Origin of the sequence: Streptomyces sp. NPDC020875, from assembly GCF_040641415.1 — a bacterium.
Taxonomy (GTDB): domain Bacteria; phylum Actinomycetota; class Actinomycetes; order Streptomycetales; family Streptomycetaceae; genus Streptomyces.
In genome coordinates, this window is sequence record NZ_JBFADP010000059.1 from 1 (window position 1) to 51,005 (window position 51,005).

38 protein-coding genes are annotated in these 51,005 nt (G+C 72.2%); 12 read left to right on the forward strand and 26 right to left on the reverse strand.

The window, feature by feature from the left end:
• The first annotated feature begins 121 nt into the window (after positions 1–121).
• Both AB0G74_RS28095 and AB0G74_RS28100 read left to right on the forward strand, forming a co-directional pair.
• A complete protein-coding gene (locus AB0G74_RS28095; RefSeq protein ID WP_361151593.1) occupies positions 122–1,279 on the forward strand; it encodes an acyl-CoA dehydrogenase family protein in 1,158 nt (385 codons plus the stop codon).
• A gap of 92 nt (positions 1,280–1,371) precedes the next feature.
• Entirely contained in the window at positions 1,372–2,535 is a 1,164-nt protein-coding gene (locus tag AB0G74_RS28100; protein ID WP_361151595.1) for a CaiB/BaiF CoA-transferase family protein, read from the forward strand.
• 101 nt (positions 2,536–2,636) lie between these two features.
• On the opposite strand, the gene AB0G74_RS28105 is transcribed toward AB0G74_RS28100, so the two are convergent.
• Together AB0G74_RS28105 and AB0G74_RS28110 are read right to left on the reverse strand one after the other, a co-directional pair.
• Positions 2,637–3,557, reverse strand: coding sequence for an acyl-CoA thioesterase II (locus AB0G74_RS28105; protein ID WP_361151598.1), 921 nt, complete (start codon positions 3,555–3,557; stop codon positions 2,637–2,639).
• Positions 3,558–3,562: 5 nt separating this feature from the next.
• Positions 3,563–4,729 carry a thiolase family protein gene (locus AB0G74_RS28110; RefSeq protein WP_361151600.1) on the reverse strand — a complete coding sequence of 389 codons (1,167 nt, stop codon included), beginning with the start codon at positions 4,727–4,729 and terminating at the stop codon, positions 3,563–3,565.
• A 131-nt stretch (positions 4,730–4,860) separates the two neighbouring features.
• Between AB0G74_RS28110 and AB0G74_RS28115 the strand changes: the two genes are divergently transcribed.
• Entirely contained in the window at positions 4,861–5,685 is an 825-nt protein-coding gene (locus AB0G74_RS28115; RefSeq protein WP_361151603.1) for an SDR family oxidoreductase, read from the forward strand.
• Positions 5,686–5,777: 92 nt separating this feature from the next.
• Positions 5,778–6,935: an acyl-CoA dehydrogenase family protein gene (locus AB0G74_RS28120; protein WP_361151606.1), complete on the forward strand. Its 1,158-nt coding sequence runs from the start codon at positions 5,778–5,780 to the stop codon at positions 6,933–6,935.
• A 73-nt stretch (positions 6,936–7,008) separates the two neighbouring features.
• Here the strand turns inward: AB0G74_RS28120 and AB0G74_RS28125 are convergent, their stop codons facing one another.
• The 8 genes from AB0G74_RS28125 to AB0G74_RS28160 all read right to left on the reverse strand — a co-directional run bounded on the left by AB0G74_RS28125 (position 7,009) and on the right by AB0G74_RS28160 (position 16,918).
• Complete coding sequence (locus AB0G74_RS28125) at positions 7,009–8,175, reverse strand: acetyl-CoA C-acyltransferase (protein WP_361151609.1); 1,167 nt, start codon at positions 8,173–8,175, stop codon at positions 7,009–7,011.
• 48 nt (positions 8,176–8,223) lie between these two features.
• Entirely contained in the window at positions 8,224–9,555 is a 1,332-nt protein-coding gene (locus AB0G74_RS28130; protein WP_361151612.1) for an MFS transporter, read from the reverse strand.
• A 548-nt stretch (positions 9,556–10,103) separates the two neighbouring features.
• The gene (locus AB0G74_RS28135; RefSeq protein WP_361151615.1) at positions 10,104–10,847 is read right to left on the reverse strand and encodes an NAD(P)H-binding protein; all 744 of its coding nucleotides are present in this window, start codon (positions 10,845–10,847) and stop codon (positions 10,104–10,106) included.
• Between the two features lie 100 nt (positions 10,848–10,947).
• Positions 10,948–11,952, reverse strand: coding sequence for a DMT family transporter (locus AB0G74_RS28140; protein WP_361151618.1), 1,005 nt, complete (start codon positions 11,950–11,952; stop codon positions 10,948–10,950).
• A 166-nt stretch (positions 11,953–12,118) separates the two neighbouring features.
• Positions 12,119–13,576, reverse strand: a complete 1,458-nt coding sequence (locus tag AB0G74_RS28145; protein WP_361151621.1) for a pyridoxal-dependent decarboxylase — start codon at positions 13,574–13,576, stop codon at positions 12,119–12,121.
• Between the two features lie 39 nt (positions 13,577–13,615).
• The gene (locus tag AB0G74_RS28150) at positions 13,616–15,421 is read right to left on the reverse strand and encodes an FAD-dependent oxidoreductase (RefSeq protein WP_361151624.1); all 1,806 of its coding nucleotides are present in this window, start codon (positions 15,419–15,421) and stop codon (positions 13,616–13,618) included.
• Positions 15,422–15,449: 28 nt separating this feature from the next.
• Positions 15,450–16,199, reverse strand: coding sequence for an N-acetyltransferase (locus AB0G74_RS28155; protein ID WP_361151627.1), 750 nt, complete (start codon positions 16,197–16,199; stop codon positions 15,450–15,452).
• A complete protein-coding gene (locus AB0G74_RS28160; protein ID WP_361151630.1) occupies positions 16,196–16,918 on the reverse strand; it encodes a gamma-glutamyl-gamma-aminobutyrate hydrolase family protein in 723 nt (240 codons plus the stop codon). Before AB0G74_RS28160 ends, AB0G74_RS28155 begins: the two co-directional genes overlap by 4 nt.
• Positions 16,919–17,412: 494 nt before the next feature.
• On the opposite strand from AB0G74_RS28160, the gene AB0G74_RS28165 reads away from it, so the two are divergent.
• A complete protein-coding gene (locus AB0G74_RS28165; protein ID WP_361151633.1) occupies positions 17,413–17,571 on the forward strand; it encodes an EamA family transporter in 159 nt (52 codons plus the stop codon).
• Positions 17,572–17,670: 99 nt separating this feature from the next.
• On the opposite strand, the gene AB0G74_RS28170 is transcribed toward AB0G74_RS28165, so the two are convergent.
• The gene (locus tag AB0G74_RS28170) at positions 17,671–18,336 is read right to left on the reverse strand and encodes a MerR family DNA-binding transcriptional regulator (protein ID WP_361151636.1); all 666 of its coding nucleotides are present in this window, start codon (positions 18,334–18,336) and stop codon (positions 17,671–17,673) included.
• Positions 18,337–18,414: 78 nt separating this feature from the next.
• On the opposite strand from AB0G74_RS28170, the gene AB0G74_RS28175 reads away from it, so the two are divergent.
• Positions 18,415–19,767 (forward strand): MFS transporter, encoded by a 1,353-nt coding sequence (locus AB0G74_RS28175; protein WP_361151639.1) that lies wholly within the window; start codon positions 18,415–18,417, stop codon positions 19,765–19,767.
• Here the strand turns inward: AB0G74_RS28175 and AB0G74_RS28180 are convergent.
• The gene (locus AB0G74_RS28180) at positions 19,730–20,029 is read right to left on the reverse strand and encodes a hypothetical protein (RefSeq protein WP_361151642.1); all 300 of its coding nucleotides are present in this window, start codon (positions 20,027–20,029) and stop codon (positions 19,730–19,732) included. The genes AB0G74_RS28175 and AB0G74_RS28180 overlap by 38 nt on opposite strands.
• A 213-nt stretch (positions 20,030–20,242) precedes the next feature.
• Here AB0G74_RS28180 and AB0G74_RS28185 point away from each other — a divergent pair, with 213 nt between their 5' ends.
• Positions 20,243–21,172 carry a class I SAM-dependent methyltransferase gene (locus tag AB0G74_RS28185; RefSeq protein ID WP_361151645.1) on the forward strand — a complete coding sequence of 310 codons (930 nt, stop codon included), beginning with the start codon at positions 20,243–20,245 and terminating at the stop codon, positions 21,170–21,172.
• Positions 21,173–21,241: 69 nt separating this feature from the next.
• Here AB0G74_RS28185 and AB0G74_RS28190 read toward each other — a convergent pair whose 3' ends face one another.
• Both AB0G74_RS28190 and AB0G74_RS28195 read right to left on the reverse strand, forming a co-directional pair.
• Positions 21,242–22,984, reverse strand: coding sequence for an ABC transporter ATP-binding protein (locus tag AB0G74_RS28190; protein ID WP_361151648.1), 1,743 nt, complete (start codon positions 22,982–22,984; stop codon positions 21,242–21,244).
• The gene (locus AB0G74_RS28195) at positions 22,981–24,783 is read right to left on the reverse strand and encodes an ABC transporter ATP-binding protein (RefSeq protein ID WP_361151651.1); all 1,803 of its coding nucleotides are present in this window, start codon (positions 24,781–24,783) and stop codon (positions 22,981–22,983) included. Before AB0G74_RS28195 ends, AB0G74_RS28190 begins: the two co-directional genes overlap by 4 nt.
• Positions 24,784–25,166: 383 nt before the next feature.
• Between AB0G74_RS28195 and lysA the strand changes: the two genes are divergently transcribed.
• Positions 25,167–26,510: a diaminopimelate decarboxylase gene (gene lysA / locus AB0G74_RS28200; RefSeq protein ID WP_361151654.1), complete on the forward strand. Its 1,344-nt coding sequence runs from the start codon at positions 25,167–25,169 to the stop codon at positions 26,508–26,510.
• Positions 26,511–26,519: 9 nt separating this feature from the next.
• Complete coding sequence (locus tag AB0G74_RS28205; protein WP_361151657.1) at positions 26,520–27,443, forward strand: LysR substrate-binding domain-containing protein; 924 nt, start codon at positions 26,520–26,522, stop codon at positions 27,441–27,443.
• Positions 27,444–27,755: 312 nt separating this feature from the next.
• On the opposite strand, the gene AB0G74_RS28210 is transcribed toward AB0G74_RS28205, so the two are convergent.
• The 7 genes from AB0G74_RS28210 to AB0G74_RS28240 all read right to left on the reverse strand — a co-directional run bounded on the left by AB0G74_RS28210 (position 27,756) and on the right by AB0G74_RS28240 (position 34,851).
• Positions 27,756–28,586: a serine hydrolase gene (locus AB0G74_RS28210; protein WP_361151659.1), complete on the reverse strand. Its 831-nt coding sequence runs from the start codon at positions 28,584–28,586 to the stop codon at positions 27,756–27,758.
• On the reverse strand, positions 28,583–30,238 hold the full coding sequence (locus tag AB0G74_RS28215) for a D-aminoacylase (RefSeq protein ID WP_361151662.1): 1,656 nt from the start codon (positions 30,236–30,238) through the stop codon (positions 28,583–28,585). Before AB0G74_RS28215 ends, AB0G74_RS28210 begins: the two co-directional genes overlap by 4 nt.
• Positions 30,238–31,011 carry an amino acid ABC transporter ATP-binding protein gene (locus AB0G74_RS28220; protein WP_361151665.1) on the reverse strand — a complete coding sequence of 258 codons (774 nt, stop codon included), beginning with the start codon at positions 31,009–31,011 and terminating at the stop codon, positions 30,238–30,240. The genes AB0G74_RS28215 and AB0G74_RS28220 overlap by 1 nt, the downstream gene beginning before the upstream one ends.
• A complete protein-coding gene (locus AB0G74_RS28225) occupies positions 31,008–31,958 on the reverse strand; it encodes an amino acid ABC transporter permease (protein ID WP_361151669.1) in 951 nt (316 codons plus the stop codon). Before AB0G74_RS28225 ends, AB0G74_RS28220 begins: the two co-directional genes overlap by 4 nt.
• Positions 31,959–32,001: 43 nt before the next feature.
• Positions 32,002–32,883, reverse strand: coding sequence for an ABC transporter substrate-binding protein (locus tag AB0G74_RS28230; RefSeq protein WP_361151672.1), 882 nt, complete (start codon positions 32,881–32,883; stop codon positions 32,002–32,004).
• 217 nt (positions 32,884–33,100) lie between these two features.
• The gene (locus tag AB0G74_RS28235) at positions 33,101–33,424 is read right to left on the reverse strand and encodes a hypothetical protein (protein WP_361151674.1); all 324 of its coding nucleotides are present in this window, start codon (positions 33,422–33,424) and stop codon (positions 33,101–33,103) included.
• A 134-nt stretch (positions 33,425–33,558) separates the two neighbouring features.
• Positions 33,559–34,851 carry an MFS transporter gene (locus tag AB0G74_RS28240; RefSeq protein WP_361151676.1) on the reverse strand — a complete coding sequence of 431 codons (1,293 nt, stop codon included), beginning with the start codon at positions 34,849–34,851 and terminating at the stop codon, positions 33,559–33,561.
• Between the two features lie 87 nt (positions 34,852–34,938).
• On the opposite strand from AB0G74_RS28240, the gene AB0G74_RS28245 reads away from it, so the two are divergent.
• A complete protein-coding gene (locus AB0G74_RS28245) occupies positions 34,939–35,406 on the forward strand; it encodes a helix-turn-helix domain-containing protein (protein ID WP_361151696.1) in 468 nt (155 codons plus the stop codon).
• Positions 35,407–35,440: 34 nt separating this feature from the next.
• Here AB0G74_RS28245 and AB0G74_RS28250 read toward each other — a convergent pair whose 3' ends face one another.
• Both AB0G74_RS28250 and AB0G74_RS28255 read right to left on the reverse strand, forming a co-directional pair.
• On the reverse strand, positions 35,441–36,829 hold the full coding sequence (locus AB0G74_RS28250; RefSeq protein WP_361151679.1) for a diacylglycerol kinase family protein: 1,389 nt from the start codon (positions 36,827–36,829) through the stop codon (positions 35,441–35,443).
• Between the two features lie 122 nt (positions 36,830–36,951).
• A complete protein-coding gene (locus AB0G74_RS28255) occupies positions 36,952–37,638 on the reverse strand; it encodes a hypothetical protein (RefSeq protein WP_361151682.1) in 687 nt (228 codons plus the stop codon).
• A 213-nt stretch (positions 37,639–37,851) separates the two neighbouring features.
• On the opposite strand from AB0G74_RS28255, the gene AB0G74_RS28260 reads away from it, so the two are divergent.
• Positions 37,852–39,483 carry a hypothetical protein gene (locus AB0G74_RS28260; RefSeq protein ID WP_361151685.1) on the forward strand — a complete coding sequence of 544 codons (1,632 nt, stop codon included), beginning with the start codon at positions 37,852–37,854 and terminating at the stop codon, positions 39,481–39,483.
• Positions 39,484–39,663: 180 nt separating this feature from the next.
• On the opposite strand, the gene AB0G74_RS28265 is transcribed toward AB0G74_RS28260, so the two are convergent.
• Positions 39,664–40,704 carry a DUF6528 family protein gene (locus AB0G74_RS28265; RefSeq protein WP_361151687.1) on the reverse strand — a complete coding sequence of 347 codons (1,041 nt, stop codon included), beginning with the start codon at positions 40,702–40,704 and terminating at the stop codon, positions 39,664–39,666.
• A gap of 101 nt (positions 40,705–40,805) precedes the next feature.
• Between AB0G74_RS28265 and AB0G74_RS28270 the strand changes: the two genes are divergently transcribed.
• Complete coding sequence (locus AB0G74_RS28270; RefSeq protein WP_361151690.1) at positions 40,806–41,807, forward strand: helix-turn-helix transcriptional regulator; 1,002 nt, start codon at positions 40,806–40,808, stop codon at positions 41,805–41,807.
• Between the two features lie 38 nt (positions 41,808–41,845).
• Here AB0G74_RS28270 and AB0G74_RS28275 read toward each other — a convergent pair whose 3' ends face one another.
• Both AB0G74_RS28275 and AB0G74_RS28280 read right to left on the reverse strand, forming a co-directional pair.
• Entirely contained in the window at positions 41,846–43,273 is a 1,428-nt protein-coding gene (locus tag AB0G74_RS28275) for a hypothetical protein (protein WP_361151692.1), read from the reverse strand.
• Between the two features lie 620 nt (positions 43,274–43,893).
• Positions 43,894–50,781 (reverse strand): polymorphic toxin-type HINT domain-containing protein, encoded by a 6,888-nt coding sequence (locus AB0G74_RS28280; protein ID WP_361151694.1) that lies wholly within the window; start codon positions 50,779–50,781, stop codon positions 43,894–43,896.
• Between the last annotated feature and the right edge of the window lie 224 nt (positions 50,782–51,005).

The window sequence follows — 51,005 nt, forward strand, 5'->3', positions numbered from 1 at the left end:
GCCGTCTGTATCGCCGCCGCCGCGGCCGTCGCCCTGGCCGTCCCCGGACTGCGCCGGGCCACCCTGCCCAAGGCCCCCGGGGGCCACCATCCCCCGCCCACCACGTCGTCAGGGACGAATCATGAAGCGCAGCATCTACACCGAGGAGCACGAGGCGTTCCGGGCCGTGATCCGGGACTTCATCGCCAAGGAGGCCCGGCCCCACTTCGAACGCTGGGAGCGGGAGAACCTCGTCGACCGCGACTTCTACCGCAAGCTGGCCGAACTCGGGCTGATGGGCTTCGACATCCCCGAGGAGTACGGCGGCAGCGGCACCACCAGCTACAAGTACCAGGCCGTCATCACCGAGGAGTGCGCCCGTGCCGCGGTCTCCTTCGGCCACTACAACGTCTCCACCGGGATCGTCCTGCCCTATCTGCTCGACCTGGCCGACGACGACCAGAAGAAGCGCTGGCTGCCCGGGATCGCCTCGGGCGACCTGATGCTCTGTGTGGCGATGACCGAACCCGGGACCGGGTCCGATCTGGCGGGGATCCGGACCACCGCGAAGCTCTCCGACGACGGTACGCACTACGTCCTCAACGGCTCCAAGACCTTCATCACCGGGGCCCGCAACTCCGAACTGTGCGTGGTCGCCGCCCGTACCTCCCCCGCCACCCCAAAGGACCGCCGGCACGGGCTGAGTCTCTTCGTCGTTCCCACGGACTCGGAGGGCTTCGAGTACGGCCGCAAGCTGGAGAAGATCGGTCTGCGCTCCTCCGACACCTCCGAACTCTCCTTCACCGATGTCCGGGTGCCGGTGGAGAACCTCCTCGGCGAGCAGGACAAGGGCTTCTCCTACCTCGGCCGCAACCTGCCCCGCGAGCGGCTGTCGATCAGTGTCGGCGCGACCGCCAACGCCACCGCCGCGATCGCCTTCGCCAAGGAGTACGTCCAGGAGCGGAAGGTCTTCGGGCAGCCGGTGGCCGCCTTCCAGAACACCAAGTTCGTCCTGGCCGAGTGCGCGACCGAGGTCGCGGCCCTCCAGGCCATGGTCGACAAGGGCATCGAGTTCGACGACGCGGGCGAGCTGACGCCCGCCGACGCGGCGAAGATCAAGCTCTTCGCCACCGAGGTCGCGGGCCGGGTCATCGACAAATGCCTCCAGCTGCACGGCGGCTACGGCTACATGCTGGAGTACCCGATCGCCCGGCTCTACGCCGACACCCGGGTCAACCGGATCTACGGCGGCACCTCCGAGGTCATGAAGACCATCATCGCCAAGGACCTCGGGCTCTGACCTCCTCCCCTTCACCCGCCGCGCGTGGCCGCTCCCCCGAGCCGCCACGCGCGGCCGTCTTCCGGCCCTCCCCCGTCGAAGGAACCGCCGCCATGACCAGCACCACAGCTTCCGCGCCCGCGGGCCCGCTCGCGGGCGTCCGGGTGATCGAACTCGGCGGAATCGGCCCCGGGCCGTTCGCCGGGATGATCCTCGCCGACCTCGGCGCCGAGGTGATCCGGGTCGACCGGCCCGCCGAACACGGCCGCCCCTCGGGCCATCCGATCCTGCACCGGGGCCGCCGCTCCGTCACCGCCGACCTCAAGGACCCCCGGGGCGTCGATCTCGTCCTGCGGCTGGCCGACGGCGCCGACGCGCTGATCGAGGGCTTCCGGCCCGGGGTGACCGAACGCCTCGGCCTCGGGCCCGGTGTCTGTCTGCCGCGCAACCCCCGGCTGGTGTACGGGCGGATGACCGGCTGGGGCCAGGACGGTCCGCTCGCCCAGGCGCCGGGCCACGACATCAACTACATCGCCGTCGCGGGCGCCCTGGCCCAGGTCGGCCCGGCCGACGGGGACCCCGTCGTCCCGCTGAACCTCTTCGGCGACATGGGCGGCGGCGGGATGCTGCTCGCCCTCGGGATCGCCGCCGCCCTGTACTCGGCGAAGGTCACCGGCCGGGGCCAGGTGGTGGACGCGGCGATGACCGACGGCACCGCGATCCAGCTCGCCCTGCTCCAGGGGCTGTTGCGGACCGGCCGCTGGACCGAGGGCCGGGAGCGGAACCTCTTCGACGGGGCCGCGCCCTTCTACCGTACGTACCGCTGCGCCGACGGCGCCCATCTGGCGGTCGGCTGTGTGGAGCCGCAGTTCTGGGCCGAGACCCTGCGCGTCCTCGGCCTCACGGACGATCCGCTGTTCGCGAAGCAGCACGACCGCGCGGCCTGGCCGCGGATGGCCGCCCGGCTGGCGGAGCTGTTCGCCACCCGGCCCCGGGACGCGTGGGCCGCCGACTTCGAGGGGACCGAGAGCTGTGTGACACCGGTACTCGACTGGACCGAGGCCGCGCGGCATCCGCACAACGCCGCCCGGGGCACGTACCGGCTGACCGCCGACGGCCATCCCGAGCCGGGTACCGCGCCCCGGTTCCTGGGCACGCCGGCGGCCGAGCCGCGCCCGGCCGGACCGACCGGCGGCCAGACCGACGAGGTCCTGGCGGAGCTGGGGATCGGCGCGGGTGAGCTGGCGGAGCTGCGGGCCGGGGGCGTGGTCGGCTGACGAGTCGTCCGTACGGTCCGTACGGCTCGGGAAAGGGGGGTGGGGCACGCGGTCCGTGCCCCACCCCCCTTTCCCGAGACCCTTTCCGGTGGCTCCGGCCGTCAGGAGCGTCTGCCGGGGCGCAGCACCGTCTCCTGCACCACGGACGCCACCAGACCGCCGTCCCGGTCCCAGAACTCCCCGTGGACCAGCCCCCGGCCGTCGCCCGCCGACGGGCCCCGCTGGACCACCAGCAGCCACTCATCCGCCCGGAAGGGCCGGTGGAACCAGACGGCGTGGTCGAGGGAGGCCAGATACGACCGATAGCTGCCGGGGCCCTCGCGCAGCGGCCCGGGGGTCTCCACGTCGAGCGCCGCGACGGGCGCCAGCATCAGATCCGATGCGTAGGTGAGGGCGCACATATGCGCCAGGGGTTCGTCGGGCAGTCGCTCGACGGAGCGGATCCAGAGCCGCTGTTCGGTCTCCCCTTCGTGTCGGGCCCAGGTCACCGGGGCGACCCGGACGTCGAGGACCCGGCCGATTTCGAACCGCCCGAACCCCTCGGGGTCGCGCTCGGCCCAGTTGCGGAACGCGCTCGGCAACCCGTCGGGCGGGGTCGTCGGCGGCACGGCCGGGTGCCGTTCCGGGGTCTCCTCGGGCAGCTTGAACGAGGCGGAGAGGGTGAAGATCACCTCGCCGCCTTGGACGGCGGTCACCCGGCGGGACGTATAGCTGCGGCCGTCCCTGGGCCGTTCCACCTCGTAGACGATGGGCCGGGCGGGGTCCCCGCCGCGCAGGAAGTAGCCGTGCAGGGAGTGCACCCGTCGTTCGGCCGGTACGGTGCCGCCCGCGGCGGTCAGCGCCTGGGCCGCGACCTGTCCGCCGAAGGCGCGCCGGGGCAGACCCGCGTGGCACCACCCCCGGAACAGATCGCGGTCCAGCCGTTCCAGGGCGAGGAAGCCGGGGAGATGACCGGGGCCGGACGCGGGCGGGCCGGACGGCGGGGCGATCCGTTCGGCGGCGGGGCCGGAGGCGATGTCCATCCGGGTCAGAGGAGTTCGAGGATCGTGGCGTTGGCCATGCCGCCGCCCTCGCACATCGACTGGAGCCCGTAGCGGATGCCGTTGTCCCGCATATGGTGGACGAGGGTCGTCATCAGCCGGGCGCCGGAGCCGCCGATGGGGTGGCCGATCGCCATCGCGCCGCCGAGCGGGTTCATCGTGGCGTAGTCGGCGCCGGTCTCCCGCAGCCAGGCCAGGGTGACCGAGGCGAACGCCTCGTTGATCTCGAAGGCGCCGATGTCGCCGATCGAGAGACCGGCCTTCTTCAGGGCCTTGGCGGTGGCGGGGATCGGCCCCTTGAGCATGGTCACGGGATCGGTTCCGGCCAGGACCGCGGTATGGATCCGGGCCATCGGCGTCCAGCCGTGGGCGCGGGCGGTCTCGGAGGTGGTGACGAGCAGCGCCGCGGTGCCGTCGGAGACCTGGGAGGCGTTGCCCGCGGTGATCGTGCCGTCCGTGCCGAAGGCGGGCTCGAGCCCGGCCAGGGTCCCGAGGGTGGAGCCGCGGCGGATGCCCTCGTCGGTGTCGAAGATCCGCTCGGCGCCGTCGGGCCCCGTGACGGTGACCGGCGCGATCTGGCCGGTGAAGCGGCCCTCGTCGACGGCGCGGGCGGCGCGCTCGTGGGAGTCCAGGCCGTGCTGGTCCATCTCGGTCCTGGTGATGCCGTACTCGTCGGCTATCAGCTGGGCGCCCCTGCCCTGGTTGAACCGGACGCCGCCGTAGCGCCGCAGGACGTCGGGGCCGAAGGGTTCGCCGAAGCTGCCGTCGAGGCGGGTGGTGCCGAGCGGGATCCGGCTCATGATCTCCACACCACCGGCCACCGCGATGTCGTACTGGCCGCTGATCACCCCGGCGGCGGCCTGGTGGACGGCCTGCTGCGAGGAGCCGCACTGCCGGTCGACGGTGACGCCGGGCACCGACTCGGGCCAGTCGGCGGCGAGGACGGCGGCCCGGCCGACGCAGCCGGTCTGCATGCCGACGGCGCCCGCGCACCCCCAGATCACGTCGTCGACCTCGACCGGGTCGAGACCGGTCCGCCGGACCAGGGCGTTCAGTACGTGGGCCGAGAGGGAGGCCGAGTGCTGCCGCGCGAGCGACCCGTTCCGCTTGCCGACCGCGGTTCGCACCGCGTCCACGATGACTGCGTCACGCATGGGGGATCTCCTTGCCGATCGATCAGCCGTAGCGAATGTTTCCTCACACAAACTAACCATCGATCCTTCTTGACACCAGTAATGTTCACCTAAAAAGTGAATCCTACATAACCAACCATTGAGATAGCTCGGTGAGCGAAGGGCAGTGCGGCATGGGAACCATGGACGGCAGGGTCGCGATCGTCTCCGGCTCGGGGCGGGGCATCGGACGGGCCATCGCCCTCAAACTGGCGGGTGAGGGCGCCAAGGTCGTCGTCAACGACCTCGACGCGGCGCCCGCCGCCGAGACCGTCACCGCGATCGAGCGGGCGGGCGGGCAGGCGGTGGCCTGTGTCGGTTCGGTCACCGGCGAGGGCTTCGCCGAACGCTTCACGGGGACGGCCGTCGACACCTTCGGCGGCCTCGACATCGTCGTCAACAACGCCGGTTACACCTGGGACACCGTCATCCAGAAGATGACCGACGAGCAGTGGCACACCGTCCTCGACGTCCATCTGACCGCGTCGTTCACGATTCTGCGGGCGGCCCAGCCCTACTTCAGGGCCCATCCGGTGGACTACCACCGCAAGGTCGTCAACATCTCCTCGACCAGCGGCTACTACGGCAATCTCGGGCAGGTGAACTACGCCGCCGCCAAGGCGGGGCTGATCGGGCTGACCAAGACCCTGGCCAAGGAGTGGGGCCGCTACAAGGTCAATGTCAACGCCGTCGCCTTCGGCTTCGTCCTCACCCGGATGACCGAGGTCACCGCCGCCGACAACGCCACCCTCACCATCGACGGCCGGGAGATCAAGGTCGGTCTCAACCCGGAGAAGGCGGCGATGGCCTCCCGGATCATCCCACTGGGCCGCCCCGGCACCCCGGAGGAGGCCGCGGGCGCCGTCTACGCGCTCTGCCTCCCCGAGACCGACTACGTCTCCGGCCAGTGCCTGGTCGTCGACGGCGGCCGCGTCTGACCCGTACCGGACGGCCCGCGAACGACACCCGCCAGTTCGTCCCGTGAAGTTCACCCGTCAACCCGTCAAGGACAGCCCGTGAAGGACAGCCCGTGAAACGCACCCTCTACGCCCCGGAGCACGAAGCGTTCCGGAGCTCGATCCGGGCCTTCATCGCCCGGGAGGCCGTTCCGTACATCCACGAATGGGAGGCGGCCGGGCAGGTCCCCCGCTCGGTCTTCAAGGGCCTGGCGCGGCTCGGCGCCCTCGGCTTCGACATCCCCGAGGAGTACGGCGGCCTCGGGCCGACGAGCTACCGGTACCAGGCGGTGATCCACGAGGAGGTGGCCCTGGCCGGTGCCTCGATCGGCCACCACCACGTCAACACCGGGGTGGTGCTGCCGTATCTGCTGGGTCTGGCGAACGACGAGCAGCGGGCCCGCTGGCTGCCCGGCTGTGCCGCCGGGGACATTCTGCTGGCCATCGCCATGACCGAACCGGGAACCGGATCCGATCTGGCGGGCATCCGCACCACGGCCCGGCTCTCGGCGGACGGCGGGCACTACGTACTCAACGGCGCCAAGACCTTCATCACCGGCGGCGCGGTGGCCGATCTGGTCCTGGTGGTCTGCCGTACCTCACCGTACGATCCGGCGGACCGCCGGGCGGGGCTGACGATCCTCTGTGTGGAGTCCGCATCGCCCGGGTTCGCGGTCGGCCGGAAACTGGCCAAGATCGGCCGGCACAGCATGGACACCGCCGAACTCTCCTTCACCGACGTCCGGGTGCCGGTGGCGAACCGGCTCGGCGACGAGGGGCGGGCCTTCGGCCATCTCTCCCGGAATCTGCCGCGCGAACGGCTCTCCATCGGGGTGGCCGGGGTCGCCCAGGCGCGGGCCGCCCTCCGGTTCACCCGGGAGTACGTCACCGGGCGCCGGGTCTTCGGAACGCCCCTGGCCTCCCTCCAGAACACCCGGTTCGTGCTGGCCTCCTGCGAGGCCGAGTTCCGGGCGGCGGAGGCGCTGGCCGACCGGGGCGTCGAACTCGACGACGCCGGGGAGCTGACCGCCGCCGAGGCGGCCCGGATCAAGCTCTTCGGTACGGAGGTGGCGGGCCGGGTCGTGGACGCCTGCCTCCAGCTGCACGGCGGCTACGGGTATATGACGGAGTATCCGATCGCCCGCCTCTACGCGGACACCCGGGTGTCCCGGATCTACGGCGGTACCTCCGAGGTGATGAAGACGATCATCGCCAAGGACCTGGGGCTGTGAGCCGGTTCTGACCGCGCGGGGGAAGGCCGAAGGGGGGCAGTCTCGCGGTCGAAGGACCGCTCGTGGACCGGTGTCAGAGCCGTTCGAGTACGGTCGCGTTGGCCAGCCCGCCCGCCTCGCACATCGCCTGGAGCCCGTAGCGGATGCCGTGGTCGCGCATATGGTGGACCAGGGTCGTCATCAGCCGGGCGCCGGAGGCCCCCAGCGGATGGCCGAGCGCCATCGCGCCGCCGTGGGGGTTGAGCCGGGCGGGATCCGCGCCGGTCTCCCGGAGCCAGGCCGCCGGTACGGGCGCGAACGCCTCGTTGATCTCGTACGCCCCGATGTCGCCGATCGACAGGCCGGCCTTCTTCAGTGCCTCGGCGGTGGCCGGGATCGGTGCCAGCGCCATCGTCACCGGGTCGCCACCGGCGAGTACGGCCGTACGCACCCGGGCGAGCGGGCGCCAGCCGTGCCGGGCGGCGATCTCCGAGGTGGTGATCAGCAGGGCCGCCGCGCCGTCCGAGATCTGCGAGGAGTTGGCCGCGGTGATCACCCCGTCCTCCTTGAACGGGGTCTTCAGAGCGGCCAGCAGGGCCGTCGTGGAGCCGGTCCTGATCCCCTCGTCGGCGGTGACCAGCCGCTCCCCGCCGTCCCCGGCCCGGACGGCGACCGGGACGATCTGGTCGCGGAACCGCCCCTCGGCGGTCGCCCTCGCGGCCTTCTCGTGCGACGCCAGGGCTAGTTCGTCGAGCTCCGTCCGGCCGAAGCCGTACCGTTCGGCGATCAGTTCCGCGCCCCGGCCCTGGCTGAACTCCTCGACGCCGTAACGGCGCCGTACGGCGGGGCCGAAGGGGCGGCCGTACTCCACCGCGTTCCGCGCGGCGCCGATCGGGACCCGGCTCATCGACTCCACGCCACCCGCGACCACGATGTCGTACTGCCCCGCGATCACCAGACCGGCGGCAAAGTGCACCGCCTGCTGCGAGGAGCCGCAGGCCCGGTCCACCGTCACCCCGGGGACCTCCTCCGGCCAGCCCGCCGCCAGCACCGCGGACCGGCCGACATTGGACGCCTGCTCACCGATCTGGGTGACACAGCCCCAGACCACGTCGTCCACCAGGCCGGGTTCCAGTCCGGTCCGCCGGGCCAGCTCCGTCAGCACCAGGGCCGACAGATCCACCGGGTGGATCCCGGAGAGCGCTCCCGCGCGCTTGCCCACGGGGGTGCGTACGGCTTCGACGATCACCGCGTCACGCATGGTGTTCCGATCTCCTCGGGTCCGGTTTCCCGACGGCGGCGAATGCCGTCACTTCTCGGCGGCGGCAGCGACGGCGGCGAGTTTCACGGCGTCCCGCTCCGGGTCGATCAGCAGCAGTCCGACCACCCCGCCGATGATCAGCGCCACCCCGACCAGGGTGAAGCCGGTGGTGTATCCGGCGGCCTTGCTGGCCGCGTTCTCCACGATGCCGCCGAGCACCAGCGGGGCCAGGAAGCCGCCCAGACTGAAGACCGCCGTGATGACGGAGAGCACCACGCCGCGCTGCTCGACCGGGGCGACATCGCTGATGGCGGCGAAGGTGGCACCGTAACCGGCCGAGCCCATACAGGCGCTGAGCACCAGCAGGACCATATGCGGCACCCCCGCGTCCAGCGGCGCCCAGGCCAGGTGGAGCAGTCCGGAGGCGATCACCAGGGACGCCCCCAGCACACCCCGGGAGAGCCGGCTGCTGACCCCCCGCCGGGTCATGGCCCCGGAGGCGAAGCCGACGGCGATCACGGCGATCATGCCGCCGAGATAGGGCAGCGCCGTCAGATTCCCGGCGGTCTTGTCACCGTAGCCGAGCCCCTGCTCCAGATAGGGCTTGAGCCAGGTGACCTTGAGGGATGTGGAGGCGTAGGCGGCGAAGAACATCACGGTGATGCCGATCACCGAGCCGGTGGTGAGCGCCTTGCGCAGGGGGACCCGGCGGGGCAGGACGCCGGTGCCGCCGTGGCCGCGTACCGCGTCCTCGTCGCCCTCGCGGCCGACGACCAGCCAGATCAGGGTCACCACGGCACCGGCCACCGCCAGGGCGATGAACGCTGCGTGCCAGGAGTAGTCGCTGACGATCCAGGTGAGGGTCGGGGCGCCGATCACCGCGCCCACATTGGCCCCCGCGATCACCACCGAGCTGGGCAGGGCCCGCTTCTCGGGCGGGAACCAGCTATGGGCGATATGCATGGCGATGGCCGTGGTCGGCCCCTCGGCGAAGCCGAGGAGGACCCGCATCGCCACGATGGTGCCGAAGCCGACCTGCCACCCCATGGGCAGCAGGCTGAGCGACCAGATCACCATGATCACGAGCAGCAGGATCCAGGGGCGCATCCGGGTCATCAGCCAGCCGCCGAGGATGCCCCCGACGGCGAAGAGCGCGAAGAAACTGGCCTGGATGACGCCGAACCGGCTCTCGCCGATACCGAGGTCCTTCATGATCGCGGGCCCGGCGATATTGGTGACGATCTTGTCGGCGTAGTTCATCACCAGGACCAGAACCAGCGCCCAGACGACGAACCAGCCCCGGCGCTCGGCCGACCGGCTTGCCGATGTGCCGCGCCCCTCGGAACCGGGTTCGGCGGTGCGATCCACTTCGATGGTCATGGGTCTCCCTCGGAACAGGCGGGAAGGGGGCGGCACGGCAGGCCCGACGGCGCCACGGGCAGCCGTCCCCACCGACGACGCCCTCGCCTGAATGAAAGAGAAGCATCACATGTAGGTCAGAACAAGCCTTCTGACACGGGTTTATCCTTCGCCACCAACAAAATCGAGAGTTAGTTGATATTCACATCGCCGTTGTGGGCGCCCTCGGGGACGACTCCAGGACGAGCAAACGGGGAGTGCGTGGGAGTACGTCGGCTCCGGCGCGCCCGACCCCGGCCGGGCCGTCACCACGGCGACGGCGTGCCCGGACCCGGGGCCGTACGGCGGACACGCCGACCGCGGGGCGGCGGGACGGCAGCGGCGGAGGACGGACGGGAGACGTCGGCGCAGAGTGCCGCCCGGGAGGGCGGACGCCCGGCGGGCAAGACGGGCCGGGACGGGCGGCCGGGCGCTTCGCGCCCCGGCGCCACCGGGTCCGGTGTTCCGTACCTCGCGGGGAGGGAGTCGGCGGCTCGCCGCGCCGCCGGGAGCGGCGGGCCGCCGTCGGTTCAGCGCTGCTGGTCGAGCCAGGCTTCGAAGGTGGTCGGCGCGATCCGGGCGCCTCCGGCGGGCAGCAGGACGTCTCCGGCCATCGCGGGGCCGAAGATCCCGGACCAGGTGGGGACGAGCTTCACCGAACGGCCCCGGGCCCGGTGGGTGCGGCGGGCCATGTCGACCAGGTCGTGGGTGTCGGGCCCGGCCAGGTCCGGGTAGCGGCCCTTCGGTTCGCCCGCGGCGAGTTCCGCGAGTACGTCGGCGACATCGGCGGGGGCGACCGGCTGGACGAGCAGCGGGGCGATGGTGGCGACCCCGTCCCGTTCGCTCCAACCCGCCACCATCTCGGCGAAGTCGTGGAACTGGGTGGCGGGCACGATCGTCCACGGCACCGGCCCTTCGGCGACCAGCCGCTCCTGCTCCCGCTTGCCCGCGTAGTGCGCGTTGCCGTCCACCCGGGCCGCCGCCGCGATCGACAGCAGCACATGGTGCCGGACCCCGGCCCTCGCACCGGCGGCGAGCAGATTGCGGGTGGCTGTGCCCAGATACCCCACCGCCCCCTCCCGCTCACCGGGCGGGTTGTTGGTGGCGTCGACGACCGCTTCGACCCCGGTCAGCGCGGCGTCGAGCCCCTCGCCCGTCACCAGGTCGACACCGAGCGAGCGGCTGATCCCGACGACCTCGTGCCCGTTCCGGTCCAGCGCGGCAACGGTGAGCCTGCCGATGTTGCCGGTGGCCCCGGCCACGGCGATCCGCATGTGTTCCTCCTCCGGTTCGATCCGCGCACCCTATCGCCGGGGCCGTCGGCGGGCGGATATCACCGCCGTTCCGGGCCGGGTCCGGCCGGGACCGCCGCCGTCAGCCCCGGCCCGTGCCCGACGGCTCCTCACGGGCGTCGCGGAGCCCGGCGGGCCCGGCCGGGCTCCGGGCGCGGCCCGCGCGGTGGAAGAGGACGGAGCCGAGCAGGACCCCGGCGACCACCAGGGCCCCGCCCCACAGTTCGTGGAAGGTGGGGGTCCGGCCCGCCCACAGCAGGTTGAAGGCCGCGCCGAAGACCGCCTCCATGGCGATCACCGGACCCATGACGGCCGCGGGCAGCCGGCGGGAGGCGATGTTCCAGAACCAGGTGGCGCACCAGGAGCCCAGGACGGCGATCGCCGCGCACCAGAGCAGGAACGGGACGAACACGGCGGCGTCCGAGAACGGTGCCGGGCCGCCCGCGGTGGCCGCGACCGGTACCAGGACCAGCGATCCGGCGAAGGCGCCGAGGCCGATCAGCGCCGTCCACGTCGTACTGTCGACCGTCGTCCGGCGCCCGAGCAGCCGGTGGTTGACGATCACGAAGTACGACCACGCGGCGCTCGCCAGCACCCCGAGGGCCACCCCGGCGGCGGGTCCCGGGCCTCCCGTGCCGCCGCTCGGCGCGCCGCCGTTGACCAGCAGCAGCCCGGCGGAGGTCAGCAGGACGGGCACGGCGAGGGCGCGCCACGGCAGTACCCGTTCCAGCGCGTTGGAGACCACCGCCACCATCAGCGGGATCAGTCCGGTGAGGGTGGCGGCCAGGACGCTGCCACCCGCCTCGGCGGAGAGCGCCAGCAGCAGATAGAAGCCGATGTAGCCGACGACACCGAGGTGCAGGGCGGCCAGGACGGAGCGGCCGTCGAGCGCCCGGATCCGGTGGCGGCGGGTCAGCAGTACGGCCAGGGAGAGCACTCCGAAGACGGCGTAGCGGCCGACGACGAGGGCGTAGACGTTGACGGGGGCGACGGCGGCGGGGCCGAGGAAGGTGAAGCCCCAGAGCGCGGTGGCCGTGAGCGCGGCGGCGAGTCCCACGGCCGGGGTGCCCGGTGCCGTACGCGTCATCGGTACGTCCCTCCCCTCCGCTCCGCCCGCCGGTCCGGCGCGCCTCGGGGGGCCGCGTCCGGCGGGTACGCGCGCCGCTACGGCGCCCGGTACCCCTTTCCGGGGACATGATGCTCGTCCGGCCGGGGTACGGCCGGGATCCCACGCCGTCCGCGTTCCGGCCCGGTCATGGCGCGCCGTCCCGGACCGCCCGGTCGCCGAGCCGTCGTACCTGGTCGACGAGGAAGTCGAAGTCGGCGGGTTCGGAGCGGTGGTTGTGGTGGGCGACCCGGATGACGAACGCGCCCCGGATCCGGGTGTGGGAGGGCATCGCCAGGCCCCGGGTCTGGAGGCGGCCGAGGACGGTCCGGTTGATCCGGTCCAGTTCCCGGACGTCGGCGCCGGGCCGTACGTAGCGGAAGCAGACCACGTTGAGGTCGCCCCGGGACACCAGTTCCAGCCGGTCGTCGGCGTCGATCAGACGGGCCAGGTGCGCGGTCTGGGCGAGGTTCTCCGCGAGGGCCGCGGCGAAGGCGTCGGCGCCGTGCGTCTTGAGGGCGAACCAGACCTTGAGGGCGCGGAACCGGCGGGACTGTTCGACGCCCCGGTCGGAGAAGGCCACCGGATAGGCCGACGGGCCCTGTTCGGTGGGGGCGATGTAGTCGGCGCCGGAGCGGAACGCGGCCTCCAGGACGCCGGACTCCCGGGTCAGCAGACAGCTGACGTCGAACGGCATATAGAGCCATTTGTGCAGGTCGAGGACGAGGGAGTCGGCTTCGGCGAGTCCGGCCAGCAAGGGCCGGTGGGAGGGGACGAGCTGGGCGAAGGCGCCGAACGCGCCGTCGACGTGGAACCACATGCCCTCGCGCCGGGCCAGGGCGCCGAGTTGGTCGAGCGGGTCGACGGCGCCGGTGTTGACGGTGCCCGCGTTGCCCACGACGCAGAGCGGGCGCAGTCCCGCCGCCCGGTCGGCGCGGATGGTACGGCGCAGGGCGCCGATGTCGATCCGGTGGGCGTCGTCCACCGGGACGAGCCGGAGGAAGCGCCGTCCGATGCCGAGGAGTTCCACCGCCTTCTCCACGGAGTGGTGGGTCTCGACGGAGCCGTAGACGGTGTACTGGACGCCGCCGAGGACGGCGCCCTCACCGCGGACGTCGGCGGCGCCGCACGCCTGGCGGGCGGCGGCCAGTGCCGTGAGCTGCCCCATCGAGGCGCCGCTGGTGAGCACTCCGGAGCCGGTGGCGGGCCAGCCCATGGCCTGCTTCAGCCACTCCAGCACCTGTTCCTCGACCATCATGGCCGCGTTGCCGCCGGACCCCAGGGTGCAGTTGATCAGGGAGGCCAGCAGATCACCGAGGGCGGCGACGGGGACGCCCGAGCCGTTGGCCCAGCCCCAGAAGCGGGGGTGGATATTGCCCCGGGGGAACGGCAGGATCGTGTCCCGGAACTCGTCGTAGACCTCGTCCATGGGGCGGCCCGCGGTGGGCAGGGGGGTGGTGAAACCGGCCCGGACGGTGTCGGGAACCGGCTGCCAGACAGGCTGGTCGCGGATGGCCGCGAGGTGGTCGGCCAGCTCGTCGACGATACGTTTGCCCAGGGCGCGGAACTCGTCCCAGTCGGGGTCGAGCGGGGGGTCGGTGTGCATGGCGTCCTCGTCTCGCGGATGGGCCGCGCCGGGCGGCGGTCAGCGGCCGGCCAGGGGGGCCGCCGGGGTCGTCTCGGGGGCCCGGGGCGCGGGGGCGAAGGCGGTGAATCGCTCCGGGTGGTAGAGCCGGTGCATCGGGTGGCTCTCCCGGCGCAGCGACGCCAGGACGGCGCGGGCGACGGCGGGCGACTGGGCGAATCCGCCGGTGTTGTGGCCGCCGGTGACGACGAACAGGCCGCCGTCGGCGGTCGGTTCGGTGTGGTGGACGCCCAGGGACGTGGCGGTCCAGGGCCGTACGCAGTATTTGAAGGCGTAGCCGTCGTGGGGGTCGGCGGAGGTGTAGGGCGCCGCCCGGCCCGGGAAGAGCCGGTCGGCGGTGTCGAGGACGCCCCGGCGCAGGGCGCGCAGTTGGCGCGGGTCGGGTTCGGTTCCGGCGCCGGTGTAGCCGTAGCCGGATCCGACGACGAGGACGTCTCGTCCGGCGCCGTCGACGGCGAGGGTCACATTGGCATCCTCGGTGAGATGGCCGTGCCGTCCCACTTTGAGGGAGTGCCGTAGTACGGGGGTGTCGTTGCCGACCCGGGTCCAGCCGCCCAGGACGCCGTGGATCCGCCCCTCGCAGGGGGTGCGGGCCAGCAGGGTGTCGCCGGGGACGCCCGGGGAGACGACGAGATGGGCGCCGGGCGGGATCGGCAGGGGGCAGTCGAGTCCGGTGACGGTGCCGTCAGCGTCCCGCCGTACGCCCGCCACGGGGGTGTTCCAGTGGAAGCGGACTCCGTGTCCCCGCAGCCAGGCGGTGATCCGCCGGGTGAACTTGTGGACGTTGAGGGTGAAGCCGGGGACGAGGAAGCCGCCCGCGAGGGTGCCGTCGGCGAGGGGGCGGGCGAGGGCCGGGGTGTCGCGGGCGAGCCGGGCGGGGCCGGGTTCGGCGAGGACGGCGCCGATGGCGTGGTGGCGGGCGAGAGCGGCCCCGAGGTGGCCGGGGTCGGAGTACACCCGGAGGATGCCGTCGGCGAGGACGACGCCGTCGAAGAGTTCGGGCCGGTCGCGGCGGAGCCGGGTCCACTCCCCCGCGGCTTCGGCGCTGAGCGTGAAGACGTCCTCGTTGTAGGCGCGGGCCAGCCAGGACGGTACGCGTTCGAACTCGTCGATCCAGGCCCGTTCGGCGGCGGTCAGTCCGGCGGGCTCCCGGGCCAGCCAGCCGTGGTCCTCGATCAGTCTGCGGAAGTGCCCGGGCGGGCCGCCGTGGAAGTCCTGGTTGTTGTAGTTGTCCATCTCCGTGAAGGTGAACATCCGGGCGTCGTCCCCGGCGTGGGTGCAGCCGTACGCGTCCCAGCGGGCCCGTCCCGGGGCGGGTGAGCGGTCGATCACGGTCACCCGGTGGCCCGCCTCGACCAGGGTGATCGCGGTGATCAGATTGACGATCCCGGCGCCGACGAGGACGGTCTCCGGTAATCGCCGGCGGCCGGCGGGTCCGCCGGGGTCGGGCAGGGGGCGGGCGAGGGTGAAGCGCCGTTCGCAGCGGGCCAGGGCGGCGGCGAGCCCGTCGAGGCCGGAGCCGCCGCGGTACTCCTCGATGCCGCCGGTCCGGGCCGGTCCCGGGACTCGCGGCCCGGTCTCGTAGGCGAGGAACTTCACCCCGGGTACCTGCCGCTCCCAGTGGTCGAGCAGGGGTCCGGCGGGGCGCCGGGAGCCGATCAGTCCGGTCGCGCCGTGCCGGAGGAGGGCGGCCAGCAGCCGGTCGGCGGGGGCAGTATCCAGCTCCGGCGCGTGGACGACGTTCCCGGCCCGGGCGAAGTCGGTGGTGTCCAGGTCCGGTCGGGGGCTGGTGAGCAGAATCTCCATCTCGTGCGGTCCTGTTCTTGCGGTCGGTTCAGTTCCGGACGGTGCCGAAGGGGTGGGGGCGGTGGACCATGCGCAGCCGGGGGGACGCGCCGTCGCGGCCGGGTTCCATGGCGGCGCCGGTCCAGCCGTCGGCGAAGGCGCGGGCCAGTTCCGCGGTGGCGGCGAAGTCCACCACGCGCTCCGGTGCCGCGGGACCGGGCCCGTCCGCCGCCGGGGCGGCGCCGGTCGGTCCGGCGGCGGGGCCGAGGGGTCCGGTGGCGGGGGCGGCGCCGGGCGCGGGCCGGTAGAGCAGGAACCGCAGTCGGCCGCCGAATTTGCGGACCAGGTCCACGGGCCGGAATCCGGCCGCCATCAGGGTCCGTACCCCGTGCGGGTTCGCCGGTGCGCTGGTGGCGAGGAGGTGGCGGATATCGGTGTCCGCCAGGTCGGCGAGCGCCCGGGTGTTCATCAGCCCGGCCAGCCCGTGGCCGCGCCGTTCGGGCAGTACGGCGACGGTGTCCCAGTGGGCGACGTACCGGTGTTCGGCGGGGTCGATGGCGGTGTCCCGGGCCAGGTTGAACGGGCGGTCCCGGGGAAAGTAGACGATCCGGTACGCCACCGTACGGGCGCCGTGCCGTACCCCGTAGCAGCGTCCCCCGCCGCCGAGGCAGTAGGCGATGAACTCGGGGGTGCTGGTCTGGAGGATCGAGGGGTCGGCCAGGGCGCCGTGGACCCGCCGCTGGAGGTCGAGCAGGAGGGGGAGGTCACCGGGGCCGAGCCGGCGCACCTCGAAGGTCACCCCGTCTCCGTCACCGCCGCCGCCGTCACGAAGGCCGCGATCAGCGGATCGGGGTCCGGGCCGCCCGGGTCGGCGGGGAGTTCCGGATGCCACAGCACGCCGACGGTCCATCGGTGCCCCTCCGCTTCGACGGCCTCGGGCAGCAGATCGTCGGCGGTGGCCGTGACCCGCCAGCGCACATCGCCCGGCGACTGCTCCCCGAGGCCCTGGTGGTGGTACGAGGTCACCTTCACCGCGCGCTCCCGGTAGGCCGCGTGGACCCGGCTGTCCTCGGCGAGGGTGACGGAGTGCCGGACGGATTCGGTACGGGACGCGCGGTGGGCGACCAGTCCTCCGTTGACGTCGGGAATGTGCGGGATCAGGGAATTACCGGTCGCCGTATAGAGGATCTGGGCACCGCGGCAAATACCGAGAACCGGGATTCCGCGATCCATGGCATAACGGGCCAGTCGCAGCTCGAACACATCACGTCCGGGCTGGTAGGGATAATCGGCCTGCCGGTCCGGGCCCGTGCAGTGCGCCGGGTCGATGTCCTCGCCGCCGGTGAGCAACAGCCCGTCCAGGGTGGCGAGATAGGGTTCACAGAGCGCGATTTCCGTACCCGGGACGACGAGCGGCATTCCGCCGGAGCGTATCACCTGGTCGACATATCCCCGGTGAATACAGTGGCTGAGCTGTTCCCGGCGAAAGCGGGCGGTGATGCCGATACGGGGGGTCATGACGGGCGGCCCGGGCGGCGACGGATATCCGCCGGGCCGGGACAGGAGTGGTAATGATCCGTTTGAGCTGCGTGCATGAGCCTGGCTCCCCACATGACACGGATGTGTGACGCACGGCCGTCCGATGGACGGTCGCGCCCGGCGAGGGAACGGAAATACCGCGGCGAACGGCACGCTAACGGAAGCCGGTGACGGCGCGCAAGGGCGGTCGACAAGGAAAGCCGCAAGGTCTTACCATATGGCTCGCGTTGATTGTCGAAAACGTCTCGATGCACAGATCTTGCGACAATCCGCCGATAGGTCAATGGAATTGTATGACGATTCCATTGCTTCACCTCTTCTCGTTGACAAGTCGCCGACGCGGCCACCGGCATCGGGTATGCCGAGGTCGTTCATCGAGATGACCGGCCGGGGCTTGTCGATCCATTCCACGGTGTGAACCCGGCGCCCGCTCTCCGCCGCACGCCACCGGGCGCCGCTCCGCCGTACCAGCGTTGCCCATTCGATCCGAACAGGTCAGCGTCACCCCGTTCTTCGGGGTGGTCGCGGCGATCGTCTTCCTCGAGGAGTCCGTCACCGTCCGGCAGTTCGTCGGGGCGGCTCTGATCATCGGGGGGATCTTCCTCTTCACCGAGGACGATCTCGACGAGTGAGCGGCGGCGGGCCGGAAGCCGTACGGGATCCCGGACGGCACCGGCCTCAGCGCCCGACCGGCGACCCGTGACCCGCGACCGGCGACCGGCGACCGGCGGTCAGGCTCCGGCTCTGCGGGTACGGAAGGCCCGCTGACGGCAGGCCGCGGAGCAGTACACCCGGGGCCGCCCGGCGCGCGGTCCGGTGGGCAGAGCCCAGCCACAGGCCCGGCAGACCGGGGGTGTTGCGTCACTCTCCCCCGCCCCGTCACCCGTTTCGTCACATGACTCCCGGTGTCCCGTACGGCCGGTTTCCCGGCTCGCCGGGGACATTCCGGTACCCGCCGCGCGTGCCGCGGCGACGACGTCCTCGTGCGGCAGTCTGCCCCGCGGGGTGTGGGCCCGGACCTCCCACTCCAGATAGGGGCAGTCGGTCATGTCGTCGTCCTCGCACCGCAGCAGATGGGTCATATAGGTACGGGCGGTCCGCAGTTCGGCCAGCTCCCGGTCGAGCCGGGAGATCTGGTCGGTGACCGCCCGGCGCCAGGTGTCGGGGCCGTCGTTCCCGGCGACCACGGAGACGGCGCTGCCGAGTGGCATCCGCCCCAGGACGCAGCAGAGGTAGGCGAGACCCACCCGGCGCAGCTCGCGCTCGCCGTACCGCCTGCGGCCACCGGTACGCGGCGGCGGGGGCAGTACCCCGGTCCGCTCCCACCAGCGGAGGGTCGCGGGTGACAGCCCGAACAGGGCCGCCGCCTCGCCGATGTCGACACGGTGCTCGTCCATGGGCCCAGTTGACATCATGTCCACCGCAACAAGCAAGGTGAGCCTAACCTTACCCGCTTGCCAGAGAACGTAGGTGCGATGAACGGAACGACGGCGCCGGCCCACCCCGCCCGCGGGGTACTCCCCGTCCTCGGGGCCCTCTATCTGGTCGCCTACATCGGCTTCTCGTTCTTCTGTCTCACCCTGGGCACGATCCTGCTGACCCGGGGTGTGTCGATGGGCACCGTCGCCCTGGTCAATCTGCTGGGGCTGGTGTACGCGGCCCGGTTCCTGGCCGCGCCGTTGGTGGACCGGGTCCGGCCGTCCCGGGCGGGCCGCTACCGCGGCGTGCTGATCTCCACCCAGCTGGCGCTGGTGGCGATTCTGCTGGCGCTCGCGCCGCTGGACCCGGTCGGCGATCTGCCCTGGGTACTGGTTCTGACGGTGCTGGTGATGCTGGTGTCGATGGTCCATGACACGGCCCTCGCCGGTTTCACCGTACGTCTGGTGCCCCCGGGGGCGTACGGCACCGCCAACGGCGTCCAGATGGCCGCCGCGTCCCTCTCCATCCTGATCGGCTCCAGCGGCGCCCTGCTGCTGTACGCCCATGCCGGGTGGACGGCCGCCCTGGTCTGTCTGGCCCTGGTGTACGCCGTACCGCTGGCCGTCCTGGCCCGGGTGGCGGAACCGGCCGCCCCCGGGACCCCGGACGCTCCCGGAGCGCCCGCCGGGGACTCGGGGTTCCGGGCACTGCTGGACTATCTCCGGCGTCCGCGTACCCGCTGGTGGGCCCTGGCGGTCATTCCGGCCTTCGCCGCCGGGGGCTGGCTGGTGTCGGGCCCGCAGTCGGCGATGCTGCTGGAGGCCGGCTGGCCGACCGACCGGATCGCCCTGGTCCAGTCGGTGGGATACGGAGTGCAGACGGTCGCGGCGCTGGTCACGGGGGCGGCGCTGACCCGGTTCGGGGTCAGCCGCTGCGCACCGGTCCTGGCCGTCGCGGGGACCGTCGGCACCGCCGCCCTGCTGCCGCCGGCCCTCGGGCACGCCCCGCTCGGGCCCACGGCGCTGGTCCTGATCGCCACGGGGGTGGTGTACGGGGCGAAGGTCACCCTGATCTCGGCGGTGTCGATGCGGCTGGCCCGGCCGGGGTCGGCGGCCGGGGACTACACCCTGCCGCTCTGTGTCGAGGGCGTCTTCATCACGGCCGTCAACGCGGCGGGGCTGGCGCTGGCCGCCAGGGCCGGTTTCGTCTGGCCGGTACTCCTGGCGGTCGTGGTCGCGGCTGCGGCGTTGCTGGTCCCCGGCTGGCTGCGGCGGAACCTCGCACCGGGTGAGGACGGCCCGGAGCCCCGGGCCGTGGCCGGAACCGTACCCTGTGCCGGACGCCGGGCCCCGCTGCGGGCGGGACGGCCCGTCAGTCCCCGCCACAGCCACCGCAGTCGCCGCAGCTGAGGTCGCCACCGCCGTCGCCGGAATCCTCGTTCGCGCCTCCCCTCCCCCGGCCGGACCCGTGGCCGTCGGGCCCGGGTACGAACCAGAGCAGTACGGCCACGACGGCACCGCCCACGGCCCCCACCCACCACAGCGCCGATACCGAGAAGTCATGGCCCAGTACGGCCGCCACGAAGTCGTCGAGCACCACCGCGGTGATCCACCCGCCTCCGGCCCCGCCGATGAGGGAGATGGCGATCCGGTCGCCGACGGTCTCTGCCACGGCTCCCCCTTCGAACCCGGTCGGGCGCGACGAGTGTCCCGCCGGGCGGGGGTGCCGTCGAGACGGCGGAGTGGCCGGAACGCGCCGGATTTCCGGCGGGCGTTCGGGGAAAAGATCTTCGAGTCCGGATCATTCCTCCGACCGAACGCGCACCGCGCACGCCTCAGAGCACGTCCTTCCCGGCCGTATCGTGACCGAAAGGCTCCCTCTCCCTTGCGCGCACAGAAGTCCACCGCCGCCCGCGAGCCCGCCCCCAATCTGTTCGACCGGTTTCCCGCACTTCAGCGGGGCCTCGACCGGCTGGACAACAGACCCTTCGCCCAGGGGCTGCTGCTCTGGGCCTCGGGCTTGGTCAAACCGGTCTTCCTCGACCATATGATCACCCCGGAGCCCCGGGCCGAACTCGCCCCCGTACGCACCCTGCTGGAGCGGGGGCGGGAGGATTACGCGGATCGGCTGACCCGCTTCCTCGACCACGAGGACCTGCTGGCCCGGATTCCCGTCCAGGGCCTGGAGTACGGCTCCGACCCCTTCTGGGGCAATACCTGGCTACCGCCGCTGGACGCCCTCTCCCTCTACGGGCTGCTCGCCGAGGTGAAACCGGCCCGGTATCTGGAGATCGGCTCCGGCAACTCCACCATGTTCGCCCGGCGCGCCGTCGACGATCTCGGGCTCGCCACCCGGATCGTCTCGATCGACCCCACCCCCCGGGCGCCGATCGACGCGATCTGCGACGAGGTGATCCGGGTTCCGCTCCAGGAGGCGGATCCCGCCGTCTTCGAGGCGCTGGAGCCGGGTGACATCGTCTTCCTCGACGGTTCGCACCGGCTGCACATGGGCTCGGACGTGATGGTCTTCTTCTTCGAGCTGCTGCCCCGGCTCAAGCCGGGCGTGCTGGTCCAGGTGCACGACATCATGCTGCCCGCGGACTATCCCGAGTCGTGGCGGTGGCGGCTGTACTCGGAGCAGTATCTGCTGGCGGCGCTGCTGACGGCGGCCCCGCAGCGGTTCGACGTCGTCCTGCCGAACGCCTTCGTCCACGGCGATCCCGAACTCCGCGAACTGCTGCGCCCGCTGTGGCGGCGGCTCGGTGTCACCCGGCACGACCGGCCCGCCTCGTTCTGGTGGCGGCACCAGGGCTGAACCGTCCGGCCACCGGCCCGCCGCACACTCCGCGGGCCGGTGGCCGGTGGTCCCACCGGGCGGGGCGGGTCAGCCGCGTCCGGCGATCCGCCAGTGCCGGGCCCGCTCGTACCGGCCGCTGAGCCGGGCGAAGGTGCCGCCCGTCCGGGCCAGTTCCCCGGGGGTGCCGTACTCGGTGACCCGACCGCCGTCGAGCGAGACCACGTAGTCCGCCGCGGCGAGGGTCGCGGGCCGGTGGGCGATCACGATCACCGTACGGTCCGGGTCCTTGCCGAGGTTGGCGACGGCCTGGGCCACCGCCGCCTCGTTCTCCGGGTCGAGCGCCGAACTCGCCTCGTCGACCAGGACGATACGGGCCCGCTTCAGGATCGCGCGGGCGATCGCGACGCGCTGCCGCTCACCGCCCGACAGCTGGGCCCCGGCCTCGCCGACCCGGGTCAGCCGGCCGTCCGGCAGGCGTTCGATCACCTCGTCCAGCCGGGCCGCCCGGGCGGCGGCGGTCAGCTCCGCCTCGGTCGCGTCCGGCGCGGCCAGCCGGAGGTTGTTCTCGATGGTGTCGTCGAAGAGGTAGACGTCCTGGAAGACGATGGCGATCTCGTCCAGCAGGGTGGCCGGGTCGAGTTCGCGGACGTCGGTACCGCCGACCCGGACCGTCCCGGAGCCGACGTCGAAGAAGCGGGCGATCAGCCGGGTGACCGTCGTCTTGCCGGAACCCGAAGGACCCACCAAGGCGGTCGTGGTGCCCGGCCTACAGTGCAGGGACACCCCGGTCAGGGCGGCGGTGTCGCCGCCCGGATAGGTGAAGCCGACATCCCTGAACTCGACGTCCGCGGTGTCGATCCGGCGGACCGGGGCGGCCGGGGCGGGCAGGGCGGGGGTGGCCAGCAGCTCCTCGATCCGGGCGATCTTGTTGGTCATCGCGCGCAGGGCGCCGATCAGGTCGATCAGATGGCCCAGCGGCTCCAGGAAGCGGGCGGCCAGCACCAGCAGGGCGATCCCTTCGGCGATACCGACCCGGTCGCCGAGCATCAGGGCGGCGGCGAGGGCGAGGACGGTGACGAACCCCGCCATGATCACACCGGTGTAGACGAAGAACGGGCGCCGGGCCCGCCGCATGCCCTCGCGGTAGGTCTCGCGGTGGTCCACGAGGGCGGCCCGCATCCGGGGGGTGCCGTCGGCGTGGCCCGCGGCCCGGAGCACGGTCTGGGCCTGGCCGAGTTCGATGGCCCGGCCCGCGACCTGGGCCGCCGCCCGTTCGAGTTCGGTCTCGGCCTCTTCGGCGATCCGCCCGGCCCGTCGCAGCGCCCGGAGGGCGACCAGGGCGATCACGCAGAGCAGCAGCGCCATCCGCCAGTCCACGACCAGGGTCACGGCGACGACCGTCGCGGGCAGCAGGGTGGCGGTGATCGCGGGTCCGGCGACGGTGACCGCGAGATGGGCGGCGTCGCCGACGTCGGCGGTCACGGCCCGGGCGAGCCGGGCCTTGTGCTCGGCGGTGAACCAGCCCAGCGGCAGGGTGCTGACATGGCGCATCAGCCTGCGGCGGAGCTGGGCCGCGAGGGATCCGGCGGCGGCGAAGCCGACCGGGGTGGCGACGACGCTGAGGACGGCGTAGCAGAGCGCGCCGACGGCGCCGAGCACCAGCCAGGGGGTGGCCGCGCCGAGGTCGGGCTCGGGGCGGACGACGGCGTCGAGGACCGGGACGAGCAGACCGAGCAGCAGTCCCTGGAGTACGGCCTGGGCGGCGGTCAGCAGCCAGAGGCGGCCGAGGAGCCGGGGGTCGGGCCAGAGCCGGTAGAGCCTGCGGATCATACGAGTGCTCCTTCCTGCGCGGCCCACATCCGGGCGTAGAGCCCGTCGCGGGCGAGCAGTTCCTCGTGGCGGCCCCGTTCGGCCAGCCGTCCCCGGTCGAGGACGAGGATCTGGTCGGCCCCGGCGACGGTGTGCAGCCGGTGGGCGATCACGATCACGGTCTTGCCGACGGCGAGGGTGGCGAGGGCGCTCTGGACGGCGGACTCGCTGTCGGGGTCGAGGGCGGCGGTGGCCTCGTCGAGTACGACGACGGGCGCCTCGGAGAGGATGGCGCGGGCGATGGTCAGCCGCTGGCGTTCGCCGCCGGACAGGGCGCCGCCGCCCGCGTCGAGCGGGGTGTCGTAGCCGTCGGGCAGTCGTTCGATCACCTCGTGGATGTGGGCGGCTTCCGCGGCCCGGCGGACGGCGGCGTCGTCGGCGCCGGGGCGGCCGATCCGGATGTTCTCGGCCACGCTGTCCCGGAGCAGGGCGACGTCCTGGAAGACCAGCGACATGGACGCCAGCAGTTCGGCGGAGGGGATCGAGCGGACGTCCGTACCGCCGATCCGGACCGCTCCGCCGGTGGTGTCGTAGAACCGGGGCAGCAGGCTCGCCAGGGTCGTCTTGCCCGCGCCGGACGGTCCGACGATCGCGGTGACGGTTCCGGGCGGGCAGACCGCGTCGATCTCCTCCAGCGCGTTGGTGACACCGTCGTAGGAGAAGGTGACCCGGTCGAACTCGACGCCGTGTCCGGCGGGGCGCCGCGGCTCGGCGGGTTCGGGCAGCGGTGGCTGGGCCAGCAGCCGTTCGATGTTGGTGGCGCCCATCCGGCCCTTGCGGACCCCCTGGGAGGCGCTGACGGCCGGGAGGATCGAGTTGGGCAGCCCGATCGCGACGACCAGGAAGGCGACGAGTTCGGCGACGGCGAGCGTGCCGCCGTCGACGAAGACGAGTCCGGCGGTGGTGACGGCGGCGAGGACCGCCATCTCGGAGCCGCAGAGCCGGGAGACGGCCGAGCTGTAGCGGACCTCGGCGACCCAAGCGGCGAAGGCCCCGGCGTACTCGTCGACCGCGTCGTCGTAGCGGCGCAGTACCCGCCCGCCGGTGCCGAAGGTCTTCACGACCTGGATGCCGTCGGCGTATTCGACGCTCGCGGCGCTGATCCGGCCCTCGGCGGCGATCAGCCGGTTCATATGGGTCGTCATGGAGCGCATCGAGATCCGGTAGAAGACCCCCATCAGGGCCAGGACGCCGAGGGCGATCAGCGCCATCCGGACGTCCACCAGGAGGAGATAGCCGGTGGCGACGACGGTGACGGTCAGGGCGCCGGTGAGCTGGCCCAGGGCGTGGGCGATGACCTCGTGCATCTCCTCCAGGTCGCCGGTCATGGCCCGCTTGACCCGGCCGGAGCCGGAGGCCCGGAACCAGCCGAGGGGCAGCGAGCCGAGATGGCGGACGATCCGGACCCGCAGATCGTGCAGGATCGCCGCGTCCGCGTAGTGCCCGATCCGGGCGGACTGGACGAGCATCAGCAGCCAGAGGGCCGCGCCCGCGGCGCCGACGCCGACCCAGGTCCACACGGCCCGGTCGGCGCCCGCCGGGTCGTCGAGGACAGCCGCCGCGATCTCCGCGACGGCGATGTACGGCACGATGCCCGCCGCGGCACCCAGGGCCGAGAGGAGCGCGCAGATCACGAGGTGGGTCCGGACCGGGGCGAGCAGCCGTGCCAGGGCGCCGGTTCCCGCGAGTCCGGCCTGCGGGTCCGCGTCGGGGGCGGTTCCCGGCGGGGCGGCCGTCCGTGCGTTGGTGGTGGTGCTCATGCCCATGGTCCTCCGGGACGTCGTCGGTGCCGGGCGGCCCGGCCCGGCTCCCCGGGGCCGCGTCGGCGGTCCCGGCCGGAGGCATCCGGTCCGGCCCGGCCTCGCGTTCCATCCTGGTTCTTGAAGGAAACGTGATGTCAAAGGCGGGCTGGGGCGGGGTTGTCGCCCGCCCCGGTGGTGTCGCCCGGCGAACCCGCGGACGCGGTCCCGGCGGCCGGTGTGATGAAACCGGTTCCCCCGGTGATGAAACGTGGCGGCCCCGGCCCCGCGGCGCCCCGGCGGCAGCCACCGTTTTTCCGATGCTCACCCACCGAAGATTCCGCTTTTACCGCCCGGCCGGGGGCCGGAGGATGGCGGTGAGTCCGGTCAACGGGGAGGAAACCATGTCAGAAGCCGTCTCCCCGGATCTGCTGCCGCTGACCGCGCAGGACGGCCCCGACGGGCTGTCCGTCGGCGGGGTCTCCCTCGTGGAGCTGGGGCGCAGGTTCGGGACGCCGTTGTTCGTCTACGACGAGGAGCATCTGCGGCGGCGGTGCCGGGAGGCGGTCGCCGCCTTCGGCCCCGGCCTGGTCGCCTACGCCTCCAAGGCGTTCCTGTGCACCGCGATGGCCCGGCTCGCGCACGAGGAGGGGCTGCTGCTCGACGTCGCCTCCGGCGGTGAGCTGCGGGTGGCCCTGAACGCGGGCGTGCCGGGCGACCGGATCGTCCTGCACGGCAACAACAAGGACGACGGCGAGCTGCTGGCCGCGGTCCGGGCCGGGGTACGGCATGTCGTGGTGGACAACTTCGACGAGATGGACCGGATCGAGCGGCTCGCCACCGTCCACGGGCTCGCCCCGGTCCCGGTGGTGCTGCGGGTGGCGCCCGGGGTCGCCGCGGGCGGCCACCAGGCGATCCGTACCGGCGGTACGGACTCCAAGTTCGGCTTCGGGCTGGCGACGGGTGCCGCCGCGGCGGCCGTCCGGCGGGCCCGGTCGTCCGGGGCGATGGCGCTGGAGGGTGTCCACGCCCATGTCGGTTCCCAGGTACTGGACGCCGGGCGGCTCGCGGACGGCGCGGCGACCATCGCCCGGTTCGCCGTCGAGTCGGGGGTGGCCGGGCTGACCGTGGGCGGTGGGCTGGGTGTGGCGTACGAGGGGGGCGAGCGGGTGCCCTCGTTCGCGGAGTGGGCCACCGGGGTCCGTACGGCCGTCCGGGACGCGGGCTGGACCGGGCCGTTCGTGGTCGAACCCGGCCGGTCGGTCACGGCCCGGGCCGGGCTGACCCTCTACCGGGTGGGCACCATCAAGCACATCGAGGGCGTCCGGACCTATGTCGGGGTCGACGGCGGGATGAGCGACAACATCCGCCCCGCCCTCTACGGCGGCCGGTACGAGGCGTTCCTGCCCCGCGCCCCGTTCGCGGACCGCCCGCTGCGGGCCCGGCTGGTGGGCAAGCACTGCGAGAGCGGCGACATCCTCGTCGACGACGCGGCGCTCCCCGCCGATCTGGCGGTCTCCGATCTGCTGGCGACCCCGGTGACCGGGGCGTACGGCTATGCCATGGCGTCCAACTACAACAAGCTGCCCCGCCCGGCGGTGGTCTTCGTCCGCGACGGCGGTGCCCGGCTGGTGGTCCGCCGCGAGACCGAGGACGACCTGCTGCGCCTTGATGTGCCCGGCCCCGGTGAGAGGCCGGGGGCGGCGGGGGTGGCACAGGTCACCGCGCGTCGGCTGACTACGGCCTAACCTGGCGCGATGCTGAACAGTGGCCGTCTGCTCGTCCTGCTGGAGATCGCCCGGAAGGGCACCATCGTGGGGGCCGCCGGGGCGCTGCATCTGAGCGCGTCGGCGGTCTCGCACCAGCTGGCCCGGCTGGAGCAGGAGATGGGCGTCGCGCTGGTGGAGCGCGCCCCGCAGAGTCTGCGGCTGACGGCCGCCGGGCGGCGGCTGGCCGAGCACGCCCAGGCCATCGCCGATCTGATGGACGTCGCGCGGGACGATCTGCGCGGCCATGCCGTCGGCGAGGCCGGGGTGCTGCGGCTGGGGTTCTTCGCCTCGGCGGGCCTGGAGCTGCTGCCCCGGGCCCTGTCCGCGTTCGCGGCGGCCCGGCCCCATGTGGAGCTGGAACTGATCCTCGGGCAGCCGCACGAGCTGGTCCCCGATCTGGAGGCGGGACGGCTGGACGCGGTGGTGGTCTTCGAGCATCCGCTGGACCCGTGGTGCCGTCAGGCGTCGGTGGACGTGGAGATGTTCTTCGACGAGCCGCAGCTGATCGTGGTGCCGCTGCGGCACCGGCTGGGCCGCCGTTCGGTGGTCCGGCTGGCCGCGCTGGAGGGCGAGAGCTGGATCGGCACCCGGGGCGGCCACAGCGGGGAGCCCGTCCTGGAGCGCGCCTGCGCCGTGGAGGGCTTTCTGCCCCGGGTCCGCTGCCGCAGCGACCACTACCAGGTCACGATCAATCTGGCCCGCGCGGGAATGGGGATCGCCCTGGTCCCGGCGCTCGGTCTGGGCGATACGGCGGGTGTCCACGTCTGCCGGCTCGACCACCCCCGGCTGCACCGCCGGATCGGTGTCGCGACCCGGGGCACCAATGAGAATCCGCTGCTCCGCTCGTTCCTGACGGATCTGCGGTCGGCTGCGGAGGAGGTCGGGGCGCTGCTGGGCGCGCAGTGGACGTGACGCCGGAGCGGGCACCGGCCGCGTCGCACTCCGGCCCCGCCACCCGGCGGCCTGCCCCCGGACCCGGCCCGCACACCGCGCGCGGCTGATCGCGCGGTTCCGCCCCCTGTGCCTTCGGCGATGGAGGGCCCCCGGGCACGGGAGGCGCGCTCGTCCCGCCCGGCCGACGGTGCACGGCCGGACGGTACGCCGCGGAAACAGCCGCCCGAGCCTGTCGTGCGACGACCACCCGGTACGTGGCCGACCGCTCCGTTCACAGGGCTGAGCCCTGCTGCCGGTCGCTCCGGTGACAGGGCCCGGCGGGCCGGGGAGTCAGCCAGCGTACTCCGCCAGGGTGCGGCCGACGTCGCGGATGGCGTGGACCGCCGCGCGTTCCGTGCTCTCGCCGAGGGCCGTGTCCCAGTGCGCCACGATCGCGTACGCCACCCGGCGGGCGCCGATGAAGACGCCCGTATCGGCCCGGACCCCCGGGTCCGTGCCCGTCTTGTTGGCGACCAGCAGGACGCCGGGCGGCGGGGCCGGGAACTCCCGTGTGTAGGGGTCGTGGACGGCGAGCGCCGGGGCCAGGCCGTGGTCGGTGTTGGACCGCATCCAGTCGAGGAGCAGCCGGGACGCCCCCGGTGTGACCAGGGTGCCGCGGGCCGTGTGGGCGGCGAGTTCGGCGAGCGCGCGGGCGGTGCCGGTGGCGAAGACCGGCGGGTCGCCGGGGCCCCGGTGGTCGCGGACCCGGTCGTGGACGGTCAGTTCGCCGAGGGAGAGGCGCCGGGCGAGGTTCCCGGTCGCCTCGGTGCCCACCAGCCGCAGCAGTGCGTTGGTCGCGGTGTTGTCGCTGACGGCGGCGGTGAGCACGGCGAGGTCGGCGACGGTCCAGCCGGTGCGGCCGAGCCGGGTCAGGAGGCCCGTGCCGTGGACGGTGTCGGCCGGATCGAGGGCGACCGGTGCCGCCGGGTCGAGTTCACCGGCGTCGATCCGGCGGGCGACCTCGGCCAGCAGCAGCAGTTTGGCGGTGGAGGCGACCGGCAGGACGACGGTGTCGTCGACACCGGTGGTCCGGCCGTCGTCCACGTCGATCGCGGCGACGCCGAGGACGAACGGCAGCGCGGCGGCGCTGCGGGCGGCCGCGGCGACTCGGGCCAGGGTCACGGCACCCTCACCACCTTTCCGGCGCGCACCCCGGTGGGCCGGCCGTCGCGGACGGCGACCCGTCCCGCGACCAGGACCGCGGCGACGCCGTCGGGCGCGAGCAGCGGACGGTCGAAGGTGGCGTTGTCCCGTACGGTATCGGGGTCGAGGACGACGAGATCGGCACGGGCCCCGTCGTGGACGGTGCCGCGTCCGGTGAGCCCGAATCGCCGCGCGGGCAGTCCGGTCATCTTGTGGACGGCGCTCTCCAGGGTGAGGAGTCCCTCGTCGCGCCCGTAGTGGCCGAGGATCCGGGCGAAGCTGCCCGCCCAGCGGGGGTGCGGGCGGCCCGGTTTGGGCACCCCGTCGGAGCCGATCATGGACAGGGGGCTGGCGATCACCCGGCGTACGTCGTCCTCGCGCATGGAGTGGCTGATGATGGTGACCCCGCCCGCTTCGGCGAGCAGCAGATCGCAGACGTAGTCCACCGGATCGGTGCCCGCCGCGGCGGCGAGGTCGGCGATCCGCCGTCCTTCGGCGGCCGGATGGCGGGGGGCGGCGGCGACGGTGACGAGGTCCCAGCCACCGTTGCCGACGGTGTTCTCCCAGCCGTCGACGCCGTGGGCGATGGAGGTACGGATCCGGTCGCGGACCGCCGGGTCGGGGAGCCGGGCGAGCAGGGCGCCGATGCCGCCCTCGTTGGCCCAGGGCGGCAGCAGGGCGTGGAGTACCGTACTGCCCGCCGTGTAGGGGTAGACGTCGCACAGGACGTCCACGCCTTCCGCGCGGGCGCGTTCCAGGGTCGGCAGGGTGCGCAGGGTGGCGCCCCAGGCGTGGCGTCCGGCGGTCTTGTGGTGGGAGATCTGGAGCGGCGCGCCGGACTCGCGGGCGATCTCCAGGGCCTCTTCGACGGCGGTCTCCACCTGGGACATCTCGTCCCGCAGATGGGTCACATACGGTTTGCCGTGCCGTGCGGCGATCTCGGCGAGCGCGATGAGTTCGCCGGTGTCGGCGTAGCCGCCGGGCGGATAGATCAGTCCGGTGGAGAGCCCGGCGGCGCCCTGGGCCAGACAGCGGTCGAGCAGGGCGCGCATGGCGCGCAGTTCGGCGGGTGTGGCGGGCCGGTCGTCGAAGCCCATCACCCCGGCGCGGAGGGTGCCGTGGCCCACCAGGGACGCGATATGGGTGGGGCGCAGGGCCGGGTCCTGGCCCCGGGCGAAGCCGTCGAAGTCCTCGGCGGGCGGTACGGCTCCGATGCCGAAGACGACCCGGGTGTGCTCGGCGAGGGCGGGCAGCCGTTCGGGCCGGGCGGGGAAGAGTCCGCTGCCGCAATTGCCCGCGATCTCGGTGGTGACGCCCTGGAGCAGCGGGGCGAGCCGCAGCGCTTCGAGCCCGTCGTCGCCGTCTCCCCCGCCCGGGGCCCGGTCCGCCGGGCGGGCGGCCAGGGCGTCGGAGTGGGTGTGGACGTCGATGAAGCCGGGGGTGACGATCCGGCCGGTGGCGTCGATCACCTCGGCCGCCTCGGGGCGGCTGCCCGGCGGCAGTACGGCGATCCGGCCGCCGGTGATCCCGATGTCGGCGGTCCGGCGCGGGGCGCCGGTCCCGTCGACCAGGGTGCCGCCTCGGAGCAGTACGTCGTAGGGGGGCCGTGGGGTGGCCGTGGGAGCCGCCATCACAGCACCGTCGACAGGAAGGTGCGGGTGCGCTCGTGCCGGGGGTCGCCGAAGAGCTGCTCCGGGGGTCCTTCCTCGACGGCGGCGCCCCGGTCGAGGAAGAGGACGCGGTCGGCGATCTCCCGGGCGAAGCCCATCTCGTGGGTGACCACGATCATCGTCATTCCGCTCCGGGCCAGGTCGCGCATGGCGGCCAGGACCTCGCCGACGAGTTCGGGGTCGAGGGCGGAGGTGGGTTCGTCGAAGAGCATCAGGGCCGGTTCCATGGCGAGGGCGCGGGCGATCGCGACCCGTTGCTGCTGACCGCCGGAGAGCTGGGCCGGGTAGTGGTCGGCGCGGTCGGCGAGACCGACCCGGTCGAGGAGTTCCCGGGCCTGCCGTTCGGCCTCGGCGCGGGAGCGGCGTTTCACGGCGACGGGTCCCTCCATCACGTTCTGGAGGGCGGTGCGGTGGGGGAAGAGGTGGAACCGCTGGAAGACCATGCCGATGCGTTCCCGCTGCCGGCGGATGTCCCGGGGCCGCCGCTCCCGCAGTACGGTCCCGGAGGTGCCGTGCTGTTCGTAGCCGACGAGTTCGCCGTCGACCCGGACCCGGCCCGCGTCGATCTTCTCCAGATGGTTGAAGCACCGCAGCAGGGTGGACTTGCCGGAGCCGGAGGGGCCGATGACGCAGACCACCTCGCCCCGGGCGACGTCGAGGTCGACGCCGCGGAGCACCTCGGTGTCGCCGAACCGTTTCCGGATGCCCCGGGCTTCGAGGACGATGTCGTTCACGCGGTGGCTCCCTTGCCGGTTCGGCCGGGTACGAGGTTGGCCAGCACCCGGCGGCGGACCGGGACGGCGGCGGGGTTGTAGCGCCGTTCCACGAAGTGCTGGATGACGCTGGCGACGGTGGTGAGGACGAGGTACCAGATCGACGCGACCATCAGCAGGGCGATGACCTCGAAGTTGGCCAGGTAGAGATGCTGGGAGACGGTCATCAGATCGGATCCGGCGATCACCGAGACCAGGGACGTGGTCTTGAGCATGGAGATGAACTGGTTGCCGAACGGCGGGATGATGACCCGCATCGCCTGCGGCAGGACGACCCGGGTGAGGACCTGCCGGTTCGACATGCCGATGGACTCACCGGCCTCGCGCTGTCCGGGGTCGACGCTCTGGATCCCGGCCCGGACGATCTCGGCCATATAGGCGCCCTCGTTGATGGAGAGCCCGAGCAGGGCCGCGACGAAGCCGGTGATGACCGCGTTGGTCTGCCACTCGACCAGCTTGGGGCCGTCGAAGGGGATCCCGATGCCGATCACCGGGAAGAGGAGCGCCAGATTGAACCAGAAGATCAGCTGGACCAGGAGCGGGGTGCCCCGGAAGAACCAGGTGTAGGCGCTCGCGATGACCCGGAGTACGGGGCTCTCGGAGAGCTGCATCACCGCGACGAGCACCCCGATGGCGATCCCGACGGCCATCGAGACCAGGGTGAGCTGGACGGTCACCCAGAGGCCCGCGAGGATCCGCTGGTCGAACTGGTACTCGACGACGATGTCCCAGTGGAGGTTGGGGTTGACGACGACGGTGTACGCCAGCCAGACCGCGAAGAAGACGGCGGCGGCGACGGCGAGCCAGCGCCCGGGCCTGGGCCGGGCGGTCACCTTCAGGGCGAGGGCGTCCCCGGCGACCGGGTCAGCCGGGGGCGCGGAATCGGCGGCCGGTCCGGAGCCGGTCATTGCAGAATCGTTCTTTCGGAGCTGGGTCATGGCGTTCCCCCGCTCAGGCGCCGTCGTTGACGGTGGCCTTGGGGACGGCGCTGCCGCCGACGCCGTAGGAGTCGAGGATCTTCCGGTAGCCGCCGTCGTCGATCAGCCCCTGGAGGGCCTTCTGGACCGCGTCGCGCAGTCCGGACTCGTTCTTGGCCACGGCGATTCCCCAGGGCGCGGAGCCGTACTGCGTCGGCAGGGCCTCGTAGACCCCCTTCTCCTTCACGAACATCGCGGCCACCGGATAGTCCACGATGGTGGCAACGGCCCGGCCGCTGTCGAGCTGGAGCAGCCCCGTCGGCGCGTCCTCGCTCTGCGAGATCCTCATCTTCTGAGCGCACTGGGCGTTCTGCTTCTGGCCGATGGCCAGGTTGGAGCTGCCCTTGGCGAGGACGACGGCCTTGCCGCAGAGGTCTTCCAGGGAGTTGATCCCCTCCGGGTTGCCCTTCTTGGTCATCACCACCCCGCCGGTGCGGAAGTAGTCGACGAAGTCGACGGCCTTGCGCCGCTCGGGGCTGTCGGTCATCGAGGACATCACCAGATCGAACCGGCCGGACTGGAGTCCGGGGATCAGCCCGTCGAAGGCGGCGTTGGTGAGTTCGAGCTTCAGGCCGAGCCGGTCGGCGACGGCCCGGGCCAGATCGGGGTCGACCCCGGTCAGCTCGGTCGTGCCCGGTTTGTACATCTCCATGGGCGGATAGCCGACGGCGGTGGCGACCCGCAGTACGCCCTTCTCGCGGATGTCCGCCGGGACCAGTTCGGCGGCGCTCTTGCCCGAGGCGGCGGGATCCGCGGCGGAACCACCGCCGCCCTGGTCGGAGCGTCCGCAGGAGACGGTCAGCAGGGCGACCAGCGCCAGGGCCGCGAGGGAGCGGGCGCGTCTCCGGTTTGCCATGGATCCTCCAGTTTTTCTCCACGCGGGGTGACTTGCGCAGATGCTGACAGTCGTCCGGCCGGAAACGGAAGATGATGACGTCATTCGCGGCTGAGCATCGATTTCGGTACGGCTCCGCTCCCCCGGTGGCCGCGCCCCCGACCGCCCCCGGACACACGACGGCACCCCGGCCGGGCGGCCGGGGTGCCGGGGTGCCGGGGTGCCGTACCGCCCCCGCTCAGGGCGTGAACTGCACCGACATGAAGACGGCGTCGGCGACCCACTGTCCGGGTTCCAGCTCCTCGGCCGTGGCGTTGCGGCAGTTCTTCTCCACGTAGAGGACCGCCCGGCGGTCGGTGTTGTTGTCGACCCGCCCCCGCGCGCTACGGCCCACCGGATAGCACCGGCTCTCCGACGGGTCGGTCAGGGTGTGCGCCACATCGCCCGGCTGGGTGTGGTAGACGAAGGTGCCCGTGGCGGCGGACGCGCCGGTCGTCGTCCCGAGGACCAGCGCCCCCGCCGCCACGAGAACAGCCACCGTCCGCCCTGTCGCTTTTGCCATATGTCTCCTTCCCGAGACCGCTGAGTGCCTGCCGCGCTTGCCGTACTTGCTGCGCCTTGACATGCCTTGTCCCGTACGTCCTTCCCGGTGGACGGGTGGCCCCATACCGTCGGCGGGGGTGTGTGACAGCCCCGTTACGGAGCCCCCGGCTCCCGGCCGTCACGGGCCGGGCGGGAACTCCCGCGGCCCGGTTCCCGGGTCCGGGCGGCCCGCCGCGTACCCGCCCACACGGCCAGCCCGAGGAAGCTGAAGACGGCGCCCGCCGCGCAGACGGCACCCCATCCGGCGACCGCGTAGAGGGATGTCGCGGTGAGGGCGCCGGTGGCGCTGCCGACCGCGTAGCAGATCATGTATCCGCCGATCAGCCGACTGCCCGCGTCCGGCCTGAGCGCGTAGACGACGGTCTGGTTGGTGACATGGACCGCCTGGACGGCGAGATCGAGCAGGATCACCCCGACGGCCAGCGCCCACAGGCTGTCGGGGGTGAACGCCAGGGGCAGCCAGGAGAGCAGCAGCAAGGCGAGACCGGTACCGGTGACCGCTCCGGCGAAACCCCGGTCGGCCAGCCGCCCCGCGGCCGTCGCGGCAAGGGCGCCCGCGACCCCGATCAGGCCCAGCGCCCCGATCGCGCTGTGCGAGAACTGGTACGGGGGCTCGCTGAGCGGCAGCGCGACCCCGCTCCACAGGGTGCTGAAGGCGGCGAAGACCAGCAGCCCGTAGAGGGCCCGGAGCCGGAGCAGCGGTTCCCGGGCGAACAGGGCGACTGTGGAACGCAGCAGACGGCCGTAGCCCGGTGCCGCCGTCGGGGCTCCCCGGTCACGCGGCACCGCGCGGTACAGGACCAGGGCGAGCAGCGCCGTCAGCGACGCCGATACGAGATAGACGGCGCGCCAGCCCGCGAGATCGGCGACGAGACCCGAGACGGTTCTGGCGAGCAGGATCCCGATGACCACACCGCTGGTGACCAGGCCGACGACCCGGCCGCGTCCGGCGGGCGGGGCCAGGGACGCGGCGAAGGCCACCAGGGTCTGGGTGACGACGGCGAGCAGTCCGGTCGCCGCCATACCCGCGAGCAGGACCGCCGCCGTGGGGGCGGCGGCCACCGCGAGCAGCGCCGCCACGAGCAGGAGCAGTTGGGCGACGACGAGTCGTCGGCGGTCGACCAGATCACCGAGCGGCACGAGGAGGAAGAGGCCCAGTCCGTATCCGGCGTGGGTGAGCGTGACGACGGCACCGACCAGCGCCGGGCTCATGGCGAGATCCCGGCCCATGGTCACCAGGAGGGGCTGGGAGAAGTAGACATTGGCCACCGCCGCCCCGCAGGCGACGGCGAACAGGGCGACGAGCCCCCGGGGCAGACCACTCGCCGGTCCACCCCCGGCCCCGGGAGGTCGTATCGCGGCCTTCTCTTCGACGGACACCGGCATCCCCCACCTATCTGGTTTCATCTTGCTACCGATGGCGACCGTAGTGCCCGCTGGTAGCATGTTGCAACCAACATGAGAGGGGTCGCCGTGGTGGCCAGGACGCGCTTCGACGACAGTGACTGCCCGGTCGCCCGGTCGGTGGACGCCATCGGCGACTGGTGGTCCCTGCTGATCGTGCGGGACGCCTTCGACGGGAGCCGTCGTTTCGGCGAGTTCCAGCGCGGCCTCGGCGTGGCGAAGAACATCCTCACCGTGCGGCTGCGGGCCCTGGTCGCGGGCGGTGTCCTCGAAACCGTTCCGGCGTCCGACGGCAGCGCCTATCGCGAGTACGTGCTGACCGCCAAGGGAGAGGCGCTCTTCCCGGTGGTGGTGGCGCTGCGGCAGTGGGGCGAACAGCACTTCTTCGAACCGGGCGAACCCCGCTCCGAGCTGGTCGACCGCCGCCGGGAACTGCCCCTGCGAGACCTGGAGGTACGGGCCTCGGACGGACGCCGGGTCACCCCCGGCGACACCACCGTACGAAAGGTCGCCCCGGACACCCCCGAGGGGACCTGACGGGGCCGGTCGTCGCTGCGGTCTGCGCCGGTACTCAGGGTCCCTCGGTTCCGTCGCGGTCCCGGCCGGAGGCGAGCCGCAGCAACCGCCGCCAGTCCACCGGCGGCGCGGGTACGGCGGCGGGCGCGCGGTCGCGCGGCACCAGGACCCGCAGGGCGCCGGGGCGGAGCGCGCAGACGACGGGGGTGGGCATCCGCAGCGCCTCGCCGTCCACGGCGACGGGGATCTCGGCCGCGCCGGCGGACACCTCGACCCGCCGGGCGGTCCGTACGGTCAGTGCCGCCGACTGGGATCCCCGGACGGCCAGTTCGGCGGCCTGGGCCGCGCCCTCGACCCGGATGCCGAGGACGCCCAGCAGGCCGGAGTCCAGCCGGGGTCTGCGGCCCGAACCGCCGAGCACATCGGGCGAGGTGTACGGATTGTTGCTGACGAGGACCGCCTGGAGGGACGGCAGGACGGTGTCGTCGGCCCGTGCGTCGAGCCGCCGGACGTCCGGGCCGACCAGCAGATCGGGCATGGCGGCGAGCGCCGTACCCGCTTTGGCGTCGCGGTACTCGGGTCGCTGGACGACATCCGCGTAGACGCCGAAGGAGACCGTGTTGACGAACGGGCGGCCCGCGACCGTGCCGAGGTCGACCCGTACCTCCTCACCGTCGGTCAGCGCGTCCAGGGCGCGGGCGGGGTCGGCGCGGTCGAGGCCCATATCGAGGGCGAAGTGGTTGCGGGTACCGGCCGGGATCACCAGGAACGGCAGATCGTGGTCGGCGGCCACGGCCGCGACCAGGGCCTGGGTGCCGTCGCCGCCCGCCACACCCAGCAGGTCGGCTCCCCCGGTGACCGCCTCACGGGCCAGCCGGACGACATCGGCCGGGGCCTCGGGGTCGAGCCGGATCACCCGCGCGCCCAGCCGCTCGGCCCGTTCCGCCAGCCCGAACCGGTCCACCTTTCCGCCGCCGGACCTCGGATTCATGATCAGTACGGCGTGTCCGGGCCGGGCCGCCGGGGCCGCCCGTCGCGACCGGCGCGCCCTTCGGGGGTCCGATACCCGAAGCGCCGCCCGGGCACAGCTCAGGGTCGCGGCCCAGGACACGGCCAGCAGCAGGGCCGTGAGCCAGAGCCCGGCGACGGTGAGCAGCACCACGACGACGAGGGGCGCCGCGATCGCCACGACGGCCCCGAGGACCCGGACCGGACCCCGGTAGGCCAGGAACCACCAGACACCGACCGCGCACCCGGCCACCGCGAGCGGCGCGGCCACCACGATCAGCAGCCCGGCCTCGCCCACCGCCGTCACCAGCACCACCAGCACGCCCACCGCCGCCAGCAGGGCGAGCCGGGCGAGCAACCGCGCGGCGGCCGTACCGCCGCCGTACGGCTCGCCCCGGTCGGCCCGTGCCCCGGCGCCCCGCTCGTACTGGCCCATCCGTGTCTCGCCTCTCGCCCCGTCCGTCCCGCCAATCTGCCCGCCGCCGGGCCGGGGAGCACGCCGGGCGGGCTGCGCGGGTGAGGGACTTCCCGGCCCTACGGGTGTCGGCCCGGTCGGGATCAGGAGAGGGACATATCCGCCAGTACGTCATCGATCAGCCGGCTGTTCCCGGCCCCGGTGTCGTCCGTGACGCCCAGCAGGAACGCGGACCGGCCGTCGTCCACCGGGACGATGTTCATCCGCAGATGGAGCTTTCCGCAGTCGGTGCCGACCACCTTCACCACCACCGTATGGGCCGGGCGGCCGTCCACCGTCGTCGCCTTCGACTCCCGGAGTTCGGAGCGCCCGTCGGGACAGAAGAAGGTCGCGTTCGAGGAAGCGGCCCGCTCGGTCTCCCGCCGGAGCCCGGACTCGGGTACGGCCCCGGCCCGGCCCGCGAGCAGGGAGCCCCCTTCGGCACCGCCGCCGTCCCCGGTTCCGTCGCCGTCCGACGGCTCGCCGCCCCTGTCGACGGCCGCCGAGGTGAAGGCTTCGATCAGCCCTTTCCGCTCCGCGCGCCAGCCCTCGGGGACCGCGTACGAGATCCCGGCCTTCTCGTCCTCGACCCGGGGCCGGTCGGCGAGCGGCGATTCCTCGCCGCCCCGGCTCAGCCACCATCCGGCCGCCCCGGCGGCCAGCGCGCACAGCGCGACCGCGATCACGGCGATCCGCCGGTCGCGGGCCCGCGCGGGCGGCCCGGCGGTGCCCGGCGGGGAGGAAGGGCGCGGCGGATACGGCGGCGGGCCCGGCTGCGGTGGTGTCGACATATCCGACACTCTTCCGGCCGTGCCCGCCCCGGTCCTGAGCACCACTACTCAGACGGGTACTCAGCTCCCACAGGGCGTTCGCGGCACCGTCCGGCACCGTCCGGTGCGCCGCGCGGCTCTCGGACCGGCCGGATTATACGGGAGGCCGGTCCGCAGCCCACGCTCCGAAAACGTTCTTGTCCGCCCGGAAGGCGGTCTGAAAATCTGCGCCACATGCGACAGTTGAGATCACTGACGAACCGTCCCCGAAGGCCGAGATCTCCCCGCCGACGGCGTCTGACGGTCGGTCTGGCCACGGCTCTGGTACTCACCGGGCTCGCCGCGCCGGTCCGGGCCGACCCGGCGCCCCCGAGGTCGGAGCCGTCCGAGAGCCGGATACAGGACCTCCGGGCCGCCGAGAGCCCGTTGCGCGCCGAGGGCGCCCTGGCCTGGTCCGGGGCGGGTGGCGTCGCGAATCCGGCCGATCACACCCTGACGGCGGGCGCGATGAACGCCGAGACGACCAAACGGGTCACCCGACTGGAGAAGGTGCTGCCCAAGCGGACCCTGACGAACGCCATCGGCTCGGCGGACCGTACCGCCCAACCCGACTGCGCCCGCGACCCGTTCGGCCCGACGGCCCCGCAGCCCCAGCTCAAGTACTGTCTGGACGATGCCGACTCGGTCGACAAGGAGTGGCTCCCGCAAGGGGTCTCCGGGGTCTCGGACGCCAAGGACAACGAGTCGTGGGGGAACGCCGGGCCGGACATCCAGCTGTTCACCTCGTACGACGCCGAGGACCCGGGTCGCAACAACGACGCGGACAGCAGCAGGGCCGACTGCACGGCGGCCGAGCTGGCGGCCGATGACGCCTGCAATCAGAAGGGCGTACGCGTCACCTTCGTGAAGACCCGTAAGGATCCCGTCACCCAGGCAGTCATCGATGTGAAGTACCAGCACGCCCTGCTGGTCTGGACGACGACGATCCCCGGACCGGCGAACACCAACAAGATCTCCTACTACGGCGTGGCCTCGGACGACGACCCGATCCAGGAGGGTCTGCACGCCGGAGGCATCGTCTGGTACGGCGACTTCCTCTATGTCGCGGACACCCGGAACGGCATCAGGGTCTTCGACGTCCAGAGCATCCTGGATCTGGATCCCGACGGGAACCCGGCCACCCATGACGCCATGGGCCCGGACACCGACGGCGTACCGACCACCGCGAATGTGCAGGACACGACCAAGATCGGACGCCATGGCAACAGCTGGTACAGCTACGGCTACCGGTATGTGATCCCGCAGGTCGCGGCCTGGAAGTTCAAGGCCCCCCAGTCCAATCCGGACAACGGCGAGCACCGTTGTGTCGCCACCGGGGCGCCCAAGGCGTCGTATCTGACGCTCGACCGCTCGACCGTTCCCGACCAGCTGGTCATGGGCGAGTACTGCCGGCCGTCGGCCGCGTACCCGTCCACCGGACGTATCGCCTCCTATCCGGTGGCAGCCCTGGCCGCACGGACCGGGGAAGTCCCCGCCCGGAGCTGGAGCAACTATCTCCCGGTCACGGGCGGACATGTCCAGGGGGTGGCGGTGATCGAGGACCAGAAGAAGCTCTACATCAACGTCAGCCGGGGCAAGTCCGACCCCGGCCATCTCTACCGGGCCCAGTGGAAGACCGACGGCACCCTCTCCCTCATCGGCTCCCCCGTCCTCACCGCGGTCGGCGTGGAAGCCCTCACCATCGAACGCGGCAAGAACCGGCTCTGGTCCGTCTCCGAGTACTCACCACAGATGACGGGGTGTACCTCGATCTGCCAGCGGGTGCTGTACGCACACGATCTGACCTGGCTCGACAGCCGGCCCTGAGCCGTCCGTACGAAGGAAACCGGTGGGGCCGACGACTTCCGGCCATCCCGCCCCACCGGGCTGTCACGGATCGACAAGTGATCCGGCGCTCCTCGCCAACAACGACAGCCGCCCAGCCCGCGCGGGGCAGGCCGAAGCACCGGCGGTCCGCTCACCCGGGCCGCCGGAGCCCGCCTGTGATCAGTGGGGACCCTCCCACCACCGGGCTTTGTAGATACCGCCGTTCACCAGGGTGTACGCGGTACCCGTTCCGGTCCGGACCCGGCGGGTCTGCCAGTTGGGGCGCGCGCCGTCGTCCGGCGCGGTGAACGCGAGGACCGTACCGGCGTTGCCGGCCGCCTTCACCTTGGCCAGGGCGCCCGGGCAGCCGGGAGGCAGATAGGGCGCGAACTCACGGCGCGAGATCGAGAACTGGAAGAGGCCCGACGCCGTACTGACCCACAGCAGATCTGGCTGGCCGTCGACCCGGTTGAGGTCGTGACCGCCCGCCTCCGCCGCGGGAACGGGCTTCGGAAGGGGGAAGGTATGAGTGACGGCGATCTGCGGACTGCCGGGTGTGCCGCCCAGGGTGTAGGCGACGAGGTGGGTATCGCCCACCGCCCAGAGCAGGGAACCGGCCGGATCCCAGTGGACCCCGTGCGCGCCCGCCAGCGGGGCGGTGAAGGCGAGCGGGGCCGAGGGGGACTGTGAGGCGCCGTAGAGCCGGATGTCGCCGGAGCGGCTGGACGCCACCGCCACATCGCCGGTGGGGAGCAGTTCGATGCTGTGCGGGTTGAGGTCGTCGGTTCGGCCGCTGGTGGCCAGGGTCACCCGGCCGCCCCAGTAGCGGCTCTTGTCCGGATACCGGACGACTGCGGCGAAGCCGTAGGAGGCGGTGGTCAGGACATAGCGCTGCCCGGCCACCGTACGGTTCTTGGCCTCGCTCACGTAGGTGAAGGTGCCGTCCGGCAGCAGATCCGCGTAACGGCTGTCGCCCACCGGGTCGAACTCCCACAGCACGGGCGAAGGGGTCGCGGCGGGGTCCCACTCGGGGACGGCCGAGTCCAGCAGCAGAACGCGCGCGGACTTCTGGTCCCCCACGAGCAGCGGCGGCAGTGCGGCCGCCGGATTCGGGGCGGCGGCACCGGCGGTGGACACCAGCGGGCGGAACGCCGCCCCGGTGAGCGCGGCGGCACCGGTCAGCAACAGGGAGCGCCGGGCGAACCGGCTGTTGATAGGCATGACATGGCTCCGGAGGTGAGGAACGGGATGAGCGCGGAAACCCGGCCCGGACGGACCGGGACCCCGGGTCCGGACGGACACGGACGAGGAATCGGAGAGGGATGACGGAGGTCGAGGAGCGATACCCCGGCGGTCTCGACGAGCGGGCCGAGCAGGTGTACCTGCTGCTGCTCGCCGAACCGGGTATCGGGGCCGACCGGCTGGCGCGGCGGCTCGCCGCCGCTCCGGAGGAGATCGACCGGGTGCTCGGGGTGCTTCGCGAGCTGTCGCTGGTACGGGTCTCCGGGGAGCGGCCGGGCCGGTTCCATCCGGTCGGCCCGGGGCAGGGACTGGAAACACTCCTCGCCCGCCAGGCCGCCGAACTCGCCGCCTGGCACGAACGGGTCGTCTGGTCGCGGGCCGCCGCCGCCCGGCTGATCGCCGAATATTCGGTATCCGGCGGGCCCGGTGGTCCGAATGTGAAGGTGCTGACCGGAGCCGGGGCGATCCACCGCTGTCTCGTCCAGTCGGCCCGTGGCGTCCGTACGGAGGCGCTGCTGCTCCTCCCCCACGGCACCGGCGTCGTCCCCTGCCCGGGGGAGCGGTCGGCGTACGAGGTATTGGAGCACGGCGCCCGGCTGAGGGTGGTCGTCCCGGACGAGCCGCCGCCCGGGGACGAGTCCGGTCAGGGCCCGGCGCACCGGATCGCGGAGCGGGGCGGGCTCATCCGTACGGCCCCCGCCGCCGCCCTGCCCGTACGAATGGCCCTCTTCGACGGAGGGACAGCCGTACTACCGGCGTCCGGAACGCACTTCGGCGACGAGGCCCTGGTCGTGACGGGGGACGGGGTGCTGGCGGCCCTGTATGCCCTCTTCGAGAGCGTCTGGCGGTCGGCGGTCCCGCTCGACGCCGCGGCGGACCCGGATCCGGACGGCCTGTCGGAGCAGGACCGGACGGTACTGACGCTGCTGGCCGCCGGGTACACCGACGAGACCGTGGCCAAACGGCTCCGGGTGTCGCACCGCACGGCCCGCCGGCTGGCGACCCGGCTGATGGAACGGCTGGGCGCGCGGAGCCGGTTCGAGGCGGGGGTACGGGCCGCGCGGCGCGGCTGGATCGAGTGATCCGGGCCCCGCCGGAGGCCCCGAGGGGCCTTGGCCGGTCATGCGACGGTACCCACATGCAGGACTCCGCTCGGCGCCCCGGCGGCGTAGGTGTCGGCGATTCCGCCGTCGCCGTCGACCAGGGTGGTGTGGGTCCAGAACCCGTCCGTCCGGCGCGTCCGGTCCCAGACCTCGCCGACGACGGTGGTCTGGAGGTGCAGGGTGCCGTCGGGGAGCCCGGCGGCGGAGATGTTCCGTACGCCACCGTTGTCGTCGATCTTCACGGCGGCGTTCCAGGTACCGGTCCCGTCGGTCTTCCGGCCCCGGTCCCAGACCTCACCCGCCACCAGGGTCTGCAGATGCAGCCGGGCCTGCGGCAGGGCGGCGGCGGAGAGCCCGGTGACGACCCCGTCTGCGGTACTGGTGGTGACCTTGGCGGCGGCGCCCCACGTACCGGCCGCCGACCGGGCCCGGTCCCATACCTCACCGTTCACCAGGGCCAGGACGTGGAGTGTCCCGTCACTGAGCCCGGCCGACGCGATACGGGTGACCGTCCCCCGGTCGTCGATCTTGGTGGCGGCGCCCCAGGTACCGGTCGCCGACCGGGTCCGGTTCCAGACGTCCCCGTTGACCACGGTCTGGACGTGCAGGGTGCCGTCGGGGAGCGCGGCGGAGGCGATCTGCTGGATCGCCCCGTTGTCGTCGATCTTCACCGCCGACGCCTGCCAGGTCCCGGTCACCGTCCGGGAGCGATTCCAGACATCCCCGTTGACCAGCGTCTGAACATGCAGAGTGCCATTGGGGAGGAAAGCCGCGGAGACCGCCTTGATGGCTTGGTTGGCGTCCACCCGGGTCGCGGTGGCCTGCCACGTACCGGCCGCCGACCGCTGCCGGTCCCACACCGCGCCCGCCGTCGGTCCCGAGACCGGGTCGTCCGTCACGGAGACATTGCGCACCGGCTGGAAGGTCCCGTGCCCCGGATAGTACGGATACGGGAACACCCGCTGGTGCACGCCCGACGGGGTGAACTCGTAGCCGAGGTACGACGACTTGTCGGCCGCCTCCCACCGGTGGAACAGCACGGCATGCCCGGCCCCGCCGCCCGCGTCGTACACCAGGGCGTCGCCCGGCTTCAGCTCGGCCTTGGTGATGGGCTGGGTGATGCCCTGCGCGGCGAACGCGTCGATGGTCGGGGAGCCGTTGAGCTGCCACGCCATCGACAGATAGCCGGAGCAGTCGGTCCGGTACCCCTGCCGCAGCCCGCTCGCCCCGAACGCCACCCCCGACCTGGCCCAGCTCTCGGCCCGCGCGACGACGGCGGACCGCGAGACCACGGGCGGCACGACGGCCTGCCCGCCCGCCCCGACGACGACCCCCGCGCCCGGCTCGGGCACGGCGATGGCCGACTGCCCGACCCCCAACGACAACACCACCCCGGCGGCGGCGACAACCGCGACGGCGGAACGGCCACTGAGCGGAGCCTTCATACACACCTCTCCCTGCCGAAACGTGAACGCGCGCGCCGTGGGGCACGCGGCGGTGTGGATCACTTTTCCCGCGCGGGGGGCTACGGGGAACGCTTCGAGGGCGGCCGGAAGGGGCCTTGGACGGAAGCGGCCAGAGGGCAGACGCGCCCTTGCCTCTGCCGCCGGATCGCCACAAAAACTCATCAGCAATTTTACGGCTCCGATGCCGGCGGGGTCCACGAGATCCCTTCGCGCCTCAGCCGATCAATGACCCACTGCCGCCCTCTTTCATCAGCTACTTCCCATGCGTAAAGAAATGGCCGCTCGCGAGATCTGCGGAATCGAATGATCTCACGAAATCCGCCACTCCGACCGGAAACATCCGGCATGTTGTGACAGAGATCTGCCAGCCACGCAATGCAAGTCACGTAGTCATCATCCGGCCAGAATTCTATGGGCTTCGCCCGCCGCGCCATTGATCTAATTTCAAGGATAGCAATGTTCTTCAAAAACGAGCCCGCATCCCAGTCATCAAATTCCCTCAACGAACACTCCAGACCTCCGACCAAGAGAACAAAACGCGAATGAGGGGCATGCACGCCGCATCCCCCTCACCCACTGCAATTAAGTCAGGCTACCGATCAGCCACTACCCGGCCAAAGATGAATATAAATCGGCGTATCGGCAGTGATTCTCGAATTTGGATTATCCGCGCGACTGAGAAGTTCTGCCATTCTATGGTTCCCCTCGATCATGTAGCCATCTTCCGCATGATATCGCAAGAGAGAGAACTCGCCGTCGGTCGGCTGAGTTGTACTCTTCAGGAGCTGATCATCCGTCATCGAGCGGGCCATACCAGCCTTGAGGGGATCCGACCGCCAATTGCCACTACCATCGACATTATCGTGCCCAATTCCACGAAGATCGCCGACAGTCGCATTCGGCTCATGGACCGCTTCGGCCGCCTTCGATCCTTTTCCGAAAAGTCGGGAAAGGAATCCATCACTGGGGCAATTGTGCGTTAGGACCGGCGTAGTTCCTGCAAGCACATAGTAGGTGTGAACGTCCGCAACCGTCAGGTTGTGAACCCTGCGGTCGGGCTCCGTGGCACGGCTGATCCCCGTGATCTGGATGTGTGTACCGGCGCTCGTGCGGAGCAACTGGCCCCGTCGGAGGTCCGTCGCGTCGATCCACTCGCGGAGTTCCGGGACCCAGAACGGGTGGCCGTCCGTCGCTGTGACCGTGGAGGTCGCGTCGCCCTCCGAGCCGTCCGTGTCGATGGTGATCCGGACGAGGTTCTTCGTGCCCTTGCCGGTGATCTCCGCGGTGACCGTGCGCGCGGACGTCTCACCCGTCTCGGGGTCCGTCGCCAGGACGACGTCGCCGACATCGACGTCCTCGATGGCCTTGGTGGAGCCGTCGGCCATCAGGACTCTGGTTTCGGGCGTGAAACTGTTGTTCTCACACGACTCCGCCGCCTCCTCAAGGCGGCTCGCCTTGCGGTCCTGTTTCTGCCAGGCCAAGAAGTCGCTGAGGAGGGATTCGGCCAGTTTCCCGATCTTCTTGACGAGCGCCGCGCCCTTGCTCCATCGCCATGGCGCGCCGTATTTCAGGGCGAGTTTGGCGATGATTCCGGTCGGGGCGAGCAGGTTCATGGCCGTGGCGCCGCAGGAGCCGAGCGAGCCCGTGGTGAAGCAGTCGAGCGCGTCGGTGATACCGAGTTCGTCGGCGACGATTCCGGCGAGTTCCTGCGCCGCCGTCTTCATCCGGGTCTCGGTCTTCTTGGCCGTGTTACGGGCCTGGATGGCCTTGACCTTCGCCGGCGGGGTGTAGATCTGGCGGTACTTCCTGCTGCGGTCCCATTCCTCGTTGGGCTCCTGGGCCCAGCCTCCGCCCGGCTTCTTCCAGCAGTTCATGCCCCGTTGCCCGCAGTCGTCCGGGGCCAGGCCCGTCGGGTCCGAGAGCGTGATCGGGCTGTTGTTGGCGTAGCCGTAGCCGTTGATCTGCTGGGGGTCGGAGAAGTCGATCAGCGGGTCGGCGGAGATGAACCGGCCGTTCTCCGGTTCGTATTCGCGCGCTCCGATATGGGTGAGTCCGGTGGCGTCGGCGGGTTTGCCGAGGAAGCCCTTGTCGTCGACCCAGGGGCCGGACGCGGTGCCGCGCGGGTTGCCGAAGGGGTCCATCCGGCGGCGGGTGACCGAGGCCGTGGCGGAGGCGATGGCCAGGGACATGGTGCCCTGGTGGTCGCCGGCGAGGAACTGGACCCCGGCGGCGGTGCGCAGGGCGATGGTGCGTCCGCCGAAGGAGTAGTAGCGGGTGGCCTCGACCGCGCGGGTGGCGGTGTTGAGCGCCAGTTCCACACCGGGCAGATAGAGGGTGTGCCGGCCCGTCTCCTCCTTGAGCAGTCGGGAGCCGCCCGCGTCGTCGACATGGCGGGTGGTCGTGTCGGCGCCGGAGAGGCGGCCTTCGGCGTTCCAGTGGAGGTCCTGGGTGGTGCCGTTGAGGACCCGGGTCTCGGTCTGGCCCGCCTGGTTGTAGGTGTAGCTGTCCTGGCGGGTGACGGCGGGTTCGCCGCCGTGCGCGGGGGTGTGCTGCTCCATCCGGAGCAGGGTGTGCGGGCCGCCGTTGCCCGCGGCGTCCTTTCCGTAGGTGTGGGTGCGGGTGATGTCCGGCTTGCCCGCCAGGCCGTGCAAGGTCTGGCGGCTGCGATTGTCGGAGGCGTCGTAGCCGAAGGAGTGCCAGTAGGGGGCGGGTCCGCCGACGCCCGCCGCGGTGACGGGGGTGACGCAGGCGCCGTTCCGCGCGCCGGTGCCCACCGCGCCGTTGGAGGGTCCGGCGCTGGTCCATGCCTGGGTGAGCCTGCGTTCCCAGTCGTAGCCGAAGCACTGGACCTCGGTGTCGGCCGCCGCCGGGGTGTCGGAGACGGAGGTGATGTTGCCCGCGGGGTCGTAGGTGTAGCCGGTGTCCTGGACCTCACCGGAGGTGCCGACGGGGCTCTCGACGGCGACCCGGGTCTTGATGAGGCGGTCGGTGCCCTTCTCGTAGTCGAAGAGGAGGGAGGCGAACTTGCCCGTCGCGCCGAGGGTGCCGAGGGTCAGACCGCGCGGCAGGGAGCGGGAGGTGTAGGTGGCCTCCGAGACGTACGAGCCGGAGAGGGTGCCGCCGAGGGCGGTCCGCATGGCGGTGGGCCGGCGCAGTTCGTCGTAGTCGTAGGTGAGTGTCTCGGAGGGCAGCCCACCCGCGGCCGGGACGGTCTGCGACTGGACGGTGCCGTCCGGGTTGTACTCGGTACTGAAGTCGTAGGAGCCCTTGAGTTCGGCGGCGGTGTCGCCGCCGACGACGACCCGGGTCAGCAGCGGCTGGTACATGGTGTCGAGCTGGAGCTGGAGGGTCGCGGCGGTCGAGACGCCGTTCTTGTACCGGTAGGTGCCGTAGAGCTGGCCCTTGGCGACGGTGTCGTAGGTGCTGGCGGTGAGCCGGGTGCCGGTGGTGGGTTCGCCCTCCCAGGTGCCGGTGGCGCGGCCGATGGCGTCGTAGGTGGTGGAGATCTTCTTGTTGCGGGCGTCGGTGGCGGACGTCGGCCGGTCGAAGTCGTCGTACGCGGTGGTGCTGGTGCCGGTGTCCGGGTCGGTCGCGGAGGTCTTCCGGCCGCGCTGGTCGTAGCCGTACGACCAGACGTTGCCGCCCGGGTCCCGGACCGTCTTCAGGAGATCGGCCGCCGTGTAGGTGTAGTGGGTGGCCTCGTAGTCGGCGGGGGTGCCGGTGGGCAGGGGCGCGTCGCCCTTGTAGCGGCGGATCTCCTCGGTCCGGCCGCGGGCGTCGGTGATGGTGGTGGTCGGCGCGGCCCCGGCCGGCGGGTCGCGGTGGACCCGGTCGCCGCCGTAGGCGTACGTGGTCCGCCACTTCTCCACATTGGCGACCTTGAAGATCTCCGCGGTGGGCCGGCCCGCCCCGTCGTAGACGGTGCTGCTGTGGCCGTCGACCTCGGAGGTCGGGGTGAAGAGCTGCGCGGAGGGCGCGGCGGCGATGGTGTAGTCGTTGTTGGTGGCGACGACGTTGCCGAGGCCGTCGTAGAAGGTGTCGGCGACGAAGGAGCCGCCGCCGGGGCCCTCGGTCTGGGTCTGCCGGGGGCGGAGGAGTCCGTCGTAGAGCGTGTACTCGGTGCCGTAGGCCGGTACGCCGTTCCGGTCCGCCTCGTACTTCTGGGTACGGACGGCGACGGGCGCGTTCTTGGCGACCTGGTAGGTGTATTTGATGGACGGGGTACGGGTCGCCTTGTCCCGGTCGGGGAGCCAGACGGACGTCAGCCGGCCCAGTGCGTCATGGGCGAGGTCGGTCCTGCGCCCGTTCATGTCGGTCTGGGCCGAGGGGACGCCGCGGGTGCGGTCGTAGTCGGTGACGGTCTTCCAGCCGAGCGGGTTGGTCTCCGTCTTCTTGGTGGTGAGCCCGTCGGTCTCGGTGTAGTCGGTGAGGGTGGAGTTGCCCGCGATGTCGGTGGTCTTGACGGGGCGGCCGTAGGTGTCGAAGTCGGCGACGGCGCTCTGGCTGACGGTCTGGTAGACGGGCGTGGTCCCGTTGTGGGACTTCAGCCGCTGGACCTTGGTCGGCAGCCCTCGGACGGGTGTGGCGCCGAGCGCCAGGCCGTCGTAGAAGGAGAGGTTGTCGGAGACGACCTGGGTGGCGCGGTCGGGGGTGGCGGAGCAGCCGACGGCCACCGTCTCGACCCGGGAGACCAGGTCGTAGATGTGCTTGGCGGCGCTGTCGGCGTATTCGGTGCGGACGCATTTGTTGTCGCTCGCGTCGCCGGTCTGCCCGTAGTCGTCGACCTCCACCAGGCGGCCGGTGGCATTGTCGTACCGGTTGACGGCCTTGGTCTCCTGCCAGCCGCCGCCTTCGAGGGCGGTGTGGGTGGTGGTGGCCGCGGACCGGACGTAGTACGCGTGGCGGGTGCCCCAGGTCTCCGCGCGGGTGGCGGTGGCGCGGTGCCAGGCGGTGGCCACACTCTTGGAGACGATCTTGTCGGCGGTGTAGCCGCCGTTGTAGACCGTGGTCTCCAGCTCGTGGCCGGAGAGGGGTTCGGGGTCGGGGTGGCTGGTGCCCATGGAGTCGGTGACGGCGGTGCCGAGTCCGCGCAGGAAGGTGTGTTCGGTGCGCTGGTTGGCGGCGCTGACGGTGCCCCCGGACTTGGTGACGCGGACCTTTCCGTAGCCGCGCCAGTCGCTGTGGGTCCGGTACTCGTCCTTGGTGATGCCGTCGGCCCGGGCCTTCTTCCAGCCGGCGTCGCCGAGGTAGCTGTACTCACTGACCATGTCCGGTGCCTGGCCGGTGAGATCGCCCTCGGTCACGTTCTGGGCGAGATATTTGTGGAACCAGTCGGTGACCGGGTCGACGGCGCCCGGCGGATGCCATTTCACCGGGTAGCAGGCGCGGTCGGGGGCGTCGACAGGCGGCAGGGACGTGGCCGAGCAGTCGGCGGCCCGGTAGAGGACGCTGAGGGTGCCGCCGCTCTCGTTGACGACGCCGGAGAGCCGTAGCCGGTTCATCGGCTGGATGTTGTCGTTGGGCTTGTCGACCCGGTTGGGCAGTTGGGTGCCGGAGAGTTCGACGGTCGGCAGTTCGACGGTCCCGGTACCGGCGTGGCCGGTGTGCTTGATGGTGTTGAGCCAGAGGGAGCGGGAGCTGTCGCCGTTGTCGGTGAAGAGATGGCCGAGGGACCAGGAGTCGACGGCTTCCCATCCGGCGCCGGCCCGGACCTGAGTGGTGATCTTGTCGAGCTTCTTACGGGTCCAGAAGGTGGCCGAGTTCTGTCCCTGGCATTTGGTTCCGGCCTTGCAGTTGAGGTCCCAGGGGACATCGGGCCAGCGGGTGGCCGTGGTGTCGGTCAGATCGGCCGGTTCGCAGTCGGCGGCGGCGCCGATGCACCGCTCGCTCGTGGCGAAGACCACCCGGGCCGGGGCGGGTGTGGTGTAGGCGGATCCGTCGCGCTGTCCGTATTCGATCCGCTCCAGATAGCCGCCGCGGGTGTACGGCTTGCCGTTCTCCGCGGTGAGCAGGCCCTGGGTGTAGTGGTTGGTCTCCTTGCCGTAGTAGTACGACATGGTGTTGCCGTGGACGTCGACGACGTAGTCGAGGTTCCACCGCCATGCCTGGAGGCAGTGCGAGGTGGCGAGGGTGGCCTTGTGGCAGGGTTCGCCCGCGTCGTCGCCGTAGACCGGGACGGTCCAGGTGGACTGGGTCTCCTCCTTGCCCGTGGTCCAGCCGGTGAGCCGGTTCAGACCGAAGTGGTACTGGGTTCCGTCGGTGGTGGTGAGCACCCACCGCTCACCGTTGTCGTCGCCGTTGGAGGCGCCGGTCTTCCGCTCGATCCGGGAGTTGGCGTCCCCGGCGAGCCGCCATTCCCCGGTGGTGTCGTCGCGGATCAGTTCACCGGCCGAGCCGCCCGCGAGCTGGATGGTGGCGTTGTCGTGGGCCCAGCACAGATCGCCGTTGGTCTTGGGGTGGCCGTCGTCGGCGCACGGCTTGTACCGGCGTTCGATGAAGCCCGGTTCGTAGCCGAAGCCCTGGCCGATCCAGGAGCCCTGGCTGTTGGTGGTCGCGGTCTGCCCGTCGACGGACTGCGAGGAGTAGCCGAGGGCGACGGAGGGCGCCAGTCCGCCGGGGACGGGCGGGGTGCGGACGGGGTACGACCAGCTGAAGGCGCCGGACGCGTTGGAGACGCTCCACTCGGCGGAGGCGGAGAGGGAGGTGGCCCCGAAGTCGCCCTGGTCGCCGGAGGCGGCGGCGGTGGCGGCGACGACGGTCGCCGCGGTTCCGGCGCCCGCCACCGGGACTTCGGCGCTCAGTGTCCCCTTCGCCGTGTCGTTACGGCTCGCGAGGGGGGTGGGGACGGCGCAACCGGTTCTTCCGGGGGTGGTCAGCACACAGGACGGATAGCTCACCAGGCGCAGCCGGGCGCCGTAGGAGGCGCCGTAGGCGTCGGCGAAGCCGGTGTAGTCGAGTTCCAGCCGGGTGGTGGCGGTCCGCCGTATCCCGTCCCCGCGGCTGAGGCCGATGAGGACGCCGTCGACTCCGGCGGCCTCGGTGGCGCGCCGGTCGGCGACGCGTACGGAGACCTTCGCGGGTGCCTCGGCGGTGCGGGTCGCGGTGCTTCTTCGTTCCGGCGGGCCGAGTCTGAGGGGCAGTCCGCCGGCGCGTACGGCCTGGTCGCCGAGGCGGACCTGCCGGGTTCCGGCGGCGGGCCAGCCGACCTTGCCGGGCGCGGTGACCTTCAGCCGCTCCGCGGGGTCGGGGGCGGGCTTCCGGGCCTGGGCGTAGCGGCCGTCGACGGGGTCGGCGGTCTCGCCGGGCAGCGCGGGGGGTTTGCCGCGGCCGGGCGCGGCGGCGGCGTCGGGCGCGTACTGCGGGAGCAGTCCGACGGTGAGGGCGACGCCGACGATCGCGAGCAGGCCCCGCCGGACCGGGGTGCGCGGGCGTGGCAGACGGTGGTTCAGGGGCCCGGATGGGCCCCGTGACCAGGGGAAGACAGGCATGCGTCAGCTCCAGGACGGTGAAGGACGGGGCTGCTGGGGCCATTGAGTGGCCGCCGGGCGCGGTGCCCCGGGGAACGAGGTCGTCGAAGGGACGGAGGGTGGCCGGGCCGCCCGAAGGGTTCGGGCGGCCCGGTGGCGTATCCGTACGCGGGGTCCCGTACGCGGGCGCCGCTCCCTCCCTCGGCCGGGCCACCACCACCTGGACGGTCAGCAAGGACGGCGGG

Coding starts and splice junctions, on each gene's coding strand:
- AB0G74_RS28125 (WP_361151609.1), bottom strand. CDS start 8,175: ATGCGTGACGCGGTGATCGTCGAAGCCGTACGCACCCCCGTGGGCAAG.
- AB0G74_RS28275 (WP_361151692.1), bottom strand. CDS start 43,273: ATGAAGGCTCCGCTCAGTGGCCGTTCCGCCGTCGCGGTTGTCGCCGCC.
- AB0G74_RS28225 (WP_361151669.1), bottom strand. CDS start 31,958: ATGACCGGCTCCGGACCGGCCGCCGATTCCGCGCCCCCGGCTGACCCG.
- AB0G74_RS28145 (WP_361151621.1), bottom strand. CDS start 13,576: ATGCACACCGACCCCCCGCTCGACCCCGACTGGGACGAGTTCCGCGCC.
- AB0G74_RS28265 (WP_361151687.1), bottom strand. CDS start 40,704: ATGCCTATCAACAGCCGGTTCGCCCGGCGCTCCCTGTTGCTGACCGGT.
- AB0G74_RS28205 (WP_361151657.1), top strand. CDS start 26,520: ATGCTGAACAGTGGCCGTCTGCTCGTCCTGCTGGAGATCGCCCGGAAG.
- AB0G74_RS28230 (WP_361151672.1), bottom strand. CDS start 32,883: ATGGCAAACCGGAGACGCGCCCGCTCCCTCGCGGCCCTGGCGCTGGTC.
- AB0G74_RS28160 (WP_361151630.1), bottom strand. CDS start 16,918: ATGACCCCCCGTATCGGCATCACCGCCCGCTTTCGCCGGGAACAGCTC.
- AB0G74_RS28235 (WP_361151674.1), bottom strand. CDS start 33,424: ATGGCAAAAGCGACAGGGCGGACGGTGGCTGTTCTCGTGGCGGCGGGG.
- AB0G74_RS28130 (WP_361151612.1), bottom strand. CDS start 9,555: ATGACCATCGAAGTGGATCGCACCGCCGAACCCGGTTCCGAGGGGCGC.
- AB0G74_RS28095 (WP_361151593.1), top strand. CDS start 122: ATGAAGCGCAGCATCTACACCGAGGAGCACGAGGCGTTCCGGGCCGTG.
- AB0G74_RS28195 (WP_361151651.1), bottom strand. CDS start 24,783: ATGAGCACCACCACCAACGCACGGACGGCCGCCCCGCCGGGAACCGCC.
- lysA (WP_361151654.1), top strand. CDS start 25,167: ATGTCAGAAGCCGTCTCCCCGGATCTGCTGCCGCTGACCGCGCAGGAC.
- AB0G74_RS28260 (WP_361151685.1), top strand. CDS start 37,852: ATGCGACAGTTGAGATCACTGACGAACCGTCCCCGAAGGCCGAGATCT.
- AB0G74_RS28150 (WP_361151624.1), bottom strand. CDS start 15,421: ATGGAGATTCTGCTCACCAGCCCCCGACCGGACCTGGACACCACCGAC.
- AB0G74_RS28110 (WP_361151600.1), bottom strand. CDS start 4,729: ATGCGTGACGCAGTCATCGTGGACGCGGTGCGAACCGCGGTCGGCAAG.
- AB0G74_RS28100 (WP_361151595.1), top strand. CDS start 1,372: ATGACCAGCACCACAGCTTCCGCGCCCGCGGGCCCGCTCGCGGGCGTC.
- AB0G74_RS28240 (WP_361151676.1), bottom strand. CDS start 34,851: ATGCCGGTGTCCGTCGAAGAGAAGGCCGCGATACGACCTCCCGGGGCC.
- AB0G74_RS28190 (WP_361151648.1), bottom strand. CDS start 22,984: ATGATCCGCAGGCTCTACCGGCTCTGGCCCGACCCCCGGCTCCTCGGC.
- AB0G74_RS28175 (WP_361151639.1), top strand. CDS start 18,415: ATGAACGGAACGACGGCGCCGGCCCACCCCGCCCGCGGGGTACTCCCC.
- AB0G74_RS28255 (WP_361151682.1), bottom strand. CDS start 37,638: ATGTCGACACCACCGCAGCCGGGCCCGCCGCCGTATCCGCCGCGCCCT.
- AB0G74_RS28250 (WP_361151679.1), bottom strand. CDS start 36,829: ATGGGCCAGTACGAGCGGGGCGCCGGGGCACGGGCCGACCGGGGCGAG.
- AB0G74_RS28135 (WP_361151615.1), bottom strand. CDS start 10,847: ATGCGGATCGCCGTGGCCGGGGCCACCGGCAACATCGGCAGGCTCACC.
- AB0G74_RS28105 (WP_361151598.1), bottom strand. CDS start 3,557: ATGGACATCGCCTCCGGCCCCGCCGCCGAACGGATCGCCCCGCCGTCC.
- AB0G74_RS28140 (WP_361151618.1), bottom strand. CDS start 11,952: ATGACGCGTACGGCACCGGGCACCCCGGCCGTGGGACTCGCCGCCGCG.
- AB0G74_RS28270 (WP_361151690.1), top strand. CDS start 40,806: ATGACGGAGGTCGAGGAGCGATACCCCGGCGGTCTCGACGAGCGGGCC.
- AB0G74_RS28215 (WP_361151662.1), bottom strand. CDS start 30,238: ATGGCGGCTCCCACGGCCACCCCACGGCCCCCCTACGACGTACTGCTC.
- AB0G74_RS28170 (WP_361151636.1), bottom strand. CDS start 18,336: ATGGACGAGCACCGTGTCGACATCGGCGAGGCGGCGGCCCTGTTCGGG.
- AB0G74_RS28280 (WP_361151694.1), bottom strand. CDS start 50,781: ATGCCTGTCTTCCCCTGGTCACGGGGCCCATCCGGGCCCCTGAACCAC.